The sequence below is a fragment of the Pseudomonas sp. BTN1 genome, assembly GCF_001907715.1.
Lineage (GTDB): Bacteria > Pseudomonadota > Gammaproteobacteria > Pseudomonadales > Pseudomonadaceae > Aquipseudomonas > Aquipseudomonas paracarnis.
In genome coordinates, this window is the sequence record NZ_MPBM01000019.1 from 228,719 (window position 1) to 286,389 (window position 57,671).

Consider the following 57,671-nt stretch of genomic DNA (forward strand, 5'->3'; position numbering starts at 1 on the left):
GCTGACCTTCGGCACCTTGAAGGCCGCGTTCTACGCCATGTTGCTGGCGGCGCCACTGGCGGTTGCTGCAGCGATCTACACCGCTTACTTCATGGCGCCGAGCCTGCGCCGCAAGGTCAAGCCGGTGATCGAACTGATGGAAGCCATGCCGACGGTGATCCTCGGATTCTTCGCCGGCCTGTTCCTGGCGCCGTATGTGGAAGGGCATCTGCCGGGCATTTTCAGCCTGTTGATGCTGTTGCCGATTGGCATCCTGGTCGCCGGCTTTGTCTTCAGCCGCTTGCCTGAGTCGATCCGCCTGCGCGTTCCCGATGGCTGGGAAAGCGCGATCCTGATTCCGGTGATCCTGTTCGTGGGTTGGCTCTCGCTGTACATGAGCCCGTACCTGGAAACCTGGTTTTTCGGCGGTGACATGCGCATGTGGATCTCCCACGATCTGGGCATTACCTACGACCAGCGCAACGCGTTGGTGGTCGGCCTGGCCATGGGTTTTGCCGTGATCCCGAACATCTACTCCATCGCCGAAGACGCCGTGTTCAGCGTGCCACGCGGCCTGACCCTGGGGTCCCTGGCACTGGGCGCCACGCCGTGGCAGACCATGACCCGCGTGGTCATCCTCACCGCCAGCCCGGGCATCTTCTCGGCGCTGATGATCGGCATGGGCCGCGCCGTGGGCGAGACTATGATCGTGCTGATGGCCACCGGTAACACCCCGGTGATGGAGATGAACCTGTTCGAGGGCCTGCGCACCCTGGCGGCCAACGTTGCGGTGGAGATGCCCGAGTCGGAAGTGGGCGGCAGTCATTACCGCGTGCTGTTCCTCTCGGCGCTGGTGCTGCTGTTGTTCACCTTCATCATGAACACCCTCGCCGAGCTGATTCGTCAGCGTCTGCGCAAGAAATACTCGTCGCTTTAAGAAAGGTAGAAGTCTGTGAAACAGAACTCCCTGAATGGATGGTTCAAGAGCGGCGCCCCCGGCGTCTGGATCAGCGGTGGCGCGGTGTCCATCGCGGTCATCATGACCATTGGTTTGCTGGCTGTGATTGCGGTGCGGGGCCTGGGCCATTTCTGGCCGGCCGACCTGATCCAGGCCAACTATAACGTGCCAGGCCAGGCCAACCACATCGTCATCGGCGAAGTGGTCCAGAAAGAAGAAGTGCCGCGTGAGCGTCTGAAAAGCGCGGGCCTGCCAGTGCCGGACCAAGGCCCGGAATTCATGACCCGTGAGCTGATCAAGGTCGGCAACCGCGATTTGAACGGCAACGACTTCACCTGGATCGTCGGCGAATGGTTGAAGGACCAGACCAAACCGACCAACCTGATGGCCATTGAGCGCCGTGAATGGGGCAATTTCTACGGCACCCTGGTCAACGTCAAGCAGGACGGCAAGGTGATTGCCGAAGGCGAGGCCGCGTGGCCGGAGCTGCAAGCTCGCGTGGACCGCGTGAACAAGCTGGCCGCTCAGCTCAAGAGCCTGGAAAAAACCGATATTGGCGCGATCAACGCAGGGCTGGAGCGCATCCGCCTGCACGGTCGCAAACTGGAACTGGAAGGCAAGCTCGACGCTGCCGCCCAGGCCGACATGGACGCCGACCGCGCCGAGCTGAATGCGCGCTACCAGGACATCGAAGCGCGCCTGGCCGACCTGCATGCCCAATTCAACCGCGATGCCCTGACGGCGCGTGACGGCAACGGCAAGGAAGTGGAAATCGGCATCGGCAAAGTGGTGCACGCCTACCAGCCGAACGCCATGGGCACGATGACCAAGATCGGTTTCTACTTCAGCAAGGTCTGGGAATTCCTCAGCGATGACCCACGGGAAGCCAACACCGAAGGCGGGATCTTCCCGGCCATCTTCGGCACCGTGATGATGACCCTGATCATGGCAATGATCGTGACCCCGTTTGGCGTACTGGCCGCGGTGTACCTGCGTGAATACGCCAAGCAGAACACCCTGACGCGCATCATCCGCATCGCCGTGAACAACCTGGCCGGTGTACCGGCCATCGTCTACGGCGTGTTCGGCCTTGGCTTCTTCGTGTATGTATTGGGGGGCTCGGTCGATCGTCTGTTCTTCGCTGAAGCGCTGCCTGCGCCGACCTTCGGTACGCCGGGGCTGCTCTGGGCTTCGCTGACCCTGGCGCTGCTGGCGGTGCCTGTGGTGATCGTGGCCACCGAAGAAGGCTTGGCGCGGATTCCTCGCACCGTGCGTGAAGGCTCCCTGGCGCTCGGCGCGACCAAGGCGGAAACGTTGTGGAAGATCGTGCTGCCAATGGCCAGCCCGGCCATGATGACCGGCATGATCCTCGCCGTGGCCCGCGCCGCCGGTGAAGTGGCGCCGCTGATGCTGGTGGGTGTGGTGAAACTGGCACCGTCGCTGCCGCTGGATGGCAACTATCCGTACCTGCATCTGGACCAGAAGATCATGCACCTGGGCTTCCATATTTATGACGTCGGCTTCCAGAGCCCCAACGTCGAAGCCGCACGGCCGTTGGTGTACGCCACCGCCTTGCTGCTGGTACTGGTGATCGCCACGCTCAACCTGTCGGCGGTGTGGATTCGTAACCACCTGCGCGAAAAATACAAAGCGCTGGACAGCTGACACGGTCCAATGTGGGAGCTGGCTTGCCTGCGATGCAGACGACGCGCTGTATCAGTAAGACCGCAGTGATGCCATCGCAGGCAAGCCAGCTCCCACAGACACAGAATTTGAGTAAGCCGCCCCGGCGGTTCAACGAATGAATTGGTAGCACAGGGAGCATCCCATGCAACACGAAACCCAATCCCACGGCATCAACATGTCTGCCCTGGGTCGCGACAAGCAGAGCCTGAGCCTGGCCCAGGAAACCGTGGCCATCGAAGTACCGGGCCTGAGTCTGTACTACGGTGACAAGCAGGCGCTGTTCGACGTCAGCATGAACATCCCAAAACAGCGTGTGACCGCCTTTATCGGCCCGTCGGGCTGCGGCAAGTCGACGTTGTTGCGTACCTTCAACCGCATGAATGACCTGGTGGACGGTTGCCGTGTGGAAGGCGCGATCAACCTCTACGGCACCAATATCTACCGCAAGGGCGAGGACGTGGCCGAGCTGCGTCGCCGCGTGGGCATGGTGTTCCAGAAGCCCAACCCGTTCCCCAAGACCATCTACGAAAACGTGGTCTACGGCCTGCGTATCCAGGGTATCAACAAGAAACGCATCCTCGATGAAGCCGTTGAGTGGGCGCTCAAGGGCGCGGCATTGTGGGACGAGGTCAAGGACCGCCTGCACGAATCGGCACTCGGCTTGTCCGGCGGCCAGCAGCAGCGTCTGGTGATCGCCCGTACCATCGCCGTAGAGCCGGAAGTGCTGCTGCTCGACGAACCGTGCTCGGCCCTCGACCCGATCTCCACCCTGAAAGTCGAAGAGCTGATCTACGAGCTCAAGTCCAAGTTCACCATCGTCATCGTGACCCACAACATGCAACAGGCGGCGCGGGTTTCCGACTACACCGCGTTTATGTACATGGGCAAGCTGGTGGAGTTCGGCGACACCGACACCCTGTTCACCAATCCGGCGAAGAAGCAGACCGAAGACTACATCACCGGTCGCTACGGCTAGGAAGCTGTGGTTCTGATTGCACTGACGCTGCGGTTTTCCGCACCTTACCGGACGCTCCAAGGACGCCAACATGATTAGCAAAGAAGGCCTTACCCACCACATCTCCGCGCAGTTCAATGCCGAGCTTGAGGAAGTGCGCAGCCACCTCCTGGCGATGGGCGGGCTGGTGGAGAAGCAAGTCAATGATGCGGTCACCGCGCTGATCGAGGCCGACTCGGGCCTGGCTCAGCAGGTGCGTGAGATTGACGAGCAGATCAACCAGATGGAACGCAATATCGACGAGGAGTGCCTGCGCATTCTTGCCCGCCGCCAGCCAGCGGCCTCGGACCTGCGTTTGATCATCAGCATTTCCAAGTCGGTGATCGACCTGGAACGCATCGGTGATGAAGCCACCAAGATTGCCCGCCGCGCCATCCAGCTGTGCGAAGAGGGTGAAGCCCCCCGTGGCTACGTGGAGGTGCGCCATATCGGCGATCAGGTGCGCAACATGGTGCGCGATGCCCTCGACGCCTTCGCCCGCTTTGACGCCGAACTGGCGTTGTCGGTGGCCCAGTACGACAAGATCATCGACCGCGAATACAAGACCGCGCTGCGCGAGTTGGCCACTTACATGATGGAAGACCCGCGCTCGATCTCGCGGGTCTTGAACATTATCTGGGTGCTGCGTTCCCTGGAGCGTATCGGCGACCACGCGCGCAATATCTCGGAATTGGTGATTTATCTGGTGCGCGGCACCGATGTGCGGCACATGGGCCTCAAGCGCATGAAAGCCGAAGTTGAAGGGACTGCTGATCTAATCCCTAATGTTTCGGGCGAATCTGACGATAAGTAAGGTTGCCCGAGAAATTAACGCCCGGCCTCTGGCCGGGCGTTTTCGTTTGTGGCATCTGAATTTTTTGCACAGCAGGCGCCATAAAGTCCTTCTGTGACCCGCGAGTTTTGGCAAAATGCCATCAGTCAGGCGTTTTGCAGACGTTTTTATAGGATGAAGGGTCGATGAGTAAAGTCAGTGTGTTGGTGGTGGATGACGCCTCGTTTATTCGCGACCTGGTGAAGAAGTGCCTGCGCAATTACTTCCCCGGAATCAAGATCGAAGATGCGGTGAACGGCAAAAAGGCGCAATCCATCCTGATGCGCGAAACCTTCGACCTGGTGCTGTGTGACTGGGAAATGCCGGAAATGTCCGGTATTGAGCTGTTGACCTGGTGCCGCGAGCAAGCGCACCTGAAGGCCATGCCGTTCGTGATGGTGACCAGCCGTGGCGACAAGGAAAACGTGGTGCAGGCCATCCAGGCCGGCGTTTCCGGCTACGTGAGCAAGCCGTTCACCAACGAGCAGTTGCTGAACAAGGTCAAGCAAGCCCTGCACAAGATCGGTCGCCTCGATGCGCTGATTGCCAGCGCGCCGACCAAGATGAACTCAGCCTTTGGCAACGACTCCCTGAGCGCCCTGACCGGCGGCAAACCCGAAGCGGTCAAGCCGGCCCCGGTGGCGGCGCCCAGCAAAGGTTTGCTCAATACACCGCCAATCAAGGCCCCCGCCGCAGCGGCGCCGGCTGGCAGTCGCGGTCAGGGCCAGTTGCGCCTCGCAAGCGGCACCCAGCAATGCGTGATCAAGGCCCTGAGCATCAAGGAAGCGTTGCTGGTGGTAAAGCGTGGCGAGGTCCTGCCTCAGGTGCTGGAAAGCGCCGTGCTCGACCTTGAACAGGGCGACAACGCCGAAGTCGCACGGCTCAACGGCTACCTACACGCCATCGTCGCCTACGAGCCCAAGCCCGACAGCGACTGGTTGCAACTGACCTTCCGCTTTATCGACCAGGATGCGCAGAAGCTGGACTACATTTCCCGCCTGATCGCCCGTGGCACGGCGCAGAAGCATTTCGTGCCGGGTGCGTGATCTACAGAGCAACGCCTAAGCAATGTGGGAGCGGGCTTGCCCGCGATAGCAATCTATCAGTCAACAATGCGCTGGCTGACCCACCGCTATCGCGGGCAAGCCCGCTCCCACACACAGCACTGCGCTTGCAGTCAGTCCAGCAGCAAGACCTTGGCCAACACGATCTTCGGCCCTTTCATCTTCTTGATGATGATCCGCAAGCCTTCAACTTCCAGCACTTCTTCTTCTTCCGGCACGCGCTTGAGCGTGTCGTAGATCAGGCCGGCCAGGGTTTCGGCTTCGATGTGGTCCAGGTCGACGCCCAGCAGGCGTTCCACCTTGAACAACGGCGTGTCCCCACGCACCAGCAGTTTGCCGGGCTGGTAGGCGAGGATGCCGCGCTCGGCCTTGCGGTGTTCGTCCTGGATATCGCCCACCAGCACTTCCAGCACGTCTTCCATGGTCAGGTAACCGATAATCTTGCCGTCGGCCTCTTCCACCAGGGCGAAGTGCGCGCCGCCTTTGCGGAACTGCTCCAGCAGTTGCGACAACGGCATATGTCGCGATACGCGTTCCAATGGGCGGGTCAATTCGGCCAGGTTGAACGATTCGGGGATATGGTCCAGGGCCGCCAGCTCCAGCAGCAAATCCTTGATGTGCAGCAAGCCGACAAACTCGTTGCGCACCGCGTCATACACCGGGTAACGGCTGAATTTGTGACGACGGAACAGCGCGAGGATTTCCTTGAGCGGCGCGTTGAAGTCCAGGGTCACCAGGTCTTCCCGGGAGTTGGCCCAGTCCACCACTTCCAGCTCGCCCATTTCCACGGCGGAGGCCAGTACGCGCATGCCTTGGTCGCTGGGGTCCTGGCCACGGCTGGAGTGCAGGATCAGCTTGAGTTCTTCGCGACTGTAATGGTGCTCATGGTGGGGGCCAGGCTCGCCTTGGCCCGCGATACGCAGAATGGCGTTGGCACTGGCGTTGAGCAGGTAGATAGCCGGGTACATCGCCCAGTAGAACAGGTACAGCGGCACGGCCGTCCACAGCGACAGCAACTCGGGTTTGCGAATCGCCCAGGATTTTGGGGCCAACTCACCGACCACGATGTGCAGGTAGGAAATCACGAAGAAGGCGGCAAAGAACGACACGCCCTTGATCACTTCAGGCGACTGCACGCCGACCGCGCCCAGCATCGGCTCGAGGATGTGCGCAAAGGCCGGTTCACCGACCCAGCCCAGGCCCAGGGACGCCAGGGTGATACCCAACTGGCAAGCCGACAGGTAGGCGTCGAGCTGGCTGTGCACGGTACGCAGGATCTGCCCGCGCCAGCCGTTCTTATGGGCGATGGCCTCGACGCGGGTGGCGCGCAGTTTGACCATGGCAAATTCCGCCGCAACGAAGAAACCGTTGAGCAGTACCAGGATCAGTGCAAAAAGAATCATGCCGAAATCGGCGAAGAGTGTAGCGAGGGTAATGCCAGGGGAAGGGTCCATGATGGGGTTTTGCAGGTTCCGTGTGTTCAATAAGGGTGACAGGTAGGCCTGAAAGGCAGGCACAAGTCGGCCAATGTAGCGGCTGACGGGGCGCTTGCCTAGTGCCCGCTGCCGGGCGGGGCTGCAAAGTCGTGTCGCAGAACCCGTGTGGGAGCTGGCTTGCCTGCGATGGCGGTCTGCCTGCTACCGATAATTTGGCTGACCCGCCGCCATCGCAGGCAAGCCAGCTCCCACAGTGGGCCGTGCTCACTTCCACTTAATCATCGGCCTCGACCGCTCGCGAACGGTTTACCTGCGCCGGCGGAAAGTGACAGGTAAAGGTACTGCCATGCCCCAGCACGCTGCTGATTTCCAAGCGGGCCCGATGGCGCAACAGCACATGTTTGACGATGGCCAGGCCCAGCCCGGTGCCGCCGGTATTGGAGTTACGGCTGGAATCGACACGGTAGAAGCGCTCGGTCAGGCGCGGCAGGTGCTTGGCGTCGATACCGATACCCGAGTCCTGCACACTCAGGTGTGCGCCATGCTCATCGGCCCACCAGCGAATGCGGATATTGCCCTTGTCCTGGGTGTACTTCACCGCGTTGAACACGAGGTTGGAGAAGGCGCTGCGTAGTTCGCCTTCACTGCCCTTGAGCAATACGGTTGGGTCGGCCTCCAGCGTGATCTGCTGCCCGCGTTCGCCTGAGAGCGCCTGGGCATCGTTCTTGATCGTCTGCAACAGGCTCTGCACCGCCACGGGGTGGTTGTCCGAGGGGTAGTCCGTGGCTTCAAGCTTGGCCAGCAACAGCAGGTCGTTGAGCAGGGTTTGCATGCGTGAGCCTTGCTGCTGCATCTGCTGCAGGGCGCGGCTCCAGCGCGGGTTGATCTCATCGACATTGTCCAGCAACGTCTCCAGGTAGCCGCAGATCACCGTCAAGGGCGTGCGCAACTCGTGGGAGACGTTGGCGACGAAGTCCTTGCGCATCTGTTCCAGCTGGTGGATACGGGTCACGTCACGTACCAGCATCAAGTGTTCGTTGTTGCCGTAGCGGGTCAGGTACAGCTGGATGCGCACGCGGTCGTTGGTGGGCGAGGGGATTTCCAGAGCTTCTTCGTAGTTGTCCTGCTCGAAGTACTCCTTGAAGCGCGGGTGGCGTACCAGGTTGGTCACCGGCTGGCCGCTGTCCTGGGGCGTCTTGAGGCCCAGCAGAGTCTCGGCGGCGCGGTTCCACCATTCGAGGTTGCCGTCGCTGTCGAGCATGATCACCGCGTCCTTGAGTGCGGCGGTGGACTCCTGCACCCGGTCGATCACCGCTTGCAGGCGCCCGCGTACCCGTTGGTCGCGGCGTTGCAGGTGGTAGATGCTGTCGAACACCTCGCCCCACAGGCCATAGCCATCGGGCGGTGCTTCGTCGGGTTTGTGCTGGCGCAGCCATTCATGCAGGCGCAGCAATTGTTTGAGGGTCCAGCCCAGGTACAACGCGATGCCGGCGGCCAGGCTCCAGCCGTAATAGCCACTGATCAGCCCGACCAGCAGGCAGGCAGTGATCAACAGAAGCATGTGGCGGATCAGGGTGCCGTGCCAGTTCTGGTTCACTTAAACATGCGTCCTTGTCAGCTGTTAAGGGAGGAAAGGGACTGGCTCAGCCTTTGGTAGAAAACCGATAGCCGGTACCGCGCACGGTTTGTACCAGATTCTCGTACGCATCGCCCAAGGCTTTGCGCAGGCGGCGGATATGCACGTCCACAGTGCGCTCTTCCACATAGACGTTGCCGCCCCATACCTGGTCGAGCAGTTGGCCACGGGTGTAGGCGCGCTCCTGGTGGGTCATGAAGAATTGCAGCAGGCGGTATTCGGTCGGCCCCATTTCCGCAGGCTTGCCGTCGATGGTCACGCGGTGGCTGATCGGGTCCAGGATCAAGCCGTCGACTTCGATAGGCGCTTCGCCATCGGTCGGGCCGGCGCGGCGCAGCACGGCTTTGAGGCGCGCCACCAGCTCCCTGGGGGAAAACGGCTTGGTGATGTAGTCATCGGCGCCGACTTCCAGGCCCTGGATCTTGTTGTCCTCTTCGCCCTTGGCGGTGAGCATGATGATCGGGATGTCCCCGGTCAGCTCGTCACGCTTGAGACGGCGGGCCAACTCGATGCCTGAGGTGCCGGGCAGCATCCAGTCGAGCAGGATCAGGTCCGGCTTGCGGTCGACGATAATGGCGTGGGCCTGCTGGGAGTTCTCCGCCTCCAGGCAGTCATAGCCGGCCATTTCCAACGCGACGGCGATCATTTCGCGAATGGGCGCTTCGTCGTCAACGATCAGAATGCTCCTGCCAACCATGCTCAATCCTCTTGTCATTTAACTGTCTTGCGCCGCATTAGATAACGGAATTATTGCAGTCGTGTGACAGTAATTTAGTCGCTTGGGCAATTAACGGCACTCTGGACTACCCTTTGGGTCCGAATCCTGACAACCACAAAGGAAGGTTCCGATGACTTACAGCACTGTTTCCTGGAAAGCCCTGCTGGTATCTGCGGTGTTGACGCTGCCAGGCCTGGCGTTTGCGGCAGAGCCGGCGATGACCCAAGACGGGATGTTAGTGGATCACAAGGGGATGACGCTCTATACCTTCGACAAGGACGCTGATGGCAAATCAGTGTGCAAGGACCAGTGCGCGACCAACTGGCCACCGCTGAAGGCAGAGTCCACTGACACCAAGACCGGCGATTGGACGGTGATCACCCGCGACGACCAGACCAGCCAGTGGGCCTACAAAGGCAAGCCTGTCTACACCTACAAGGACGACAAGAAAGCCGGTGACAAGACCGGTGATGGCAAGGGTAGCGTTTGGCACATCATCAAGCCTTAAGTCTGCGGCGCTGCTGAATCCATCGGAGGCAAGCCCCTCCCCATTTTTTGATCTGCGAATACAGTCAAAATGTGGGAGCTGGCTTGCCTGCGATGGCGTCCCAACAGCCACCACAGAATCCTCAGCGAACCGCGTAATCCACCACGATCCCGACAAAAATCGCCAACCCCGCCCAGTGATTATGCAAGAACGCCTTGAAGCACTTCATGCGGTCCCTGTCCCGTGTGTACCAGAACTCCCAGACAAAACAGCCCGCTGCCGCCAGCAACCCGAGGTGGAACCACCCGCCCAGCTCGAACCGTGCGCCGGCCAGCAACAGGCACGCCAGCGCCAGGCCTTGCAGGGTGAGGATGATCACGCGGTCAGCGTCACCGAACAGAATGGCGGTGGATTTCACCCCGATCTTCAAATCGTCATCGCGGTCGGTCATGGCGTAATAGGTGTCGTAGCCCACCGTCCACAACAGGTTGGCGATGTACAGCAGCCACGCGGTGGCAGGCAAATGGCCGGTCTCGGCGGTAAACGCCATCGGCATGCCCCAGGAAAACGCTGCGCCCAGCACCACTTGGGGGTAATAGGTGTAGCGCTTCATGAACGGGTAGCTCGCCGCCAGAGCCAGGCCGCCCAGGGAGAGCAGGATGGTGCTGGCGTTGGTCAGCAGCACCAGCAGGAAACTGATGCCCATCAGCACGGCAAAAAACACCAGCGCTTCTTTCGAACTGATCTTGCCGCTCACCAGCGGGCGTTGCTCGGTGCGTTTCACATGGCCATCGACCTTGCGGTCGGCCCAGTCGTTGATCACGCAGCCGCCGGCCCGGGTGAGTACCACGCCCAGCACGAAAATCACGATATTGATCAGCGACGGCGAACCCTTGCCGGCGATCCACAGGGCCCACAGTGTCGGCCACAGCAGCAGGTAGATGCCGATGGGCTTGTCCATGCGCGTCAACTGAATGAAATCCCAGGCCCTGGGGTTCAGGCGGTTCAAGGACTTGAGCAGACGTTGGTACATCAGCAGTTCTCCGGATGATCATGCAGCGCGTGCCAGAAACTCGGCAGGAAGACTTCCGCCACCAGCACGCTCAGCGCCCCGCGGTCGAAGCGCGAGCGGCGCGCCCACAGATTATCGGCCTGGTCCGCTGTCGGCAGCCAGGCACGAGGGTAGTGACACACTTCGATGGCCTGGCGGGTAAAGGCGCGGTCGCAGAACAGCAACTCGCCCAGCGAACGGCTGCCCAGCTCGTCCATGTGCAGGCCATCGCCCTGCAAAGCACTGCGGGCCGCCACGCTGCGGGCGAACACCCAAGGCAGGCCGTGCCCGCGCAAATACACCTCGCGTACCCAGCCGATACTGGCCGGCGGCAGGTCCAGGGCGGCGCATTCATCATCGCGCAACGGTTGCCAGCCTTCGAACAGCGGCGTCACGCTGAAAGCCTCGTTGGACAGCCACGTCAGCCGTCGCGTCAGCGAGCCTTCGTCAAATAGCCAGTTGAGGGTCAAGGGCGTGGGCAAGGGGCTCAGAAGGCTCTGGGTCAGCCATTGGCAAGCATCGGGAAGGGCGATTGAGTGCGGCACGGTGAGTCAGTATTGGCAGCAAAAGAGGCGGCGAGCTTACCATGGCACCCTGAACTTTTGCCGCGCCAAACCGGCCGTTTGCGTCGAACGTGCTTGCATCTGCCGGCCCCGATCAGTACAAAACGCCCTGAGCCGCGCGGCAACGCTGGATCCATCGACCGTCGGCCAACACGCCTGAACCTGAGGAAGCACGTAATGAAGAAGTGGCAATGTATCGTCTGTGGCCTTATTTACAACGAAGCGGACGGCTGGCCGGATGACGGTATTGCACCAGGCACTCTGTGGCAGGACGTCCCGGAAGACTGGCTGTGCCCGGACTGCGGCGTGGGTAAGTCGGACTTCGAAATGATCGAAATCGCGTAATCCCGAATTTAAGAAACGTACTACAAGGAGAAAGGAATGAACGCACCTGTCGTGATCATCGGCACAGGATTGGCCGGTTACAACGTCGCCCGGGAGTTTCGCAAGCTCGACAGCGAGACCCCATTGCTGCTGATCACTGCCGATGACGGACGCTCCTACTCCAAGCCCATGCTCTCTACCGGCTTTGGCAAGAACAAGGAAGCCGATGGCCTGAGCATGGCCGAACCCGGCGCCATGGCCGAGCAGCTCAAGGCCCAGGTGCGCACCCATACGCGTATCAGCGGCATCGACCCAGGCCACAAGCGTCTGTGGATCGGCGAGGAAGCGGTGACCTATCGCGACCTGGTCCTGGCCTGGGGCGCAGAAACCGTGCGCGTACCGGTCGAAGGCGATGCGGCTGATTTGATTTTCCCGATCAACGACCTGGAAGACTACGCACGCTTTCGTGCCGCTGCTGCTGGCAAACGGCGCGTGCTGCTGCTCGGCGCCGGCCTGATCGGCTGCGAATTTGCCAACGACCTGATCCTGGGCGGCTATGAAATCGACCTGGTCGCGCCCTGTGAGCAAGTCATGCCGACCCTGCTGCACCCGGCGGCGGCCGCCGCGGTGCAAGCCGGGCTCGAAGGCATCGGCGCGCGCTTTCACCTGGGCCCGGTGCTCAATCGCCTGCAACGCGCCGCTGATGGCCTTGAAGCGCACCTCTCGGACGGCGAAGTGATCCACTGTGACCTGGTGGTGTCCGCCATCGGCCTGCGCCCACGCGTAGACCTGGCCGCAGCCGCTGGCCTGCAAATCAACCGCGGAATCATGGTGGACCGTCACCTCAAGACCTCCCACGCTAATATCTACGCCTTGGGCGACTGCGCCGAGGTCGATGGCCTGAACCTGTTGTACGTGATGCCGCTGATGAGCTGCGCTCGCGCCCTGGCACAAACCTTGGCTGGCAATGCCACGGCGGTGAGCTACGGGCCAATGCCGATCACCGTGAAAACCCCGGTGTGCCCGCTCGTGGTGTCACCTGCTCCACGGGGCACTGAAGGCGTGTGGAGTGTCGAAGGGCAGGGTGCCGACATCAAGGCCCTGTGCCGCGATGCCAGCGGCCGTCTGCTGGGTTATGCACTGACCGGCAGCGCTGTCATGGAAAAACTGGCGCTGAACAAAGAACTTCCGCCGTTACTGGCGTAAATACCACCCGTTCTGTCGCAAACATCACGTTCATACCCCGAGAAAGGCCGCCGCGAGACTGGCGCGGCGCCCGAGGGCGTGCCATCCTCACTCCCGTCTGCCGCAGAGTAGAGCCTGCGGCGCCTTGGCGCTGCTCCACCAGAGAGCAGCACGGACATAACAACAAAAAACCGTCAAAGAGGCTTCACATATGCGTAAACCAGATCTCGCAGCCGCCATCGCTGAAAAAGCCGATCTCACCAAAGAACAGGCCAACCGCGTCCTCAATGCCGTCCTCGAAGAAATCACCGGCGCCCTGCACCGCAAGGACAGCGTCACCCTGGTCGGCTTCGGCACTTTCCTGCAACGCCACCGCGGCGCCCGCACCGGCAAAAACCCGCAAACCGGTGAGCCAGTGAAAATCAAGGCGAGCAACACGGTAGCGTTCAAGCCGGGCAAGTCGCTCAAAGACAGCGTCAACCCGTAAGTTAAGCGGTACCGTCTCGAAGGGAGGCGGGGCGGTAAAGAAAATGGGCACGCCGACTGGGTCGGGTGCCCATTTTTATTGTGCGAGAGAAGCATTTTTGCCACCACAACAGACGTTGCCTCTTGCGTAGATATAAGTGAGTACAGTAGCCATTGATCGAATCGATGTTATAGAGTTTCTATATTGACTCAGTGTGGAACTACATCCAAACGACAGGACACATATAGCGCGAGACTGCAGGGAGCGCTCTCTAAACTCATTTAGAGGTGTATATATGAAAGTTCTTGATCTGCCTTTTGTTCCACCTGTCCAATTACCCCACGAGAAAAAAGTAGAAGCGAAGGCTCCGTCGGCGTCGGGTGCTGCCGGAGCAGCCACCGCTAACGTTGAGGGCGTTTCGAGTGGCGCGGACGAGCAGGTATTTAAATGCATAGCAGCGACCCCGGAGGAGATCGCTGCTAAAAAAAGGCAAATGGGTGCTGCGATTGCTAATAATTTGGGACCCGATCAATTAGACCTTCCTGCCCCCGAAGATCTTAAATTCAAACCTGGCGCTCCAGGCAAACCTCACACTCCAGGCAAACCTAGAACTGGCGGAACTAATGGTGGATCTTCCCCTGCCGTGTCCACACCTAAGCCAACTGTGAAGCCTAAGCCAACGGTAACGCCTAAGCCAACTGTGAAGCCTAAGCCAATCACACCTACTCCAACAAAACCAACGGCTGTGCCGAACACTCCGAGTGGTGTAGTGAGCACCGCGCAAAGCATTGTGAGTCAGCCACAGAACTTACCGCCGGCGCCTCCATCAGTAGCGGCCACTGTGCGTAATGCTTTTATAACGGCCGGTGCAAACAACATAACCAGCAGCCCCTTCACTGTCGGCCAGCAATTCACGTCTAACTACTTCCAGAATAAATTTACAGCGCAAAGTCAGATGCCAGGAGCGCCAGTACAGAATGCAGATGGCACGATTGGAACCGTAGACCCTGCCGCGACGAAAGAGCAACAAATGGAGGCTCGCCTCACCGGTGCTGAAATAAAAAATGAGGCAACGGCCAACCTGTTTATTTTTCTCAACTTAGGAGCAGAAGCAAATGCGGTGCAGCCAAGCGATCAAGCGCCTACGGATACAGAAGGGCGCCTGAAGAACCTTGAGGCGTCGATGAATGCAATCGAAAAGCAAATGCCGGAGCTCGCTAAGCGTTTTAAACTCCTTTACGAACCGTATGAAGCTGCCGAATCATCAGGGGCGCCGACTGATGAGTCTCGTATGGACAATATTGAAAAACGTCAGGAACACATAAATGAAATGATCGATTTATTGAAGGATGTTCAGAATCGGAAATCGCAGAAAAAACCAGGCGTGTAGCGAGATAGAGCGTTTATTTAAATAAGTAGGCAGGTAATGGGACGAACGTTATTGGCTTAAATAACGTCGTCTCTTTTTATGGGCAAGAGTACCCGTGAAATACCGTTTTCCCATCAGCTTCGGTCAGTTGCTTCATCAGGAATTTTTAATTCAGGGCTGCCCTAACGTTTCTTAAGTTGCCTGAAGAAGCGCAATAAACTGTTTGGTGAACTCAGGCCCTTCGTACTCTTCAAGATTCTTGATATTGAAGAGCGCGCCTCGTTGCGTTGTGAGTTTTTGCAGGCGGCGTTTCAATAGCTTATTGATCTGGTTGTCTGGCTCAGAGGTAATTGATGCAAGCGCTTTACGGGCGCGACCTGACACGTCTTTGAAAAAAACGTGCTGGATATCTGCGGGAGGAATAATCTGCGCAAGGTCACAGTTTTGAAATGTTACCCAATCCAATTTGCACAATTCAAAATCAACAAGAAGGGGGGTGTTGGGCGGTTCGGATATGAAACTTACCTCTTGTAATTTTCCCGAAAACTTGAGGTTGTTTATTTTGCTGGCATTGAACGAGTTGTCAATGATCTTGCACTGGGTAAATAGGCAGTTGCTGAATTCGCAATCTTTCAAAGACGCTTCTCGAAAGTTGCACCTTATGAAAGTGCAGTTCTCGAATTTGCTGTCGCTGAAGCCTGAAGCCTGAAAGTCAACCGTCTTGAAGTGACAATGGGCTAATAAGGTCTTATTGAAAAATCTTGAACCGGAAAAATCACTTTTCTCAAAGCTGCAGCTCTCCAATATACATTGATCGAAAATCGGATCGGAGAGATTCGCATCTTTTAATTTACAATCGATAATCCGCTCTTTTTCAAAACGCGTTTTTTTAGGTAGCACGAGCCCGTCCTGCTGTATGCCGGACAGAACAGTTGATGGCATTTTGTCATTCACCATAATATTCCTTCATAACCATTGCCCCAGTCCCCATAACGCCGCTGATGCGTGCCTCTTTTCCAATCAGCCTTAGTCGTGAGGTCCCACCAGGTTTTAGTTTTAGTTTCATACACATCGGGAAGACGCTGCCCTGATTTCGATACCTCCAGGTGTCCCAATGATGGATCATTTTTTACTCTGGTTTTGAAGTTTGCATCAATTCTCTGCCCTACATACCTGCGATAGCGAGAACGTGCTTGTCCGAGGTCGCCTCTATCATAGGCTCGTTTCACCGCTGCTCTTTGCCTCGGGGTCAATGACCTTTGGGGGTTACTGTAGACAGCCTTCTTCGCTGCATTGGCATGCGCTTGAAGCTTAGCAGTGGTTGAGCCGCAAGGTGCCCATCCCAACGGATCGATCCATCCCGAGGGGTTAGGAGAATACTGATAAAGGTTAAAACCTCCTGCTAGCCCGACAGGGTCCGGCGTTGTAAAACGCCCCACGTCGGGATCATAAAACCGGAATGTATTAAAATGCAGCCCCGTCTCCCGATCCAGATACTGCCCTTGGAAGCGTAGATTTTGTTCTTCAATGTAATGTGGCTCCCGCACCTCTTCCAAGGTATTGCCCCACACCTGATAAGTCGCACGCCAGGTAATTTGTCCATCGGCCTCGGTCAGTCGCTCCGGCAGTCCGTTAAGATCATTGTGGTAGTAGCGGGTTTTTTGCAGTGGGCCGATGCCGTCAATCCTGGCCAGGGGCACGTAGCTTTCACCTTCGTATAGATACAGACTGGTCTGGCTGTGTTTGAACTCCTGCAACAGACGTAAACCATCCCAGGTGAAACTCGTCTGGCCCAACGGGCGGCCATTGTAATCATGCTCGGTTTTTTCGATCCGCCGCCCTAGGGGGTCATAGGTCATCCTGACCACGTGGCCGCTCTCATTTCGCACTTCAACCAGCCGGCTTTCCGCATCGTAGGCAAAGCGCTGCAAGCCACGAGCAGAGCTGCGTTTTTCGATCATTCTTCCTAAAGCATCATAGGCATACCGTATGTCTTGATAGACGAGCAGGCGATTATGTCGTATGAGACCACCTTGATTTGGGCGGTCCAGCAGATTGGCCGCAGCGTCATAGGCGTATGTTTCGGTCCGGCCAACTTGGTGGCTTAAAAGGATTCGGTCGGTGCTGTCGTAACCCAGATGTTCTTGATGATCATGTTGGTGGTTTATACGACGTCGCCCGATCAGGTTGTCACTGGGGTCGAAGCTATAGTCCGTCTCGACCAGGGGAGGCAACTGCCAAGGCTGGTCAATGCTGCGACGCTGTCGTGAGCGAACCCTGCCACTTCGGTCGTATGCGGTACTCGTTTTGAGTTGGCCCTGGGTACGCTGTACTTCGCGATGCAAGCGATCACGCTCAAAGTCGCTGATGACTTTTCCATCGATGTTCAACTGATGCAGGTGGCCGCTACCGTAGTACAGCCTGTTCAACCATCGACCGTCGGGCAAGCCGGTTTGAACCAGGTTTCCCAGCTCGTCGTAACGATGCTGCACAGACCCTGCCGAGCTTTGCTCCTCAAGCAGTTGCCCCAGCGCGTCATAGCTGAAACCGAGTAGCTGCTGGCGGCCATCAAGGGCGGTGAAGGTGACACCGACCAACTGGTCGTTCAGGTCGTGTTCATAGACCGTGGTGCCGTCCGCGGTGGTTTTACTGACCAGGCGGCCAACAGGATCGCGCTGAAACTGGTGCGACAACGGCGCTACCGGCTCGCCCTCTGTTCCCGGTAGATAGTCCACGGCAACAATATCGTCCAGTGAATCGTAGGTGTAGCAGCGTCGGCTTTGATCCAGATCCTGCTGCTGCACCATGCGGTCGGCTGCGTCCCACTCAAAGCGATAGCTCTCGCCATTCTCGTTGGTCAGCTTGCGGAGTCGTCCGTAGGCATCATGATCGAACATCACCGAACGGTTATGCGCATCCCGGCGTTGTTTGACCAAGCCACGAACGTCATAGTCATAGCGTGTGGTGCTGCCGGCAGGGTCAACGTGGGCAGTCAGATAACCATTTGCGCTGCGCTGGAACAGTTCGACGCGGCCATCTGGAAGCTGGCATTCCAGTAGTAGCCCCTGAGGACCGTACCGATAGCGCACCGATTCACCCTCGGCATTGGTCTGCACCACCAAATAGCCGAAGGCGTCGTACTGATAGCGAGTGGGATAACCCGAGCAGTCCACTTCTTCGACCAGTTGGCTCCATTCGTTCCAATGCAATGTTCTGGTTTTTTCGGTCGCATCGATGATGCGTACCGGCTGGCCGAAACCGTCATAGACATAGCGCGTACGGTTGCCCAGGGGGTTGATTTCCTCGATGCAGTTACCACGCTGGTCGTAGCGATAATGCCAGCTGTGGCCCGCAGTATCGGTTTCCACCTCGGGCAATGCCCAATGCGCCAGCCACTGCGTGCTGCTGGTTCTGGACAGTGGATCGATGACGGCGCTCAGGTTGCCGCACGCGTCATAGTTGAAACGCCACTGGCCGTTTTGCGGGTCAATCGCACCGAGCAGTTGGCGATCTTCGCTCCATTCAAACTGCCACGTATGGCCGAGGTTATCGATGTAACGAGTGATCTGGAACTGCGGATTCCAATGCCGAGTGCTGACGCGCCTCAACCCGTCGGTGACGCGCGTAATGCCCGCATCCAAGTCGTAGTCGAAGGTGTATTCATCACCCGCATCTGTCCAGTGCCGACTGACGCGCCATTCCGAGCCGTCTGGTCCAGGTACTTGAGCCCATTGGTAGAAGCAGCGCATGCCACTCGGCAATCGGTGCACGGTCATGCGCCTGCCGCTGTCGTAGGCAAAGCTGCGAAGGGTCGTGCCCTGGGCGTCCAAGACTTCGGCAAGATCGCCGTTGCTGTCATAGCGATAGCTGACGAGCACGTCGCAGCGCCCATCGAAATGGTCTTGGCGCAGGTAACGGCGTTCGATATGGCTTACACGCCCAGGATGCTCTGCGGTGTAGCTTAGGTCGACGTGCATCAAGTCATGGGTGTCGCGCAGGCGGCACAGCCGTCCTTGGGCATCGTAATCAAGGAAGATCCGCCCTTCATTGCGATCACCTAGCAGTTGCAGACGCATTCGAGAGTGGTTCTGCGGGTCGAGTTCGAACAGCCGATACAGGCCGTCGGTACTCTCGATCAAGACCGCTGCGTCACCACTGCGCCTGACCGCAAGACCTTCGACTGGGTCGAATGCTCCGCCGGACGCAGGGATGTAACCGATCTCCAAGCGCCTTCCCTGTTCATCGATATAAAACAAGTTTTCGTCTTTATCGATCTCGACCGATACCTCATAGGCAACGCTCCAGCCCGCCCCAAAGAGACCGTCGGTCCGTGCGTCGAGGCTGCTGTAGAAACGCTGCCAATCGATGGGAAACAGCCCAGGAAGCACGAAATCCAGTTCATCCTCATCACCTAGAATCTTAGCGCCGGTCGCACTGTGCACGGGGTTGGGGGAGCCGTTCATGGCGCTCTTGAGCGCAGAGGTTATTTTGCTGGTGCCATAGGAGACTCCAGCCCCTACCACCACACTGCCGAACAGGCAGGGCAGTTTGCTCCAAAAGCACTTCACATTGCCGCGTAGCATCAACAAGGCAGTAATCGCCAGCCCCACCCCCGGCGTTTTCCCGCTACGAATCTCCTGCACCACAATGGTCTCACCACCAATGCGCACATCCGGCGAAATCAGGCCCTCAGCCGTCCCAATCTTGGCGTCACAGGTACTGCGATCACCGCTGCGTGCCGCAGGCTGCCCGTTGATGAACACCGAGCTGGAACCTTCGGCAATAAACTGCAGGGGCATGGGCGGATGCTTGTTGCACGCCACGGTGTCCAGCGGGCACGGCTCGGTGCCGGGGGCGGGCGAGGCGACGGTCGGGCGCCACATCTGCGAGAAAAACTCCCCGGCCATATCCAGGAAGCTCGGCGCTGCCGGCTCGCTGGGCGCGACCGGTACAGCCGTCATCTTGCCTGCGGCGCGGGCGGCCTTTTTGCCATTGATGAACACGTTGTGCGAACCGCTGGTGATGAAGGCATCGATCACCGGCGGGAACACCCAGTTGGCGGCGGACTCGCACCAACTGGATATCTTCAAGTCCGCCCCCGTGAGGCCAGCGGTAATACCGACGACCGCGCCCACCACCAACACCAGGGCTACACCGCCGGTGGCGATGGTTGCACCCGTCGCGAGGAACACCGCCCCGGCAACGGCCAGGCAGCCCACGGTGGTGAGCGCCGCATAGGCGGCCACTTCCAGCACGCCGCCGAGAATATCGGCCATCACCGAGGTGTGCAGCAGTGCGTCGCCTTCGCGGGCCGCCCAAAGATCCTCACTCATTGCTCAGACTCGACTCAGGGCGTGGCGAGGAAGTGGAGTGTGTTTTTCAGCGTTGCCCAGTGTGCCGCTTCGGCAGGGCCCAGGGGCTGGGTCTTTACGTAGCTCAGGGCAATCAGATTGCGGGTGCCAGGTATCTGCATCGCCAGCTGATACTGGTAAATGTTGTCGCTGCCTTTGTTGAAGTGGTTCTGCACTTCAAACGCATCGATGTCCTGCGCTGGGCCGACCTTGACCGCTTGTGCAGGGCTATAGCGCAGATCTTTGACCTGCTGCTCGAGTTTTTTCAGCTGGCCTTCAAAATTGCTTTGCAGGCTTTCGCCGTCCGCCAACGGGCTGCGGCTCACCACCAGGGTGGTGCCCAGCTTGGCGAACTTGAGGATATTGATCGAGGTGTCCTGCACTTCGGCATCAGGCAGGGTGAACTGGGCTTCGTTGATCAGGTAGTTCATGGTGAAGAAATCTCGTTATTGACCAGCACCGGGCTTACCGGGGAATTTTGACTCGACGGCGGACTTGATCGTGCTTTGCACGCCCTGGGCACCCGGCGAAGTGCCTTTGTCGCTGCCCAGGTTGATGTCCAGCTTGCCCTTCGTCTGGATCTTGCTGCTGCCGGTGGAAAACAGGTTGAACGAGCCACAGGTCAGGTTGATGTCGCCGCCAGCCTTGAGCTCAATCACGCTGTCGCCGCACACCAGGCGAAGACTCTCGCCGGCCTCGATGGTGTAACTCGTGGCGGCGCTGTCGGACTTGGCACCGCCCACGATCACCGTGTCGTTATTGCGCACAACCCGCAGGCGGTTACTGCCAATGGTCACCGTCTCGTTATGCCCAATATTCTTGTTGCGGTCATGCCCCACCGAGTGGCTTTCATCCACCTCCACCACGATGTCCTGGTTACGCTCGGCATGGATATACAACTGCTCCAAGCCCTTCTTGTCCTCCATGCGGATTTCATTGAAGTTGGCCGGCGTGCCGCCTTTGCTGGAGCGACTTTTCATGCCGCTCTGGGTGGCGTTCTCCGGCAAGTCGTAGGGCACCGTCTGCTCAGCGTTGTAGACCCGCCCGGTGATGATCGGTCGGTCGGGGTCGCCTTCGAGGAAGCTGACGATCACCTCTTGGCCGATGCGCGGAATCTGCATCGAGCCCCAGTTCTTGCCGGCCCAGGATTGCGACACACGAATCCAGCACGAGCTGTTCTCGTTGGATTGGTCGTGGCGGTCCCAGTAGAAATGCACCTTCACGCGGCCGTACTGGTCGGTCCAGATTTCCTCGCCCTTGGGGCCTACCACCAAGGCGGTCTGCGGGCCTTTGACGATGGGGCGGTGAGTATTGGCCAGCGGGCGGAAACTCTGTTGGGCGTCGATGCAGGTCAGGCTGCTTTCAAACTGCGCCGAGCCTGAACCGCCACCGCTTTCCAGGCTTTCTTGCACGATGAAGTAGCGGCAACCGACGATCAGGTACTCGCGGTTCTGGTCCTGGCGACTGAAACCGGTGAGGCTGAACAGATGGCCCGAGCCCAGCCCGCGCGCATTGCCGCTGAACTCAATCTGTTCATGCAGGGTTTGCAGGGCCTCGATGCGGGTGCGCGCATAGTGTTCGCCGTCGGCGCTTTGCACGTAGGTACCGGGGTAGTCGTACAGCGGGTAGTCGCCGGCGGTGTGCGGGCGCGGCATGGCCGAGCGCACGTCGATGCTCGCGCTGGGGCGCTGGAAGTCGTAGTCGTTGAGCTCCAGCGAGCCCGGCTGCACCTCCTGCGCCAGGTGCCAATTGTGCATATGGTCGCGTTCGCGCTGCTGCTCGTCCTTGGGGTAGTAGGGGATCGACGCGTAGCCGGGCACGCTGGTGTGGGCGCCATAGGCGTCGGCCAGCACCAGCACATGGCGGTCCTGTTCATGGCGGAAGAAGTAGTAGATGCCTTCCTGTTCCATCAGTCGGCTGACGAAATCGAAGCTGGTCTCGCGGTACTGCACGCAGTACTCCCACTCGCGATACGGCCGGCTGAGGGCGTCTTCAAAGTCGGAAAAACCCAGGTCACGGAACACCTGCTTGATGATCTGCGGGATGCTCAGGTTCTGGAAAATCCGGCAGTCGGAGGTGCGGCTGAGCAACCACAGCCAAGGGCGCAGGGTGACTTGGTAACTGGCGAACTGGCCTTTGTCGATGTTCTGGCTGCACCGCGCAACGATCCCGTGGAAATGCCGCTCGCCGCCGTCCGCCAGTTGCAGGCCGACGCTCATCGGTTTACCCAGCAATTGGTTCAGGTCGATGTTGGCGTCCAGGGACGTCAGTTGCAGCTCATAGTTGAACAGCCGGCCCAACTCTTCACCGCCGCCCATTTCGTTGAGCAGCAGCACATCCGGCCCGAGGGGGCTGTTGATCTTGGCCAGGCGTGAGGCTTGGTTGAATAGCATCGGTAGTCCCGTAAATACCGTCATCACTGACGGAACCGGATCAACTGTGGGAGCTGGCTTGCCTGCGATAGCGGTGGATCAGTCAACATCAATGCTGAATGTCAGACCGCTATCGCAGGCAAGCCAGCTCCCACACTGACCGTATTCCAACAATAATTATTCGGTGTCGCTGAAGTCGTAGTGCAGTTCATTATCCCGACTACTGATCCGCACCCCCGCCAGTGCCTTGCCTTCCAACATGCGCGTGAGGAACTCGCGGCTCATGTCCGGCAGCAGGCTGTTGGTCAGGATGGTGTCGATCATGCGCCCGCCGCTTTCGGTCTCGGTGCAGCGCGAGACGATCAGGTCGACCACTGCGTCGTCATACTCGAACGCGACTTTGTGGGTGTTCTCCACACGCTTCTTGATGCGGTTCAGTTGCAGGCGCGTGATCGCTTTGAGCATCTCATCGCTCAGCGGGTAGTACGGGATGGTCACCAGGCGACCGAGCAAGGCCGGCGGGAAAATCTCCAGCAGTGGCTGGCGCAGGGCCTTGGCGATTTCCTCGGGCTCGGGGATGTTCGCCGGGTCTTTGCATACCTGGGATATCAGCTCTGTCCCGGCATTGGTGGTCAGCAGGATCAAGGTGTTCTTGAAGTCGATCACCCGGCCCTCGCCGTCCTCCATCACGCCCTTGTCGAACACCTGGAAGAAAATCTCGTGCACGTCCGGGTGAGCTTTCTCCACCTCATCGAGCAGCACCACGCTGTAGGGTTTGCGCCGTACCGCTTCGGTCAGCACACCGCCTTCGCCGTAGCCGATATAGCCCGGAGGTGCGCCCTTGAGCGTGGACACGGTGTGGGCTTCCTGGAACTCGCTCATGTTGATGGTGATGACGTTCTGCTCACCGCCATACATGGCTTCGGCCAGGGCCAGGGCGGTTTCGGTCTTGCCCACACCCGAGGTGCCGGCCAGCATGAACACGCCAATCGGCTTGCTCGGGTTGTCGAGGCCGGCGCGGGAGGTCTGGATGCGCTTGGCGATCATCTGCAGGGCATGGTCCTGGCCGATGATGCGTTTCTTCAGGTGCTGGTCGAGGTTGAGCACAGTTTCCAGCTCATTGCGCGCCATGCGGCCCACCGGGATGCCGGTCCAGTCGGCGACCACCGAGGCCACGGCCTGGTAATCCACGGTCGGCAGGATCAACGGGGTTTCGCCTTGCAGGGCGGTGAGGCGCTGTTGCAGGTCGACCAATTGCGCACGCAACTCATCGTTGCCGCTGTCCACCACACCGGCTTTCTCGCGCAAGGTTGCGCGGGTGGCGAGCAGTTCATCCACCAAGGCTTTCTCTTCAGCCCAGCGGCTTTCCAGCGTGGCCAGACGCTCACGCTCGGCGGTCAGCAGCGCTTCGCTATTGGTTTGACGCGCACCAATGGCAATGCCGATCGCATGCTCACGGGCGATGATTTGCAACTCGGTTTCCAGGGCCTCGATACGCCGACGGCTGTCGTCCACTTCTGCTGGTACCGCGTGCAAGCTGATAGCGACGCGGGCGCAGGCGGTGTCCAGCAGGCTTACGGACTTGTCCGGCAACTGGCGCGCCGGAATATAGCGGTGGGAGAGCTTCACCGAGGCTTCAAGAGCTTCGTCGAGGATCTGCACCTGATGGTGTTTTTCCATGGTGGAAGCCACGCCGCGCATCATCAGCAGGGCCTTGTCTTCCGACGGTTCGGCAACCTGCACCACTTGGAAGCGGCGGGTCAGGGCCGGGTCTTTCTCGATGTGCTTTTTGTACTCGGCCCAGGTGGTGGCAGCCACGGTACGCAAGGTGCCACGGGCCAGGGCAGGCTTGAGCAGGTTGGCTGCGTCACCGGTGCCGGCAGCGCCACCGGCACCCACCAGGGTATGGGCTTCGTCGATAAACAGGATGATCGGCTTGGGCGAGGCCTGCACGTCTTCGATGACCTGGCGCAGGCGCTGTTCGAACTCGCCTTTCATGCTGGTGCCGGCTTGCAGCAAGCCCACGTCGAGGCTGCGCAGCTCCACGTCTTTCAAGGCGGGCGGCACGTCACCGGCGACGATGCGCAGGGCGAAACCTTCGACCACGGCGGTCTTGCCCACCCCGGCTTCACCGGTAAGGATCGGGTTGTTCTGGCGCCGACGCATGAGGATGTCCACCAGTTGTCGGATCTCCTCGTCACGGCCCACGATTGGGTCGAGCTTGCCGCTGCGGGCCTGTTCGGTCAGGTCCACAGTGAAACGCTTGAGCGCTTCCTGCTTGCCCATCGCGCTGGGCGCCATGGCACCGCTGGCCTCGCCTGGCACACCGGCATTGAAACCGTCGCTGGCGCTCAAGGCATTTTCCGGCGAGTCACCGACGTATTCGTCAAAGCGCTCGCTCAAGGCCTCGGCCTTGATCTTGTCGAACTCGCCGGACAGGCCCAGCAGCGCATGGCGCAGGCTCGGTGTCTTCAAGATGCCCAGCACCAGATAACCGGTGCGCACCTGGCTTTCGCCAAACATCAGGCTGCCATACACCCAGCCGCGTTCTACGGCCTCTTCCACATGGGAGGACAGGTCGGTGATCGACGTGGAGCCGCGCGGCAGGCGGTCCAGGGCTTCGGTGAGGTCGCGGGCCAGGCGCGCCGGCTCCACGTTGAACTGGCGGATGATGCGGTGCAGGTCGGAGTCCTGCAGTTGCAACAACTGGTGAAACCAGTGGGCCAGTTCCACATACGGATTGCCCCGTAATTTGCAGAACACGGTGGCGGCTTCGATGGCTTTGTAGGCCACGCTGTTGAGTTTGCCGAACAGTGCGGCGCGACTGATTTCACCCATGCTCTGGATTCCTTGAGGTGGTGGCGTGGTCGGCGTAATGCCGGGCCAGGATTAGGTCGTTGGCGTCATGCGCAGGTTGGCCGAGCCAGGTGTTGAAGCCCAGGCGGAACTGGCCGTTGAGTTGCAGCGCCGGTACTTCGGGTTGTTGCAAAACCAGGTTCAAGTCCCAGTCCAATTCATGGCCCAGGTACTCGGCCACCCAGGCCACCAGCTCGTTGAACGGCTGTTGGCCGGGCAGCATGCCCATGTAGTCATCCAGCGTGAGCGGGCCCAGGCGGATGCGGAATTTGTGCTGGCGGTCCCACACGTGGCTGCCCAGGCAGAAGTCCACGCCCAACTGGTTGGCGCTGACCCCCACGCGGCTGCGTTCGGGCAGTTCAAGCCATTGGCCGACGTATTCCTCGATCTCTACCGGCAGGCCGAAGTACTCGCCCAGGATCGCTTTCAAGCCATCCGGGTAGCGGGTTTGCGCCGACAGATGGCCGCTGTAATGCAGCTTCGCGGTATCGGGGATCAGCCCTTGATTGAGCAGGCTCGGCATCCCGCGGCCACTCAGGGCGGCGAGGCGGGCGGACCAGTAGTCATCGTCCGGGCGGTCATGGCTGACCGTTGGCCGCGCCTCGGCCCAGGCCCGATAGAACAGGGTCAGCAGGCGATGGTGGAATACATCCAGGAACTGCTTGCTGGTGCTGTCGGCGTTGTTGCGTTGGCGCTCGCGCACGTACTCGGTGATGTGCAGCGGCAGCGGCCCGTTGGGGCCGCCGAGGCCGAAGAAGAACTGCTCCAACCGCGCCGGCTTGCCGTCGCCACCGGGGGCGACCGAGGCGAGGGTGGCGGGTGCGAAGGTGCAATCGGCCTGCTGCCCCAGGCGCAGCGGATCATCGGCCAGGCGCAGGGAATGGCCCAGGCGTGGCAGCTCGGGCGTTTCGCACTCGATGCGCCGCAATGCCTGGAAGAAGTCATATTCCCAGGGCTCCTGGTGCATCGCGTCCAGGGTTCTCACAGGGTCGGACGCCGTCCGGGCTTGGCTTTCCATCGCATGATCTCGCCGCGTTCGGTGGTACGGATCACCGTCTCGGTAAAGCTGTTGATCGACACGTAGCGTGCCAGGAAGCGCTCCAGCACTGCACCGAGCAGGAACACGCCGGTGCCGCGAAACGCGTTTTCATCGAACTCCAGGGTGATTTCCAGGCCGCGGCCAAACACAATCGGGCCAGGCATCGGCAGGCGTCGGGTCACCGCCTTGCTGCTGACTTCGCGCAGGCCTTCGATCTGCAATTGCAGGGCGGCGTCATTGCTGTCGCCGTACAGGCGCAGCAATTCGCGCAAGGCGCCGGCGCCCTGGCCCTGTTCGCTCAAGGAGAGGTAGTTGAGCGACAACTGGCTGATCAGGCGCCAGGCCTTGGCGTCATGTGCGTGGCTGGCACGCGGGCGGCTTGGCCCGGCGACGCATCGCACGGCCAGTACCGGCGCGCTGTCGGCCAGGGTGAAGTCGGTCTTGCCGTTGCCCACGCTCATGAACAGCGGCAGGTCCCGGTTGGTGCACAGCGCCGTCACGCCCAGTTGGCGCAGGTCATGGCGATACGGCGCCTGGCGGCTGTCCACCAGGCTGACGAAGGTTTCACTGCCCACATAAGTGGAGCGTGGGCCATTGCGGCGTTGGTCGCTGGACAGCACCCGTGGCTCGCGGCGCACGCTGTAATACGCCTGGTCGCGGCCATAGCGCGACGGATCGCGCACTGCGTAGAACGGCAAGAACGGCTGCTCCGGTCCGGTGCCATGGCCGGTAATGCCGCTCAAGGAGTGAATCTCGAAATCCATCGGCCGCGTACGGTCGGCGATCACATGGTGTTCATTGACCCGGTCGGACAAGTGGATGCGGTCCACGCGCTTGGGGAACAGGTTGATGGCGGGCGTGCAGAACGGCAAGAACTGCGCCGCGCCGACACTGCCTTCCAGGCTCGGTTCGTGGCGGTCGAACAACACGATCAGTTCCAGCTCCTGGCCGTCACACCGCTTGACCGCGCGTCTCAACTCGGCGAACTCAACGAACAGGAAGCGATGGGGCAGGGCGAAGTACTCCTGCAACAGGCGATAGCCCTGGAACGCCCGCGCCACCACCGGCATGGCCGCATCGGCATCATCGAGCCCCCGCGAACGCAACGCGCCCTGGGGCAGGCGCTCGACCCAATCGCCACCGGGCTGGCGCGCAAACACCGTGCAGGCATTGCCCAGCAGTTGTTCGTAGAGGCGAAACGGTTGTTCATCAGCGCCGCTCAGGTACAGCGGCAAGGTATCCAGGTCGAGGCTGTTGAACGGCAGCTCGGCACCGGTGCGCAGGGTCAGGCGCAGGCCGGCCTTGGCTTTCGGTTCGCTGGCGGCCAGGCGTCCGAGCACGGCGGCGGGGTTGCCGAAATATTCGGCGTTGCTGACCTGCAACGGCCACAGCGTCACCGGGTGCGCGGTGCGGTACTCGCAGCAGGTCTGGGTTTCACGGCCCAAGGCGGCACGCAGCACCGTGTCACGGGGCAACGGGAAACCGCCAGCCAGGGAGCCTTCATCGGGGTCGGTCTGCAATTGCACCACGGTCATCGACGGCGTCGGTGCCAGGTAGTGCGGGTAGGCGATTTCCAGCAAGTTGTGGGTGAAGGTCGGGTACTCGGCGTCGAGCTTGAGCTGCACGCGGGCCGTGAGATAGGCGAAGCCTTCAAGCAAACGTTCGACGTACGGGTCGGCGCAGTCCATGCCGGACAGGGTCAGCCGACTGGCGATCTTCGGGTATTCCTTGGCGAACTCGGCGGCGCTTTCGCGCACGTGGTGCAGTTCCTGGTTGTACAGCTCCAGCAGGCGCGGATTCATGGGCGTCTCCGCTGGTCGGCATTGAGCACGCGCACATGGCCGGACTCCAGGTCCACGTCGGTCTGCAACAGCAAACGCAACGGCACCGGCTGTGCCCACAGGTCGCCTTCAATCTCGAAACTCAGGGCGTTGTGATTCATCTCGCCATGGCCCATGCGCGCCTTGACCCGCAATGTGTGGCGCAAAATACGCGGCTCGAAAGTGGCGATGGCCTGGTAAATCAAGGCTTCTAGGGCTTTGATATCGACGCTCGACGCGCTGTTGCCCGCCAGTGCTGGCAGGCCGTAATTGACCACCGAAGTGCCGGCCGGGGTGTGCAGCGTGGCATCGGTATCGAGTAACGAGGTGGTGTTAAGCAACCACGCCAGGTCACGCAGCACCGAGGCCTTCAATTGGGTCAGGGACAGCACGCGTTTGTCGGCGCTTTCCTTGGGGTTGGTCGGGTCGTCGTCGGTCAACCGGTCCAGCAGGGACGGTTGCAGACGGTCGCGGGAAGCGATTTCAGTTACCACCAAAGCAGCTCCACGGACGGGTTGCGAGAGGGACACAATGGCCGTGGCACCGGGCCACGGCCACAAGGGCTATCAGCGTTTGGTGTTGGAGCGGATGTTCCAGCCAAACTTGATGGCGCCGCCGTCTTTGGTGCCGTCGGCTTTCTGCGGCTGGTAGTCGACCATCACTTGGGCGAAGTTCAGGGTGACGTTTTCGGTCAGGCGATCATCGCTGCCCGAACCGCCGGTGCTCAAGGAGGTGACCAGCACTTCTTCCAGGTTGATCACCATGTACTCGACCTGGCTCTCGCCACCGGCCTTGCGCACGGTCAGCTTGACCTTGTCGATGTGCTTGCCGCTGGCGCAGTGCATCATCAGGTTGGGCGAAGCCTTGTCGACGTACTTGGTCAGCGACAGGTCCTGGATATTCACCTTGCCCGCGCCACCGCCACCGCCGACGTGCATGTTGCCGGACTGGGACATGCCCCAGCTCCAGTTCAACACATCGATTTCGTCCTTGTGGGCCTTGTCCATGGACTCGCCCTTGATGTCGCCGATCTTGATGAAAATATCAACAGCCATGTTTTCTCCCTGTGTGGCCCATGCCACTTGATTGGGTGATCGTTCCCACGCTCTGCGTGGTAACGCATCCTGTGACGCTACGCGTCACCGGGACGCAGAGCGTCCCGGGCGGCATTCCCACGCGGAGCGTGGGAACGAGCTAGCTCAATCGTTACTTATGCGCTTTTTGCCGAAGGCAGTTTCGATACCAGGCGCAACGACACCGTCAGCCCTTCAAGCTGATAGTGCGGGCGCAGGTAGAACTTGGAGTTGTAATACCCCGGGTTGCCTTCGACTTCTTCCACGATCACTTCGGCCGCCGCCAACGGGTGCTGGGCCTTGGTGGTTTCGGTGGAGTGCGCCGGGTCGCCGTCGACGTAGTTGAGGATCCAGTCCTGCAACCAGCGCTGCATTTCGTCCTTCTCTTTGAAGGAGCCGACCTTGTCGCGCACGATGCACTTCAAGTAGTGGGCGAAACGGCAGGTGGCGAACAGGTACGGCAGGCGTGCGGCCAGGTTGGCGTTGGCGGTGGCGTCCGGGTCGTCGTATTCGGCAGGCTTTTGCAGCGACTGGGCGCCAATGAACGCGGCGAAGTCGGTGTTTTTCTTGTGCAGCAGCGGCATGAAACCGTTCTTCGCCAGTTCCGCTTCACGGCGGTCACTGATGGCGATTTCGGTCGGGCACTTCATGTCCACGCCACCGTCATCGGTAGGGAACGTGTGGGCCGGCAGGTTTTCCACTTCACCACCAGACTCGATACCGCGGATGCGCGAGCACCAGCCGTAGTGCTTGAACGAACGGTTGATGTTCACTGCCATGGCGTAGGCGGCGTTGGCCCAGGTGTACTTGGAGCTGTCGGCGCCGTCGGTGTTTTCTTCGAAGGCGAAGGCTTCTACCGGGTCGGTCTTGGCGCCGTACGGCAGGCGTGCCAGGAAGCGCGGCATGGTCAGGCCGATGTAGCGCGAATCTTCCGATTCACGCAGCGAGCGCCAGCCGGCGTATTCCGGGGTGGTGAAGATCTTGGTCAGGTCGCGTGGGTTCGACAGTTCCTGCCACGAACCCATGCCCATCACGGTCGGCGAGGCCGCAGCGATGAAAGGCGAGTGCATGGCGGCGCAGACTTTTGACAGCTCGCCCAGCAGTTCCACGTCGGGCGGCGACTGGTCGAAGTAGTAGTCACCCACCAGGCAGCCGTAAGGTTCGCCACCGAACTGGCCGTATTCTTCTTCGTACATCTTCTTGAAGATCGGGCTCTGGTCCCACGCGGTGCCCTTGAATTTCTTCAGGGTCTTGTGCAGGTCTGTCTTGGAGATGTTGAGCACGCGAATCTTCAGTTGCTCATCGCTCTCGGTGTTATTGACCAGGTAATGCAGGCCACGCCAGGCGCTTTCCAGTTGTTGGAAATCCTGGTGGTGGATGATCTGGTTGACCTGGGCGGTGAGCTTGGCGTCGATGGCGGCGATGATCGATTCGATCGACTTGATCGCGTCGTTGGACACCAGCTCGGTTTGCGCCAGGGCCTGTTCAGCCAGGGTGCGCACCGCGGTTTCAACGGCTTCGCGGGCACGCTCGGTCTTGGGTTTGAATTCTTGCAGCAGCAGGTTCGCGAACTCGCTGGCTTCTTCGGTGGTACCCAGGATCTGGCTGCCTTCGCGGGCGGTATTGTCCGTCATGATTACTGCTCCCCTGCAGGCTTGGGCGCGCTGGCAAGTGCCTGAAGCAATGCCGGGTCCTTGATCGCCTTCATGATGATTTCTTCAGCGCCAGTCTTGCCGTCCATGTAGGTCAGCAGGTTGGCCAATTGGGTGCGGGCTTCGAGCAGCTGATTCAAGGAGTCGACCTTGCGGGCCACGGCGGCCGGGCTGAAGTCGTCCATGCTTTCGAAGGTGATGTCCAGGCTCAGGTTGCCTTCGCCTGTCAGCTCATTGGGTACGTGGAACGCGACGCGTGGCTGCATGGCCTTGAGGCGTGAGTCGAAGTTGTCGACGTCCACCTCAAGGAACTTGCGGTCGGCCACGGGGGCCAGCGGCTCGGCAGGCTTGCCGGCGAGGTCGGCCATCACGCCCATCACGAAGGGCAGCTGGACCTTTTTCTCGGCGCCGTAAAGCTCGACGTCGTACTCGATCTGCACTCGAGGCGCACGGTTGCGCGCGATGAATTTCTGAGAACTTTGCTTCGCCACGTTGCTGCTCCTGGTCGCTTGAGCGACGGTGTTGTTACTGCACGGTCCGGCGGCTTACTCGCTTTCGGGGCCGCGCAGGTTTTCAAATTGGGACATGCCATCGGGAATCAGATTGCGCACGATGGCCGCAAAGTCGGCATGTACCAGATTCTTGGCTCGGTTCAACAGCACCGGCAGCGGGCTCGAAGGCTCGTGGCGGGTGTAGTACGCGAGGATTTTGTCGAGGCTGCGCAGCACATCGTCGCGGGTGGCGATGTCGCCAGAAGGGCGAGGAGCTGCGGGCGCGGCGGCGTTATCGACCGAGGGGGCATTGTCTTCACTGACGGCCTCGGGATCGCTGCTGCTGTCGGTGCCTGGCACCGCTTGGTTGAGTAGTTGCAGGGCCTGTTTGAGCGGCTGCTTCAAGGCGCTGAGGTCCACGCCCTGGGCGGAACCGACTTGGTCATTGACCTGTTGCTCAATGGCCTCGCACGCCGCACGCGCCGCGCTCAAGGCGTCACGGGTGGCTTGCAGTTGTTCGGGGTCGCTGTCCAGGAACGCGGCGTTGAGTTGCTGGTTGCCCAACTGCTCATCGGCAAAACTCTGCAGGCCGCTGGCGTTGAGCGCTGCGCGCAGGGTCACGGGCCCGAAGGTGCGCGAGCGCGTCAGGATGCTTTCGCGCAGCAGACGAATATTGGTCTCGCAGGTCAGGCCGGTAAGGGCGTTGATGCGCACGGTGGGGTCGTTGTCATCGTCGGCATCCAGGCGCGGGTGCAGCTCGGCCCAGTATTGGCGCAGCAAGGCGTCGATCAGCGTGAGGACTTCGGCCAGCCCGGCCACACCCTGGAGGGCGAGGGTGCTTTGCAGCAGAAAGTGGGTGATGCGCAGGTCTTTGCTGCGCTGCAACAGGTCGAGGCTTTGCTGCTGGATGCTGCGCCACTCGGGCGGCTCAGCGGGCAGGATCGAGTCGCCCATGCTGCGTTCGGGTTGGCCCTTGGCATCACGTTCCAATTGCAGAAATTGCGCGTCATATTCCATGTCCTCGCCACAGGGCGACGTCGCGGAAACGGCGGTGAGCAGCAACGGCACATCCACTGAATTCGATCTCCTTATCGGCCCGCTGGATGGCGGGCAACGCATGCATTAGTTGCGTAATGAACTTTGCATGTTTTCTTGGTCATATACTCAGTGTGCCACTACTGCGCCACCACTGATGTTCAAGAAGTTGTGCATTTTTGGTGTAGTACTTATGGCTTGTCAAGGTAAGCTATTCGCCCTCTGTGACAGATGTGCGGTGTTTAACAACCTGCGCGACTGGCGAGTCGAAAGGCGCGCCCAGAGCGGTTTTTTGTCATGGAAGCCAGTTAAGATCAGCGATCATGCTGGTAAAAGCAGATTTTGGCGGTCGTTTGTACGACAGGACGGGACTCTCCAGGGCGGTGCTGCCTCCTGGGTAGACTGCGCGCGATGTATCAGCAAGGAGGCAAGATGTCGCTGTGTTTGACTATCACTAGTTATCACAAGATCACACCTGGGCAATGCCCCGAAAAGTCCATGGATCAGGGCGTGATGGCTATTGGCCGCAGTTCTGACAATGACTGGGTATTGCCCGACCCTGAGCGTCTCGTCTCTTCGCAACATTGCGTTATTCAATACAAAGATGGCCGTTATTATTTGACCGATAACAGCACCAATGGTGTGGAGTTGGTCAAGGCGGGTATTCGTATGCGTCGGGGTAACAGCGAGCCGTTGCAAGACGGTGAATTGATCCGCATCGGCGATTACGAAATCCAGGCGCGTATCGACTTCAACGTGCAGGCCATCGACAGCCAGCCATTTGCCGGCGACTCACCCAATAGCTTTGAAGCGCTGATGGGCGCCGTGGCGAGCCAACCTGCGCCCACGCCGATGATCGCGCCGCAGTTCCAGGGCGCCTCGGCCATGGAAACTTTGCCAGACCTGTTCGACTTCCTCAGCCCCACCGCCGTGCCGCCGCCCACCGTGGCGGACCATGTGCCGTCCGAGCAACACGATTTTCGCCCCCCGGCCCCAGTGGCCGTACCGGCGCCCGAAAAGCCATTGGTGCAAGGCTCGGTGATTCCCGAAGACTGGGACCTGTTCGGCGACGCGCCCGCGCCCGTGGTCAATGCTGCGCCCGCCCCAGACCCGATCATCCCGCCGCCACCTGTGGTCGAGCCTGTTGCGCTCCCCGTGGCCAATGCCGAGCCACAACCGGACCTCCTGCAAGCCTTTCTGCGCGGTGCGGGCCTGGACCAGTTGCGCCTGGACAAAGCCGACGCTTGCGCGCAGATGGAAAGCATCGGCCGCAGCTACCGGCTGATGGTCGAGGGCCTGATCGACGTACTGCGCGCCCGTGCCAGCCTCAAGGGCGAGTTTCGCATGCAGCAGACGATGATCCGCCCCGCCGAAAACAACCCGTTGAAATTCGCCCCGAATGCCGATGAAGCGTTACTGCTGTTGCTGCGTCATGGCAACCAGGCGTTTATGGCGCCGGACCTCGCCGTACGTGACAGTTTCGACGACCTGCGCGCCCACCAGTTGGCCGTGATGGCTGGCGTGGAAGCGGCGATCAAACACCTGCTCACGCGCTTTGAACCGGCGCAATTGGAGGAGCGCATGGGCAAACCCGGCGGCCTCTCGAGTCTGTTCAACGGTTCGCGCCAGGCCCAGTACTGGCAGCAGTTCACCGAGCTCTACAGCAACATTTCCCGCGAGGCCCAGGACGATTTCCAGGACCTGTTCGGTCGCGAATTCAGCCGGGCCTACGAAGAACACAGTGCACGACAGCGACGCTGAAAACGCCTCGCACCAATGGATAAAACGGATAGCTAAATACGTCATTGAGGACGCAGGATGATTCCCAGGTTTTTACTCGCAGCCGCCACCGCGCTGCTGCTGACGGCGTGTGCCAACGACACTGCCAAACCCCAGGCGGCTGCCGAGGCCGAAGCTGACACGGCCGCCGTTGAGCTGCATTTTCATGCGATTGCCGGGCTTAACCCCGGTGCCAACGGCCAGGCCGCGCCGGTGCGGGTGCGCATTTTCGAATTGAAAAACGCCGCGACCTTTTCACGCTCCGATTACTTCGCCCTGGCGGACCGTGCGCAATCGACCCTCGGCCTCGACCTGCTGGACCAGGACGAAGTGATGGTGCAGCCCGGCCAACAACTGAGCCTGCAGCGCGATCTCGACCCGTCCACGCGCCAGATCGGCTTGCTGGTGGGCTACCGCGAGTTGGACCGTGCGCAATGGCGCACGGTCATCAACGTGCCGCCGCGCCAATACAGCGAATACCAGATCAGCCTCGACGTGCATGCCGTGCGCGCCGACGTCGTGGCTTCCCCATCCAGCCCAGCCCAATAACAAGCAATCGGAGCCCCCATGTCCTGGAACAATCGCGTGGTCTGGTCGGAAGGCATGTTCATCGGAACGCAGCACTTCCAGCAGCATGACCGTTACCTGGAAAACCTGATCGATGCCCGCAGCCGTCCGTTGTCAGCGGGTGCCTGGGGGTTCTCCGAACTGCTGATCGACCAGGGCCTGCTGGCCCAGGGCAAGCTGGCGATTGTGTCGGCCCGCGGCCTGCTGCCCGATGGCACGCCGTTCAATATTCCCCAGGACGACCTGGCGCCGAGCCCGTTGAACATCGACGACAACCTGCGCGACGGCCTGGTGTACCTGGCCCTGCCGCTCAAGCGCGCCGGCGCCCGTGACACGGTGGACGAGGGTGAAGCCCTGGAAGCGGCGCGCTACGTGAGCCAGGTGCGTGAAGTGCGCGACGACAACGCCCCGTTCGAAAACCGTGCACCGGTGGCGGTGGGGTCGCGGGCATTGCGCCTGCTGACGGCGCAGGACGGCATCAGCGACTACGCCGCCATCGGCCTGGTACGCATCAAGGAAAAGCGTGCCGACCGTGCGTTGGTGCTCGATGACACTTACATCCCGCCCGTGCTGGACGTGGCCGCAAGCAAGCCGCTGACGGCCTTTCGCAGCGAACTGCTGGGCCTGTTGCACCAGCGTGGCGAAGCCCTGGCCGGCCGCGTGGTGGCCTCGGGTGCCGGGGGTGCCTCTGAGATCGCCGACTTCATGCTGTTGCAACTGGTCAACCGCGCCCAGCCGCTGATCCAGCACTTCAGCCAGTTGAGCCCGTTGCACCCGGAGCGCTTCTTCAGCGAACTGGTCAGCCTGGCCGGTGAGTTTTCCACCTTCTCAACCTCCAGCCGCCGTCCACACGAATACCCGCAGTACCAGCACGACGACCTGGCCCTGAGCTTCATGCCGGTGATGGCGGCCCTGCGTGAAGCGCTGTCGATGCTCATCGACAGCAAGGCCACGCCGATCCCCATTGTGGAGAAAGCCTACGGCATCCATGTGGCGATGTTGGCCGACAAGACCCTGCTCGACAACGCCAGTTTCATCCTCGTGGTACGCGCCGATGTGCCCGGCGAAACCCTGCGTGCGCGTTTCGGCCAGCAGAGCAAGGTCGGCTCGGTGGAGCACATCCGCGACATGGTCAACCTGCAACTTCCGGGCATCGGCCTGCTGCCGTTGCCGGTGGCGCCACGCCAGTTGCCTTACCACGCTGGCAGCACCTACTACGAGCTGGACCGTGGCAGCGAGCACTGGCAGCAGCTGAATAATTCCGGCGGTTTCGCCTTCCATATCGCCGGGCAGTTCCCGGGCTTGAACCTGGCCTTCTGGGCGATCCGAGGATAATTGGCGATGCATCCCAATGATGATGACCGCACCCAGTTCATGCCGCGCCCGGGTGGCCGAGAACCTGCACCCGCGCGTGCCGAACCTGCGCCGCTGTCGATGCCGGCTGCGCCGATCCTCACCGGCAAGAGCCAGGGCCTCAACCCGCTGGAAAGTGCCGCCGGCCCGTTGCTGGCGTTGTTGACGCGGTTGCGCAACACCATCGCCCATCCCGCGCCGGCCAGCCTGCGTGCGCAGTTGCTGGCGTACCTGCGCCAGTTCGAAGAACGCGCCGAAGCCGCCGGTGTGGCACGCAATGAAGTGCTGTTGGCCCGTTACGCGCTGTGCACTGCCTTGGATGAAGCGGTGCTGAGCACGCCGTGGGGCAGCACCAGTGACTGGGGTAAGCAGAGCCTGCTGATCACCGTGCACAACGAAGCCTGGGGTGGCGAAAAGGTTTTCCAGTTGCTTGACCACTGTCTGCAAAGCCCACGGGAACGCCTGTACCTGCTGGAGCTGTTGTACCTGTGCATGTGCCTGGGTTTTGAAGGGCGTTACCGCGTGATGACCGACGGGCGCAGCCAGTTGGAAGCCTTGCGTGAACGCACCGCCGCAGCGATACGCAGCGCCCGTGGCGAGCACGAGCGTGAGCTGTCGCCGCACTGGCGCGGTGTAACCGTGGCCCGTGATCGCCTGGCGCAATTCATGCCGCCATGGATTGCCGTGGCGATTGGCTTGGCGCTGCTGTTGGCGTTGCTGTTCGGCCTGCGCCTGAAGCTGGCCTCGGACGCCGAGCCGGTGTTCAAGAATATTCATGCCCTGGGCGAGATCCCGGTGCAGGCCATCGACCGTCCGGTGGCGCAGCCCAAAGTGATTGAGCGCCCGCGCCTGGCCGGGTTCCTGGCCGACGACATCAAGGCCGGCCGCGTGGCGGTGGAAGACAAGGTCGACCGCTCTGTCGTGACCATTCGTGGCGATGAGCTGTTCGCCTCGGCCAGCTCCAGCATCGTCGATGACTACCAGCCGCTGATGCTGCGCATCGCTGACGCCATTCGCAAGGTCAAGGGCCAGGTGCGTGTCACCGGGCACAGCGACAACCGCCCGATTGCCACGTTGCGTTTCCCGTCCAACTGGGCGTTGTCCGAAGCCCGGGCCAAGTCGGTGCTGGCGATTCTCGCGGCCAAGACCGGCCAGGCCGAACGCTTCAGCGCCGAAGGCCGCAGCGACACCGAGCCGTTGGCCACCAACAGTACTGCCGAAGGCCGTGCCCGCAATCGTCGGGTTGAAATCACCGTATTGGCGGAGGGCGTCGAGTGAAGGCGTTTTTCAGTTTCATGATTCGCTGGGTGATCCCCGTGCTGGGCCTGATTGCCCTGAGCCTGATCATCTGGTTTGTTGGCCCGCTGCTGGACGTGCTGGTGCCCGAAGGGCGCCGTTGGGCGCTGATCGTGCTGGTGTTTGCGCTGTGGGTGGCCTACCGCGTGTTCCGCATCATCCAGGCCCGTCGCCAGGCCGCCGAAGTGATGCGCAGCCTGGCCGCAGAAACCCCGGTCGACCCCAACAGCGTTGCGACCGCCGAAGAGCTGTCCACGCTGCGCCAGCGCATGGACGAAGCCCTGGCACTGCTGAAAAAGGCCAAGCTGGGCGGCGATGAGCGCCGCAACCTCTACGAGTTGCCGTGGTATGTGATCATCGGCCCGCCGGGCTCGGGCAAGACGACCGCGCTGGTCAATTCCGGGCTGCATTTCCCACTGGCGGCGCAATTGGGCGCCGGTGCGGTGCGGGGCGTGGGGGGGACGCGCAACTGCGACTGGTGGTTTACCGACCAGGCCGTATTGCTCGACACCGCTGGCCGCTATACCACCCAGGACAGCAACTCCACGGTGGACAAAGCCGCCTGGCTGGGCTTTCTCGACTTGCTGAAAAAGCAGCGTGCGCGCCGGCCTATCGACGGTGCCTTTATCGCCATCAGCCTCTCGGATCTGCTGCTGGGCACCGACGCCGAGCGCGCAGCCCATGCTGCCGCGATTCGCCTGCGCATCCAGGAGCTGTATACGCAACTGGGCGTGCGTTTCCCCATCTACCTGATGCTCACCAAGCTCGACCTGGTGCCGGGCTTCATGGAGTTCTTCGACAACCTGAGCAAGGATGAGCGCGCCCAGGTGTGGGGCATGACCTTTGCCCTGGACGACGGCAAAAACAGCGACAGCCCGCTGGCGCACCTGCAAAGCGAATTCGCCGGCCTGGAGCAGCGCCTCAACGAACGCCTGGTCGAGCGCTTGCAACAGGAACGCGACCCGGCACGACGCGACCTGATCTACGGCTTCCCGCAGCAGTTCGGCGCGTTGAAAGATTGCCTGCAAAACTTCCTCGAAGGCGTGTTCAAACCCAACGCCTTTGAAGAGCGCGTGTTGCTGCGTGGCGTGTACTTCACCAGCGGCACCCAGGAAGGCAGCCCGATTGACCGCCTGATCGGTGCCATGGCCCAGAGCATGAACCTGGACCGCCAGCATCTGGCGCGCCAGAGCGGCACCGGGCGCAGTTACTTCATCGAAAAACTGTTCACCGCCGTGGCCTTTGCCGAGCGCGGCCTGGTGGGGGTGAACCCGAAAGTCGAGCGGCGCCGCAAGTGGATCGCCCGTGGCGTACTGGCGGCCACCGTCGCGCTGGTGGTGGTGGTCAGCGGCCTGTGGTGGGTGAGCTATCGCGCCAACCAGGCATATATCGCACAGGTCGATCAGAAGGTCGCGCCCCTGGGCCAGACCGTACAGAACCTGAGCCCGGCACAGCGGGAAGTGCTCGCCGTGCTGCCGTTGCTCAATGCGGTGAAGAACCTGGCGGGGGATTCGCCGAGCTGGTCCGAAGGGCTGGGGCTGTACCAGGGCGATATGCTCGAAGCCGAGTCCGCCAGCGTGTACCGCAAACTGTTGATCGCCGTGTTCGCGCCACGCCTGGTGACGCGTATCGAAGAGCAACTGCACGGCGGCGGTAACTCGGACTTTCTCTACGAGGGCCTCAAGGCTTACCTGATGCTCGCCGACACCGAGCATTACGACCCGGACTTCATCAAGGCCTGGATCGCCCTGGACTGGGACCGCAACCTGCCCCGCGACCTGCCGGCCGACCAGCGTCAGGCCCTGGCCGGGCACTTGCAGGCGCTGTTCGAACGCCACCCGCCGAGCGCACGCCTGGACCCACGGCTGATCGACGATTTGCGTCGGCAGTTGCAGCAATTGCCGGTAGCCCAGCGCGTGTACGACCGCGTCAAGCGCCAGAAACTGCCCGAAGGTATCCCGGACTTTCGCCTCAACGAAGCCGCCGGTCGCGATGCCGCGCTAGTGTTCAGCCGCAAGAGCGGCAAGCCGTTGGGTGAGCCGTTGAGTGGTTTCTTTACCGCCAAAGGCTATCGCCAGGCGTTCTTGCTCAGCAGCTTGAACCAGACCGGCACCCTGGCCGAAGAGCAATGGGTGCTGGGCCATGAACAGGCCGACCAGCAGAACGTGGTGAGCCTGGCCGCCGACGTGCGCCGTTTGTACTTCCAGGATTACCAGCGCCAGTGGGACGCGTTGCTCGCCGACATCGACTTTGTGCCGATCACCAGCGTGGCACAGGCCGCCGATGTGCTGCGGGTGATTTCCGGTCCCACCTCGCCGCTGAAAAAGCTGCTGGTGGCGGTTGCCAGGGAAACCGACCTGCAAGCCGAAGAACGCCAACTGGCCGCCAAAGGCGTGCCGGTGGAAGGCGGCGTGGACAAGCTCAAGGAGCGCCTCGGCAGTTTGCTGGGCGAGGCGCAACCGACGGCGAATGCACCGGCACCGGCGGATGATCCCGTGACCGCGCACTTTGCCGAACTCAACAGCATCGTCAGCAAAAACGAAGGTGAACCGGCGGCCATCGACGGCCTGCTGTCGGACATGAATGCACTGTATGTGCAGGTCAGTGCCATGGTCGGTGCCAGCGGCGATGCCTTGCTCGGTGAGGCCAAGAACCAGGCGGCGGCTGCGGCCACGCGGGTCAGCCTGAACGCCGAGCGTCAGCCGCCGCTGGTGCAGGGCATGGTCAAGTCGGTGGTCAATTCCACCACCAACAGCATGATGGGCGGGGTGCGTAACCAGCTGAACGCGGCCTGGGTCAGTGAGGTGGTCAACGTGTATCGCCAGTCGTTGGCCGGGCGTTACCCGATGTCGCCGGGCAGTGCGCGGGACGCCACCCTGGATGACTTCGGCCAGTTCTTCGGCGTGGGCGGGGTGATGGACAACTACTTCCGCAAATACCTGCAGCCCTATGTGGACACATCGGCACAGACCTGGCGCTGGCAACCTGGGGCGGCGCAGAAGCTGGGGATTGCTCCTGGCGTGCTGCAAACCTTCCAGCGTGCGGCGTCGATTCGGGACGCGTTCTTCCGCTCCGGTGGCACCCAACCCATCGTGCGTTTCGAACTCAAGCCGGTGTCGATGGACCCTACCATCACTCAGTTTCTGCTTGACCTGGACGGCCAGCAATTGAGCTACGACCACGGCCCGAGCCGGCCGGTGGCGATGCAATGGCCGAACCCGGGCAGCATTGGCGTGGTGCGTATTTCCATCATGCCCCCGTCGGCCAGTGGTCGCTCCGGCATCACTCTGGACGGCCCGTGGGCCTGGTTCCGTCTGCTGGAGCAATCAGACCTCACCGCAGGCAACTCGCCGGATCGTTTCAACCTGCGCCTGCGAGTCGATGGCGCGAGCATCGCCTACGAGTTGCGCGCCAACAGTGCCTTCAACCCGTTCAAGAGCCGCGTGCTCAGTGGCTTCAGCCTGCCGGAGCGGCTATGACGGCCCTGGGTTTCTACGGCAAGTTGGCCAGCCGCGGGGACTTCGTCAGCCGCGCCTTGCCGCAGAGCTTTATCGGCCCGTGGGACAGCTGGCTGGCGGCGGGTTTGCTCGCCAGCCAGAACAGCCTCGGCGCTGACTGGCTGAATGCGTACCTGGTCAGCCCGTTGTGGCGCTTTGTGCTGGCGCCGGGCGTGTGCGGGCCGGACGCGGCGGCGGGCGTGGTGATGCCGAGCATTGACCGGGTCGGGCGTTACTTTCCGCTGGCGGTGGTGACCTTGCTGGATCACGACACCAACCCGGCGTCGCTGGTGGGCGGTTCGGACGCCTGGTTCGAGCAGGCTGAAACCTTGTTGCTCAGCACCCTCGACAGCGGCGCGACCTTCGAAAGCTTCAACGCCGGGCTCGACGAGTTGGGTGTGCCGGCCAGCGAGCCGCGGGCGGTGGACAGCCGTTTCGCCGGCCTGCAAAGGGTGGCAGCCACCGTGCCGCACCAGCGTATGACCGCACTGGCCGAACAGGCGTGCGAGGGCGCAAGCCTGTGGTGGGGGCGAGGCTCGCAGCGTATCTCCCCCGGTTTATTACGGTGCCAGGGCCTGCCTGCCGCCAGCGATTTTGCGCAGTTTTTGCTCGGACAAGAAGGTGTGGTGTAGATGGGCGTGACGTACGAATCCGCGAGCAAAAGCCATGTGGGCATGGTTCGCCAAGTCAACGAAGATGCCTTTCTGGATCTGCCGGAAAACCGCCTGTGGGTGGTGGCCGATGGCATGGGCGGGCACGCGGCGGGCGACTATGTCAGCAGCTTGATCGTCGACAGCCTGCGCCATGTGCCGCTGGGCCGCTCTCTGGATGAATACTCGGCGGCGCTGCGCAATGACCTGCTGCGCATCAACGCGGCCGTGCGCGAAGAAACCGCCAACCGTGGCGTGACCATGATGGGCAGCACCGTGGTGGTGTTTGCCGCGCGCGGCTTGCGCGGGGTGTGCCTGTGGGCCGGCGACAGCCGCCTGTACCGCTTGCGCGACGGCGTGCTGGAAAGCATTTCCCGCGACCACAGCTACGTGCAAGACCTGCAAGACAGCGGCCTGCTCAGCGAAGCCGACGCCCGCACCCATCCGCGCTCCAATATCGTCACCCGCGCCATTGGCGTTGAGGCCCAGTTGGACGTCGCCTCGGTGGACCTGTTGATCGCTCCCGGCGACAGCTATTTGCTGTGCAGCGATGGCCTCAACAAAACCGTCGAAGACCACGAAATCCGCGAGGTGCTCAGCCATGACGCACCGGATGAAATCGTGCGCAGCCTGGTGCACTTGGGCCTAAATCGCGGCGCACCGGACAACATCACCACCCTCGTCGTGAAGGTCTCGTCATGAACATCGTCATCCCAGGTTATGACATCGAAGGCGAGATTGGCGAAGGCGCCATGGCCAGCGTGTACCTGGCGACCCAGCGCTCGTTGGAGCGCAAGGTGGCGTTGAAGGTGATGGCGGCGGCGCTGGCGGCCGACCCGAGTTTCTGCGAACGCTTCCTGCGCGAGGGCAAGACCCTGGCGCGCTTGTCGCACCCGCACACGGTGACCATCCATGACATCGGCAACGTCGGTGAGCTGTATTACATGGCCATGGAATACCTGCCCAACGGCACGCTCAAGGAGCGCATCGCTGCTGGGCTGACCCCGGAGCAGGGCGTGACGCTGATCCGCCAGATTGCCTCGGCCTTGGGCTATGCCCATGCCCAAGGGCTGGTGCACCGCGACGTCAAGCCGGCGAACATTCTGTTTCGCGCCGATGGCACGGCAGTGTTGTCGGACTTCGGGATTGCCAAGTCGCTGGACGATCGCACCCAGTTCACCCAGGCCGGGTTTGCCGTGGGCACGCCGAGCTACATGAGCCCGGAGCAGGCGCGGGGCCAGGAGATCGATGGCCGCGCCGACCTCTACGCGCTGGGCGTGGTGCTGTATGAAATCCTCGTCGGCAAGCTGCCTTATAACGGCACCGATGCGCTTTCCACGGCGCTGGCGCACCTGACCGAACCCTTGCCGGAATTGCCTGTGCACCATGGGCGCTATCAGGGCGTGCTGCGCAAGTTGTTGGCCAAGGACCCGGCGGAACGTTATCCGGATGCGGCAGCGTTGTTGTTGGCGCTGGATCAACTGCCGGCTGATGAATCGGATGCCACGCTGGTGCGGCCGCTGCCGATTCCATTGAGCTTTGATCTGGCGGGTATGACCCCTGTCACCATCGACATTCCGACGGATAAACCGCAGCCGCAGCCAATAGTGCGTCAACCGGTGGTGACGCCGACGCAGCACAATGCCCCGTCCGAGCAGCGCCGTGGGCCGGTATTGGCTTTGGCCGCCGTGGCAGTCGCCGTCGCGTTGGCCATTGGTGGCGCCAGCTACTGGTGGTTGAGCGGCGGCGATGAACCGGCCAAGCCGCCAGCCGCCGTGGTGCCCAAGGTGACGCCGCCCGTGGCTGTCGCTGAAGTGGATGGCGGTCAGCGCCCGTTGCTGATGGCAGGCAAGAAAACCTTGTTCCAGCGTGTACTCAGCAAACCCGGCGCCCAGCTTTCAGCGGACGCCGGGAGTACGCCGGGTAAAGCGCTGCCGGCGTTTTCCGTGCTCTACGTGTATCAGCGCAAAGAAGTCGATGGCAGCCCGTGGGTACGCGTCGGCGCGGCCACTGATGGTCGCAGTGACGGTTGGCTGCCGGCCTCCCAGGTCAGCGACTGGAAACAAAGCCTGGTGCTCAAGTTCACCGAGCGCTCCGGCCGGGCTCCCGTGATGTTCCTGCGCCAGCCCGGTGAGGTGGAAAAACTGCTGGCCGACCCTGCCGCAGCGAAAAGCGCCTTGGCCAAGGCGCAGAACAACCGTGAGGACAACCAGCAAGTCCTGGCCCTGGAACCCACCGCCAGCGCGGTGCCGCAGAACCAGTTCTACCTGTTGCCGATCTTCGATTCCAAGGAGAGCTTCGACGACAACGGCCAGCCGGTGCAGTTGCTCAACGTGGCCTCCATCGACCCAGGCAGCCGCGCCGCTGCCAGACCCGCCAGCCCGACGCTCAGCGCCAATGCCGACGCGTTCCGCACGGCGGTGGTGCTGGTGGTGGACACCACCGTGTCGATGCAGCCCTACATCGACCAGATTCGCGACGTGGTGCACGAGCTGCAAACCCGCATTGCCGAGCGTGGCGAGTTGGACAGCGTCAGCTTCGGCATGGTCGGCTTTCGCAGCAGCATCCAGAAAACGCCGGGCCTTGAGTATGTCGCCAAGACCCTGATCAGCCTCGACCAAGGCCGCGACCCGCAGCGCTTTCTGGATATGGCGCGCCAGGTCAAAGCGTCGACGGTGTCCAGCCACTCGTTCAACGAAGATGCGTTTGCCGGGGTGATGCAGGCAGTGGACGGCATGGATTGGTCCGGCTACGGCGGGCGCATCATCCTGCTGGTCTCCGATGCCGGCGCGCTGCGCAAGAACGACCCGTTCGCCGCCACCCAGATGAACGAAGCGGAAGTGCGCCAGGCGGCGCTGGGCAAGCAGATCAAGATCTACGCGCTGCACCTGCGCACCGATGCCGGCAAGAAAACCCATGCCGGCGCCGAGAGCCAGTATCGCGTCCTCACCGCCGACGCCAACCCGCAGATCGGCGACCTGTACACGCCGGTGCCAGGGGGCGATGTGCGCAAGCTGGGTGAGCGCGTCGATGAGATCGGCACGGTGTTCGCCAACCTGGTGCATCAGGTGCGCAGCAACACGCCGCAGCCCGTGCCGTTGCTCAGTGCCGCGCCGAGCCTGGCGGACAAGTCCGCCGCCGTCGGCTATGCCATGCACATGGACTTTCTCGGGCGCAAGACCGCGAGCCAGGCACCGCAATTGGTCAGCGCCTGGACCGCTGATCGTGACCTGACCAACCCGGCGCTGCCAGCGTTCCAGGTGTGCGTGATGTTGACCAAGCTGCAACTCAACGACCTGCAACAATCGTTGAAGTTGATCGTGGATGCGGCGCGCAAGACCCAAAGCTCGCCCAAGGATTTCTTCCAGGAAATCGCCAGCGCCTCGGCCTATATGAGCCGCGACCCGCAGGCCCTGCGCAAGGGCGGCAACCTGGCTGACGGTGGCCTGCTCGGTGAATACCTGGAGGGCCTGCCGTACCGCAGCAAGTCGCTGAACATGACCCAGGACCTGTGGTTGTCATTGAGCGTGGCCGAGCAGGAAGACTTTATCGACGAGCTGGATTCGAAAATCCGTCTGTATGAAACCTTCCATAACGACGTGGCCAACTGGGTCCGTTTCGGCGATGCCGAACCGGGCGATGCGTTGTATCGCGTGCCGCTGTCGACGCTGCCGTAATGTTGAACCTGAGCGCGGTGCACAAGAGCCGGGGCGTCGGTATCCAGCGCTACAGCCTGGTGATCCCTGCGTTGCAGCTGGGCGCGGGTGAACAACTGGCAATTGTCGGCCCCAGTGGTTGCGGCAAGAGCACCTTGCTCGACCTGCTGGCGCTGGTGTTGGCGCCGGATCAGGTGGGGCAGTTTGCATTCAACCAACACGACGTCGGCGCGCTGTGGCGTGCCGACCGGCAATCGGCGCTGGCCGCGTTACGCAGCCAGCACTTGGGCTATGTGCCGCAGACCGGGGGGTTGCTGGGGTTTCTGGACGTGCGCGGCAATATCGCGCTGTCGCGCCAACTGCTGGGCTTGCAGGATGACGGCCGCGTGGCGCGCCTGGCTGAGCAGTTGCAGATCAGCGATCAGTTGGCCAAGCGCCCGGCGGCGTTGTCGGTGGGCCAACGCCAGCGGGTCAGCTGTGCACGGGCCCTGGCCCATGGGCCGCAACTGGTGCTGGCTGATGAGCCGACGGCGTCCCTGGACCCGCTCAACGCCGAACGCGTGATGCAGGCGCTGCTGGCCCAGGCCCGCGAACACCGTACGGCCTGTGTGATCGCCACCCATGATGAACCGCTGGCCCGCGCCAGTGGCTTGCAGGTGCGGCGTATCAGTTGCCAGCGCGATCCAGACGGCGGTATCACCGCAACCCTCGGGGAGGCGTGCTGATGCGCATCGGCCTGGTTGCTTCGCTTGCGTGGCAGGACTACCGCAACGATGGGTGGTTGTCGGCCTGTGCGGTGTTGGCATTGGTGGCGGTTATCGCGCCATTGCTGGTGTTATTCGGGCTGAAATTTGGACTGGTTAGCAGTTTGACCGAACGCTTGGAGACCGACCCCGCCAGCCGTGAAATCATCCCATTGGGCGGTGGTCGATTCAGCGCGGCGTTTATCGCGCAACTGGGTGAGCGCAGCGAGGTGGCGTTTGCTGTGCCGCGCACACGGCAAATTGCCGCCACGGCGCAGGTGGGCACCCTGACCCTGGAAATGCTGCCGACTGCCGCAGGCGACCCGTTGTTGGCAGGCTTGCCGATGCCCCACGGCCTGGACCAGATCGTGCTCAGCCATACCGCCGCCGAAAAGCTCGCGGCAAGGCCCGGTGACTGGCTGGAAACCAGCTTTGCGCGGCAAGTGGCGGGGCGCGTCGAGGCCCAGCGCACGCGGTTGCAGGTGCTGGCGGTGTTGCCGCTGGAGGCTTTCGCTCGCGAGGGCCTGTTTGCCGATCTGGCGTTGCTGGAGGCAGCGGAAGATTACCGCGATGGCCGTGCGGTGCCGGCGTTGGGTTGGGCCGGTGAAGCGGCGAGCGTGAGCGAACAGCGTATCTACCCGGCGTTTCGCCTGTACGCGCGCAGCCTCAGTGATGTGGAACCGTTGCGGGTGTATTTCGCCGGGCAGAACCTGTTGGTTTCAACCCAGGCGCACACCATCGCTCAAGTGCAATCGTTGAGCCGCAACCTGTCGATTGTGTTCTGGATCATCGCCGGGTTGGCGCTGGCCGGGGCGTTTGCGGCGATTTTCGCGGGCACCCTGGCGGCGGTAGCGCGTAAGCACCGTGAACTCTCGGTGTTGCGCCTGCTGGGGTTTTCCACCGCCGCCTTGTTGCTGTTTGTGCTGCTGCAAGCGCTATACAGCGCGGGTTTTGCCGCTGTGCTCAGCGTTGGGCTGTATGGCCTGGCTGAGGCGGCGTTGAACAAGCTTTTTGTGCAGGTGCCGGGCGAGTACGCCAGCCACCTGTTGGCGCGCCATTATGGCCTGGCCCTGGTGGCGGTGCTCGGTGTCAGTGCCGTGGCGGCCGCCTGTGGTGGTTGGCGGGTGGCACGTATCCAGGCTTCTGAAGGAATCAGAGATGTATAAATTACTGGGCGCCTGCGTGGCGCTGAGCCTGGCCTCGCTGGCCTGGGCCGATGAGGCAAGTGACAAGCTCGACAACCCCAAGCCGTTGCCGGACGACGTGAGCCTGCCGCTGCCCTGCGAAGGCAACATGGTGTTCCGCTACGCCTACATACTGGCCCAGGGCACCCTGGATGACCGTGAAATCAGCCTGGGCTACCCCTTTGCCGAAGGCGAGGCGGGTTATCAGCAGTCGTTTATTTCCGGCTACCGCCGCGACTTCATCAACGGCCAGTTCACCCTCAAGGACTTGCCCAAGGACTGGAGCAAGGTCATCGCGCCGCAGATGCCGAAGACCGACGCCAAGACCCCGCTCAAACCCATGCTGTACTTCATTGGCAAATACGAAGTGACTGCTCGCCAATACGCCCAGGTGATGGCCCAGGCGCAGTCCCTGGCCAGCGGTGAACCGGCTCCCGCATGTGAGGCGCCCAGCGGCATGGCCGGGCGTTTGCCCAAGGTGAAACTGTCGCGCTTTGAAGCCGAGCGTTTTTCGGCGGTGTACAGCGCCTGGCTAATGAAATACCACCGCGAACTGCTGCCGGTAAGCGGGCGCGGTGCGTCGGCCGAAGACGGTGGCCTGGGTTTTGTGCGCCTGCCCACCGAAGTGGAGTGGGAGTACGCCGCACGCGGCGGCCAGGCGGTGAGCCGCCAGGACCTCGAAGGCCGTCTGTATCCCCGGCGCGCCGAGGGCAGTGAAAGCGATGGCCCGCTGGCCGATTACGCGGTGTTCAACCAAGTGGCCGGCGGCACCGGCCAGGCGGCGCGGTTGATGCCCATCGGTACCAAGTTGCCCAACCCCATCGGCATGTTCGACGTGATCGGCAACGCCGCGGAAATGGTCCAGGAATCCTTCCAGCTGGTACACGCTGGCCGCCGCCAGGGCACCTACGGCGGCTTTGTGGTCAAGGGCGGCAACTACCTGGAAGGCGAGGGCACATTGTTCACCGGCATGCGCCGCGAATACCCGTTGTTTGCCGCTGATGGCACCGAGCAAAGCAACGAGACCACCGGCTTTCGCGTGGCGATTGGCGCGTTGTCGGCGCCGCGCTCGCGCTACAAGGAATTGTTTGCCCAATGGCAGAAGGAAGGCCGCCTGGCCGCGCTGACCGATGCCATCGACGACGCCCAGGACCCGACCAAGCGCCTGGACAGCATCATCGCCGCCAGTGTCGATCCCAAGCTTCAAGCCGAGCTGGGCCTGGTCAACGAAGAGCTCAAGCGCAACGTGTCGCTGATCGCCCAGCAACGCGAAGAAGCCGCGGGCAATTTGATCCAGTCGGCGGCGTTGGTGGCCGAGACCATCAGCAACTACAACATCCGCCTGGCCAACCTGCAGAAGAGTCGCCAGCAGGCGGTGGACAGCAAGGACGAGGCCAGCGCGCAGCTGTTTGACATGGCCATTACCAATGGACGCAGCGCGTTGGACGGCGCGGTGGCGATTTACATCGACAACCTGGCCACCGGCACGCGCTACACCGATGCGGTGATCCAGGCGCAGTTTCAACGGATCAAGGAAGAGTTGGATCGCAAGCCAGTGCTCGGCAAGAGCCTGGTGACGCGCGCGACACTGTTCGTTCGCCATGTCGGCAACTACCGCAAGCAACAGCGGGCCGACCCGGCAACGATCTTGAAGGAATTGCTCGCAGCGAGCGGTCAGCGGTCTTGATCGTTGGCTGTCTAGCGAGCTTGGAAGGGACTCAGGCGGCGGTGGGCCGTGCTGGGCAAGTCAAACTTAACAGAGATCACATCTATGCTTTTTTCCCGTAAGGCGGTTTCCAAGCGTCACCTGCTGCTGATCGCAGCTGGTTTCAGTACCGTGTTGACTGGTTGCGCTACGTCGCCTGCGTCCAAGGTGGCGTCGAGCACCAAGGTCGAGTACTACCCCAACTGCTACGAGCCGGTGCAGCACCTGCGCGCCACCGATTCGGACATGACCAAGTCGGTCGTCACCGGTGCCGCTATCGGCGCGGCCGGCGGTGCCCTGCTGGGCGCGCTGACCGGCGACAAGGACAGCCGTGGCCGCAATGCCGCGATCGGTGCCGCAGGCGGCGCCCTGGCTGGCGGTGCGGCGGGTTACTACACCGAGCGCCAGAAACAGATCACCGATGACAACCAGCGCATCGCGTCCTACTCCACCGACTTCAACAAAAGCGCCTCGGACATCGACCGCAGCACCGCCTATGCCAAGGCCTCGCAGCAGTGCTACCAGAGCGCATTCACCAAGCTGGTGGCTGATCGCAAGGCCAAGACCGTCAACGACACCGAAGGCCGCAAGCGCCTGGCGGAAATCGTCGCGGGTCTGAAGGAATCCAATGACCTGATCGTGACGGTCAACGGCAAGGCCAGCGAAGACCTGAACAACTACACCCAGGCGTACGAGAAAGACCTGCAACAGGTCGGCGTACAGCGCAGCGATGTGGTGACCGTGGCCACCGCCGATACCACGCCAGTGGTCGCTCCGGCCAAGGGCAAGAAAGCCGTCAAGCCAGCCAAGAAGCCGGTGCTGCCGACAGTGCCGAAAGAAGCGGTAACCACCGAACGTAGCATCCAGACCGTGCAGGCCAAGCAAGCTGAAAGCAAGCAGGTCGCCAGTGCAGGCAAGACCCAGATCGAAGCAACCTGCCGCAATCCAAACCTGGCCGATTGGGCGCCAGTGCCATGCCCTAACGTTTAAGTACTTGTTGCTATAAGCGTTAAACGCCAACCGATCTGCGCCTAAAGCGCGAGATCGGTGGCGTTCTTTTTGCAAATCGTTACACTGCTGCGGCCACTCCAATAAATACACCGAGGCCGTGTGCATGAAATTTCGTCTTCTCCTGTGGGTGCTGGGCCTGATGATGGGCAAAGCCAGCCGCACCAACCCCGCCTTCCAGCAGCAACTGGGTGACAAAGACCTGGCCTTCCAGCTGCAGACCCTCGACGGCAAGGTTGCCCGTCACTTCATCGTCAAAGACCAGCGCATCACCAGCCGCTCAGGTGTCCACCCGGCGCCGGCCTTCGCCATTGCCTTCAAGGATGCCGCCTACGGCTTCGCCACGATGCAGGCGAAGAACAAGCAACTGGCGTTCATGACGGGGATTCAGGACAAGTCGATCCAGATCAAGGGCAACCCGGCGCTGGTGATCTGGTTTCAGGGCCTGACCAAGTATTTGAAGCCGCGCAAAAAGACGGTACGTTAGTTACTGTTGACTGCCGGTGTGTTGAAGGCGCCGGGAACGATATCGACTTTACGGCTTAATTGGGCCACAGGGCATTTTCTTCGCTCTCACTTCGTGGCCCCTGTTGAGTGCGCTTAATATCTTTTTCATCGTCCTGACGGCCGGTATAGGTGACGTCTACATTTTCCTCTTCATTGCCTGCCCATAAGGCTACGGTTTCAGTGTTGCCCGCGTTTTCTGCAATGTCGATGTGTGTTGGGACTTCGGGGTTTACCAAGACGTATGCAGATTGTGATTCAATTTTAATGGTTGTAAAGGAGCGTGACCTTATTTTGTCGTTCTCTCCTTGGGCAACTATCCAAGTTGCCTGATCGTCAGAACGCTGGAGGTTGCTCATCATGGTATTACTTCCTGAACCACCGACAAGGTGGGCGGAACCAGCGGTGCCACCATGTAACTCGTCATCGCCGTCTTGGCCATATAGCTCTCCTCCCCCCGCGCCGAGTTTGCCTATATCTGCGCCATTCCCAAGATAGACTTGAGCATGCCCACCGCCGGTCTCCACCTGGTCGTCATCAGCCCCGGTGTCAATGTGTATGTCTGTTTTGACGTCAGGGTCGACGATTACTGTATCTTTACCCCCGTAGGTCGTAATAAAGAGCTTGGCTTGGTTGCCACTGGGATTGGACTCATCAATATCTAGCTTAATGGCTGCACCGTTCACAATTGCAGTTAACCGATTATCAAACTTCTTTATATAGACAAGGTCATCCGAGTTGCCTGTATTTATTTTTACTGTCGAGGCCGGGTGGAAGCCGCGCTCATTGAAGACCGCCCCGGGATCTCTGTGCGAAACAACAGCTGTTTGTCCATAATGACTTATTATAATTTTATTGTTGGGGCCTCCCACGTTCTCGGTTGATGAAGGCAGGGGGTAGGAAAGATCGCCAAGGTCAGGGCGTTGTGACGCGTTAAGAAACTGGTTAATGGGCATGGACATAGTAAGAAACTCCGCGTTAGTCAAGTAGGACAAATTACGTGCTTATACTGTGTGAGCCGACTAAGTGTTACAGTTCCATTTTGTATGTGTCTGAATGTTCTGAGTCTGTGGGCTATGGACTTAATTCCCGCTGCCTCTACCTGTGGCTCTGTAGCGCGTGTTCATCGTAATCAGGACAAGTCGATCCAGATCAAGGGCAACCCGGCGCTGGTGATCTGGTTCCAGGGGCTGACCAAGTATTTGAAGCCGAAGAAAAAGAAGTAGGCGGTCAGGTAGACCGAGTTGAATTCATCGCAGGCAAGCCAGCTCCCACAGTTGACCCTATTTCAACGTTGGAACGCGGTCACTGTGGGAGCTGGCTTGCCTGCGATAGCGGTGTAACAAGCGCCAGATTTACCCCTGGCTGAACTGCGAAGCCAATTCGCGCAACAGCACTTCGGCATCCAGCACTTTACCGACCACATCCTCCGCCTTCTCGCGGCTCAAGCCCAGGCGCTCAAGCAATGCGTCCGGAATGGATTCATCCGGCCCGGAGCCAATCCCCCGGCTGCGCAACAGGCGCACCGCCAGGCACACCAGGTTCGGATACTCGGCGTATTGCCCGTCGTACGTCGGGTCGTGCTGGAAGCGCAGGGCGGTGCACAATTCGTCCGGCATGTCCCAATAGCGCATCAGCCAGGCGCCGATCTGTTCGCGGCTGATGCCCAGCAAGTGTTGCTCGACGTAGCTGTGGCACAGGTGCGGGTTGACCTCCAGGTGCCGGCAGATCAGCGAGAAGTGGGGCGGAAACACGTGGGCCAGCAGCAGATAGCCGAAGTTGTGCAGCAAACCTGCCAGGTAGGTCAGGCCGGCTTCCGGGCGCTGGGCGCGGGGCATGGCACGGGTCAGGCCTTCAATCACGGCGGCGGTGTAGATCGACTGGTGCCAGTACGGCGTGGACAGGTGCGGGCGGTCCTTGGGCAGGCTCAGGGTTTTGCCCAGGGCCAGGCCCAGCGCCAGGTTGATCACAAGATCAAAGCCCAGCACGCGCACGATGGCGTCTTCGACTGAGCGGATCTTGCCCGGCGAAGCGTAGTAGGGCGACGCGGCCCAGCTTACGACCTGGGCGGCGAGGGCCGGGTCGGTTTCCACCACGCCGGTGATGTCGTCGATGGTGGCATTGGGATCGACGCGCAGCTTGATGATCTTCTGCGCGGTGTCGGCCAGCGGTGGAATCTCGATGGTCGCTTCCAGGCGCTGCTGAATACGACGCGCGGTGAAGGCTTGCATCGCCTGGGTGATTTCCTCGCGGTCATCATTGGGGCGGTCGAGATTCGGGCGGATGTTGCTCAAGGGTTCCCCGAACTGCGCGGCGCTGGCCTTGGTGAGCAGGCTCTTGAAGGCGTCGCTGGGGATTTCCAGCAACAGCCCGGCTTCGCCCGAATGCACCAGCAGGCTCGGCTCATTGAGCAAGCGGCCTTCGTACAGGCACGGCGAACTGGTCAGGGGCGGCAAACCCGGCAGCAGGCTCAGGTCATGCTTGCCCAGCATGCGCTCGACACGCTCGGGGGCGACGGCCGTGAGGCGGCGACCGGTGAGTTCGGCGAGGCGGTTGAGGTCCAGCAACTGGCTTTGGGGGAACAGCACCATGAGCGCGCCAACCGCATCTTCAAGCAACACCGCCTGGACCTTTTGTGCAGGGTTCAGGCCAGGCTGTTCGATGACTTCCGTGTAGGGGATGGCGAGCTTTGCGAGCAGCGCCCGAATGACCGGCGGGGCGGTCAGTGGGGCTGTGGCGAGGGCAACTTCTGACATGGCCTGATCCAATTTCTTACATTCATTGGAGTATAACCAGCTTGATACGGGTGTTGGTCGGATAAGTGCGTCAGGCGTCACACTTGGCCGTATTGCTGGCCGTGCCGCAGCCAGCGGTTGAGCAAGGGGCTGACGTGATCGGGCCAACGTTCGAGCAATGCGTGCGCAGCATCGCGCACGGCGGGCAGCAGGTCGGCATCGCGCATCAGGTCGGCGACCTTGAATTGCAGCAGGCCGGTCTGGCGCGTGCCGAGCATTTCACCGGGGCCGCGCAGTTCGAGGTCTTTTTCGGCGATAACAAAACCGTCGTTGGTTTCGCGCATGATGCCCAGTCGCTGGCGACCGATCTGCGACAGTGGCGGGTGATAGAGCAGCACGCAGTGGCTGGCGGCACTGCCCCGGCCAACCCGCCCGCGCAGCTGGTGCAGCTGCGCCAGGCCCAGGCGTTCGGGGTTTTCGATGATCATCAGGCTGGCGTTGGGGACGTCCACGCCCACTTCAATCACGGTGGTAGCCACCAGCAATTGCAGGTTGCCGGCCTTGAACTCGGCCATTACCGCGGCTTTTTCCGCCGGTTTCATACGGCCATGGATCAACCCCACTTTGAGCTCACCCAAGGCACTGGTGAGGTCTTCATAAGTGGTTTCGGCGGCCTGACAGGTCAGTTCTTCGGACTCTTCGATCAGGGTACACACCCAGTACGCCTGGCGGCCTTCGGCGCAGGCACCGCGCACGCGCTCGATCACTTCGACACGTCGGGTGTCGGTGACCAGCACGGTGTTGACCGGCGTACGCCCCGGCGGCAGTTCGTCGAGGATCGAGGTGTCGAGGTCGGCGTAGGCGCTCATGGCCAGGGTGCGTGGGATCGGCGTGGCGGTCATGATCAACTGGTGCGGGTTCATGCGCCCGCCCACGCCTTTCTGGCGCAGGGCCAGGCGCTGTTGCACGCCAAATCGGTGCTGTTCGTCGATGATCACTAGCGCAAGGTTCTTGAACTGCACTTCGTCCTGGAACAGCGCATGGGTGCCCACCACCATCGGTGCTCCGGCGGCGATCTGCTCCAGGGCGGCCACGCGGTTTTTGCCTTTGAGCTTGCCAGCCAGCCACGCCACCTCCAGGCCCAGCGGTTCGAGCCAGCGCTTGAAGGTGATGAAGTGTTGTTCGGCGAGGATTTCCGTCGGTGCCATCAGCGCCACTTGATAGCCAGCTTCCAGGGCTTGCAGGGCGGCGAGGGCAGCGACCACGGTCTTGCCGGCGCCTACGTCACCCTGGATCAACCGCAGCATCGGTTCTTGCTGGCTGAGGTCGTAGGCGATTTCATTGCCCACACGCTGTTGCGCGCCGGTCGGCGCAAAGCCGAGGTTGGCCAGGTATTGCGCAGGCAGCCGCGTGGCCTTGGGCATCGCCGGGGCGCGCAGGGAACGCATGCTTTCGCGCAGGCGTTGCTGGGACAGCTGGTGCGTGAGCAGTTCTTCAAAGGCCAGGCGATGCTGGGCCCAGTGATGACCGAGGGCGAGTTCGTCCACATCGGCATCGGCGGGCGGGTGATGCAAATACCGGATCGCATCGGCCAGGGGCGCCAGCTGATAGTCGCGGGCCAGCTCCAGGGGCAGCCAATCGGGCAGGCTTTGCGGGCCGAGCATGGTCAGGGTCTGCATGCACAACTGGCGCAGGCGTTGCTGGGTCAGGCCCTCGGTCAGCGGGTAGATCGGCGTGAGCGTGGTGTCCACCGGCGGCGGCTCATCGCCGGTAATGGCGCGGTATTCCGGGTGGTAGATTTCCAGGCCCGATGCGCCTGGGCGTGCCTCGCCATAGCAGCGCACGCGGGTGCCACGCTTGAGGCCTTCCTTCTGCGCGTTGCTGAAGTGGTAGAAGCGCAAGCTCAAGCCGCCAGTGCCGTCCTGCAGGCGCACCACCAGGCTGCGGCGCTTGCCCATCACCACGTCGGCGCCACTGACGGTGCCTTCGATCACCGCGTCTTGCCCAGGGCGCAAATGGCCGATGGGCACCACGCGGGTGCGGTCCTGGTAGCGCAGGGGCAGGTGGAACAGCACGTCCTGAAGGTTCTCCAGGCCGACCTTGGCCAGCTTCTCGGCCATGGCCTCACCGACACCCTTGAGTGCCGTCACCGACACCTGCGACAGCTCAGTCATACCGTGGCTTAGCTCGCAACGGGCGGCTTGGCCACCGAACACAGACGGATCGAGTCCGCGAGGATCTCAATCGCTTTGGGGCGCGGGAAGCTGGCGCGCCAGGCAATAGCTACGGTACGGAACGGCACCGGCGGCGTGAGTGGGCGAACTTCGATCACGCCCTGGGCGTAGTGATGGCTGTCTACCGCAGACAGCGGCAGGATCGAAATGCCCAGGCCGGAAGCGACCATATGGCGAATGGTTTCCAGGGAGCTGGATTCCACCGTGGTGTGCTTGGCGCCGTCGTTGCCCTTGGTCAGGGTCGGGCAGGCTTCCAGCACCTGGTCGCGGAAGCAGTGGCCTTCACCGAGCAGCAGCAGGCTCTTGTCGTTGAGCAGGCCGGCGTCGATGGTGTCCTTCTTGGTCCACGGGTGAGAGGCTGGCATCAGTACATAGAACGGCTCGTCGTAGAGCGGCAGGGTCAGCACGTCCGCTTCGTTGAAGGGCAGGGCGATGATGATCGCGTCCAGCTCGCCGTTGCGCAGTTTGTCGCGCAGCACGTGGGTGAAGTTTTCTTCGATATACAGCGGCATCTGCGGCGCGACGCGATGCAGTTGCGGGATCAGGTGCGGGAACAGGTAGGGGCCGACCGTATAGATCGCGCCGACCTTGAGCGGCGCGGTCAGCTGGTTCTTGCCGGCCTGGGCCAATTCGCGAATGCTTTGCGCCTGTTCCAGGACCTTCTGCGCCTGGGCAACGATGCCTTCGCCCACCGGGGTGAGGCGAACGGCGCTCTTGCTGCGCTCGAAAATCAGCACACCGAGTTCGTCTTCAAGCTTTTTCACACCCACCGACAGCGTCGGCTGGCTGACGTGGCAACGCTCGGCTGCATGGCCGAAGTGCTGTTCTTGGGCGAGGGTCACGATGTAGCGTAATTCTGTGAGAGTCATAGCGGGCGTCCATGAGGTTGCGGGCCAAGCATACCGGCTGCAATCGATAGACGCACGTTATCAGAACTTTGCTGGGGATTGAGTGGGGAGTGTCGGAATTTTGCTGAGGTAATAAAGCGAATGTGGGAGGGCACCAGTCCCTCCCACAGTGCTCTGTCAGCGGCGACGCTTGTCGATGTTGTAGACGAACGGCGCGACCAGTTCGACGCTGCCGTTTTTCAACAGGTCTGCCGGTGGCTTGGGTAGCGGCTGAGCCTTGCGGATCATCTCAAGCGTTGCACGGTCCAGGTCGGCGTTGCCGGAGCGGCCTTCCAGTTCGTAGGACAGCACATTGCCTTCGCCATCGACCACGAAGCGCAAGCGGTTCATACCTTCCTTGCCACTGCGTTGGGCGCCGGGCGGGTACTTCTTGTACTTCTGCAGGTGCGCCAGCAACGTGCTTTGCCAGGATGCCTGGGCGGCCAGCTGCTGTGCCGACGGGCCCGGTGTAGGCTGGGCGGACTTCTGCGCAGGTGCGTTGCTCGGCGGCGTTTCGCTCGGTGGCTCCTCGGAAGGTTTCTCCTTGGGCGGCTCGGGCTTCTTCTCCACCGGCTTTGGCGGTTGTGGCTTAGGCTTGGGCTTGACCGGCTTGGGCACCTGGATCGTTGGCTTGGGCGCCTCGGCCAGCTTCGGCAGGGGCAGCTCTTCGACCGGTGGTGGCGGCGGCGCAACGACCTTGGGCGGTGCTGGAGGCGGCGGTGGCGCTGGCAGCGGCGCCAGGTCGATGACCATGGCGGCGGGTGGCAGCTGGATCGCCTGCGGCGCGGACCATTGGAGCGCGATGATAATCGCGACGGCATGCACGCCCAGCACGACGGCGAGGCTGGTGCCATAACGCGTCAGTTTGTGGCGCGTCGTGATCATTTCTTGGCTGCCGTCTCAAGTCCGACCAGGCCTACCTTGAGGTAGCCGGCTGCCCGCAGGGCATCCATCACGCTCATCAGGTCGCCATAGTCCACGCCTTTGTCGGCCTGGAAGAAGATCGTCGTGTCTTTCTTGCCTTGGGTCTTGGCATCCAGCACCGGCCCCAGGGTTTCAGCCTTGACCTCTTCTTCGCCCAGGAACAGGCGTTGGTCCGCCTTGACGCTGAGGAATATCGGTTTCTCTGGCCGCGGCGCCGGCTTGGCGCTGGACGCGGGCAGGTCCACTTTGATGTCCACGGTCGCCAGCGGTGCCGCCACCATGAAGATGATCAGCAGCACCAGCATCACGTCGATAAACGGCGTGACGTTGATTTCGTGGTTCTCGACGAGTTCGTCGTCGCCTTGATTCAAATGCAGGCCCATGGCCGATTACCCCACTTTCACCATGTGCGGTTGCGAGCTGCGCTCGGTAGGCAGGTGATCGAGGTCACGGCTGACCAGCAACAGGACTTCAGCCGATGCATCCGATACCTGAGCCTTGTAGCCGGCAAT

At 61.4% G+C, this 57,671-nt stretch carries 47 protein-coding genes and 1 pseudogene (2 of these 48 running past the window's edge); 24 read left to right on the forward strand and 24 right to left on the reverse strand.

Translation table 11 applies throughout. From position 1 onward, the window contains the following. The 5 genes from BMH52_RS08670 to BMH52_RS08695 form a co-directional block, all read left to right on the forward strand. Positions 1-916, forward strand: the end of a protein-coding gene (locus tag BMH52_RS08670; protein WP_172832677.1) for an ABC transporter permease subunit. It extends 1,118 nt beyond the left edge of the window; 916 of the gene's 2,034 nt are visible here — the last part of the coding sequence; its start codon lies beyond the left edge, outside the window; the stop codon is at positions 914-916. Positions 917-931: 15 nt separating this feature from the next. Continuing rightward, the gene (gene pstA / locus BMH52_RS08675) at positions 932-2,602 is read left to right on the forward strand and encodes a phosphate ABC transporter permease PstA (protein WP_020302831.1); all 1,671 of its coding nucleotides are present in this window, start codon (positions 932-934) and stop codon (positions 2,600-2,602) included. Positions 2,603-2,765: 163 nt separating this feature from the next. Continuing rightward, on the forward strand, positions 2,766-3,599 hold the full coding sequence (gene pstB / locus BMH52_RS08685; RefSeq protein WP_003195626.1) for a phosphate ABC transporter ATP-binding protein PstB: 834 nt from the start codon (positions 2,766-2,768) through the stop codon (positions 3,597-3,599). A 70-nt stretch (positions 3,600-3,669) separates the two neighbouring features. Beyond that, complete coding sequence (gene phoU, locus BMH52_RS08690; protein ID WP_003195624.1) at positions 3,670-4,431, forward strand: phosphate signaling complex protein PhoU; 762 nt, start codon at positions 3,670-3,672, stop codon at positions 4,429-4,431. Between the two features lie 164 nt (positions 4,432-4,595). After that, entirely contained in the window at positions 4,596-5,495 is a 900-nt protein-coding gene (locus BMH52_RS08695) for a response regulator (RefSeq protein WP_073843409.1), read from the forward strand. Between the two features lie 131 nt (positions 5,496-5,626). Here BMH52_RS08695 and BMH52_RS08700 read toward each other — a convergent pair whose 3' ends face one another. The 3 genes from BMH52_RS08700 to phoB form a co-directional block, all read right to left on the reverse strand. Continuing rightward, positions 5,627-6,967 (reverse strand): hemolysin family protein, encoded by a 1,341-nt coding sequence (locus BMH52_RS08700; protein WP_003195620.1) that lies wholly within the window; start codon positions 6,965-6,967, stop codon positions 5,627-5,629. A gap of 256 nt (positions 6,968-7,223) precedes the next feature. Continuing rightward, the gene (phoR, locus tag BMH52_RS08705) at positions 7,224-8,510 is read right to left on the reverse strand and encodes a phosphate regulon sensor histidine kinase PhoR (RefSeq protein ID WP_178123077.1); all 1,287 of its coding nucleotides are present in this window, start codon (positions 8,508-8,510) and stop codon (positions 7,224-7,226) included. Between the two features lie 82 nt (positions 8,511-8,592). Then, a complete protein-coding gene (gene phoB, locus BMH52_RS08710) occupies positions 8,593-9,282 on the reverse strand; it encodes a phosphate regulon transcriptional regulator PhoB (RefSeq protein WP_003195617.1) in 690 nt (229 codons plus the stop codon). A gap of 151 nt (positions 9,283-9,433) precedes the next feature. On the opposite strand from phoB, the gene BMH52_RS08715 reads away from it, so the two are divergent. Next, positions 9,434-9,811 (forward strand): hypothetical protein, encoded by a 378-nt coding sequence (locus BMH52_RS08715; protein WP_014720512.1) that lies wholly within the window; start codon positions 9,434-9,436, stop codon positions 9,809-9,811. 121 nt (positions 9,812-9,932) lie between these two features. Here the strand turns inward: BMH52_RS08715 and ubiA are convergent, their stop codons facing one another. Together ubiA and BMH52_RS08725 are read right to left on the reverse strand one after the other, a co-directional pair. Next, a complete protein-coding gene (gene ubiA / locus BMH52_RS08720; protein WP_014720511.1) occupies positions 9,933-10,823 on the reverse strand; it encodes a 4-hydroxybenzoate octaprenyltransferase in 891 nt (296 codons plus the stop codon). Next, complete coding sequence (locus BMH52_RS08725) at positions 10,823-11,386, reverse strand: chorismate lyase (protein ID WP_073452510.1); 564 nt, start codon at positions 11,384-11,386, stop codon at positions 10,823-10,825. Before BMH52_RS08725 ends, ubiA begins: the two co-directional genes overlap by 1 nt. A gap of 195 nt (positions 11,387-11,581) precedes the next feature. Between BMH52_RS08725 and BMH52_RS08730 the strand changes: the two genes are divergently transcribed. The 4 genes from BMH52_RS08730 (at position 11,582) to BMH52_RS08745 (ending at position 14,769) form a co-directional block, all read left to right on the forward strand. After that, positions 11,582-11,749 carry a rubredoxin gene (locus BMH52_RS08730; protein ID WP_014720509.1) on the forward strand — a complete coding sequence of 56 codons (168 nt, stop codon included), beginning with the start codon at positions 11,582-11,584 and terminating at the stop codon, positions 11,747-11,749. Between the two features lie 36 nt (positions 11,750-11,785). Continuing rightward, on the forward strand, positions 11,786-12,934 hold the full coding sequence (locus BMH52_RS08735) for an NAD(P)/FAD-dependent oxidoreductase (protein WP_019818134.1): 1,149 nt from the start codon (positions 11,786-11,788) through the stop codon (positions 12,932-12,934). Positions 12,935-13,124: 190 nt separating this feature from the next. Further along, positions 13,125-13,400, forward strand: coding sequence for an HU family DNA-binding protein (locus BMH52_RS08740; RefSeq protein WP_003195589.1), 276 nt, complete (start codon positions 13,125-13,127; stop codon positions 13,398-13,400). A 274-nt stretch (positions 13,401-13,674) separates the two neighbouring features. Beyond that, positions 13,675-14,769, forward strand: coding sequence for a type III secretion effector protein (locus BMH52_RS08745; RefSeq protein WP_072435257.1), 1,095 nt, complete (start codon positions 13,675-13,677; stop codon positions 14,767-14,769). A gap of 171 nt (positions 14,770-14,940) precedes the next feature. Here BMH52_RS08745 and BMH52_RS08750 read toward each other — a convergent pair whose 3' ends face one another. The 12 genes from BMH52_RS08750 to tssA form a co-directional block, all read right to left on the reverse strand. Next, positions 14,941-15,702: a pentapeptide repeat-containing protein gene (locus BMH52_RS08750; protein ID WP_177345080.1), complete on the reverse strand. Its 762-nt coding sequence runs from the start codon at positions 15,700-15,702 to the stop codon at positions 14,941-14,943. Continuing rightward, positions 15,699-20,081 (reverse strand): RHS repeat-associated core domain-containing protein, encoded by a 4,383-nt coding sequence (locus BMH52_RS08755; RefSeq protein ID WP_073843413.1) that lies wholly within the window; start codon positions 20,079-20,081, stop codon positions 15,699-15,701. Before BMH52_RS08755 ends, BMH52_RS08750 begins: the two co-directional genes overlap by 4 nt. A 14-nt stretch (positions 20,082-20,095) precedes the next feature. Beyond that, a complete protein-coding gene (locus tag BMH52_RS08760; protein WP_014720504.1) occupies positions 20,096-20,530 on the reverse strand; it encodes a DcrB-related protein in 435 nt (144 codons plus the stop codon). A gap of 15 nt (positions 20,531-20,545) precedes the next feature. Continuing rightward, entirely contained in the window at positions 20,546-22,492 is a 1,947-nt protein-coding gene (locus tag BMH52_RS08765; RefSeq protein ID WP_014720503.1) for a type VI secretion system Vgr family protein, read from the reverse strand. A 156-nt stretch (positions 22,493-22,648) separates the two neighbouring features. Continuing rightward, on the reverse strand, positions 22,649-25,309 hold the full coding sequence (gene tssH / locus BMH52_RS08770; protein ID WP_073843415.1) for a type VI secretion system ATPase TssH: 2,661 nt from the start codon (positions 25,307-25,309) through the stop codon (positions 22,649-22,651). Next, positions 25,302-26,345, reverse strand: coding sequence for a type VI secretion system baseplate subunit TssG (tssG, locus tag BMH52_RS08775; RefSeq protein WP_073843417.1), 1,044 nt, complete (start codon positions 26,343-26,345; stop codon positions 25,302-25,304). Before tssG ends, tssH begins: the two co-directional genes overlap by 8 nt. Then, positions 26,309-28,168, reverse strand: coding sequence for a type VI secretion system baseplate subunit TssF (tssF, locus tag BMH52_RS08780; protein WP_073843419.1), 1,860 nt, complete (start codon positions 28,166-28,168; stop codon positions 26,309-26,311). The genes tssG and tssF overlap by 37 nt, the downstream gene beginning before the upstream one ends. Next, complete coding sequence (tssE, locus tag BMH52_RS08785; RefSeq protein ID WP_003195563.1) at positions 28,165-28,680, reverse strand: type VI secretion system baseplate subunit TssE; 516 nt, start codon at positions 28,678-28,680, stop codon at positions 28,165-28,167. The genes tssF and tssE overlap by 4 nt, the downstream gene beginning before the upstream one ends. A gap of 72 nt (positions 28,681-28,752) precedes the next feature. Beyond that, positions 28,753-29,241 carry a type VI secretion system tube protein Hcp gene (locus tag BMH52_RS08790; RefSeq protein ID WP_003195562.1) on the reverse strand — a complete coding sequence of 163 codons (489 nt, stop codon included), beginning with the start codon at positions 29,239-29,241 and terminating at the stop codon, positions 28,753-28,755. A gap of 155 nt (positions 29,242-29,396) precedes the next feature. Next, positions 29,397-30,893 (reverse strand): type VI secretion system contractile sheath large subunit, encoded by a 1,497-nt coding sequence (gene tssC, locus BMH52_RS08795; RefSeq protein WP_073843420.1) that lies wholly within the window; start codon positions 30,891-30,893, stop codon positions 29,397-29,399. 2 nt (positions 30,894-30,895) lie between these two features. Continuing rightward, positions 30,896-31,402, reverse strand: a complete 507-nt coding sequence (gene tssB, locus BMH52_RS08800) for a type VI secretion system contractile sheath small subunit (protein ID WP_003195557.1) — start codon at positions 31,400-31,402, stop codon at positions 30,896-30,898. A gap of 54 nt (positions 31,403-31,456) precedes the next feature. Beyond that, a complete protein-coding gene (gene tssA, locus BMH52_RS08805; RefSeq protein ID WP_003195555.1) occupies positions 31,457-32,476 on the reverse strand; it encodes a type VI secretion system protein TssA in 1,020 nt (339 codons plus the stop codon). A 393-nt stretch (positions 32,477-32,869) separates the two neighbouring features. Here tssA and tagH point away from each other — a divergent pair, with 393 nt between their 5' ends. The 13 genes from tagH (at position 32,870) to BMH52_RS08870 (ending at position 50,362) form a co-directional block, all read left to right on the forward strand. Continuing rightward, entirely contained in the window at positions 32,870-34,198 is a 1,329-nt protein-coding gene (tagH, locus tag BMH52_RS08810) for a type VI secretion system-associated FHA domain protein TagH (protein WP_014720498.1), read from the forward strand. 57 nt (positions 34,199-34,255) lie between these two features. Further along, positions 34,256-34,765: a type VI secretion system lipoprotein TssJ gene (gene tssJ / locus BMH52_RS08815; RefSeq protein WP_019818127.1), complete on the forward strand. Its 510-nt coding sequence runs from the start codon at positions 34,256-34,258 to the stop codon at positions 34,763-34,765. A gap of 18 nt (positions 34,766-34,783) precedes the next feature. Further along, the gene (gene tssK, locus BMH52_RS08820) at positions 34,784-36,118 is read left to right on the forward strand and encodes a type VI secretion system baseplate subunit TssK (RefSeq protein WP_019818126.1); all 1,335 of its coding nucleotides are present in this window, start codon (positions 34,784-34,786) and stop codon (positions 36,116-36,118) included. 6 nt (positions 36,119-36,124) lie between these two features. Then, positions 36,125-37,414, forward strand: a complete 1,290-nt coding sequence (locus BMH52_RS08825) for a DotU family type VI secretion system protein (RefSeq protein ID WP_014720496.1) — start codon at positions 36,125-36,127, stop codon at positions 37,412-37,414. Further along, positions 37,411-40,911, forward strand: coding sequence for a type VI secretion system membrane subunit TssM (gene tssM / locus BMH52_RS08830; protein ID WP_073843421.1), 3,501 nt, complete (start codon positions 37,411-37,413; stop codon positions 40,909-40,911). The genes BMH52_RS08825 and tssM overlap by 4 nt, the downstream gene beginning before the upstream one ends. Continuing rightward, a complete protein-coding gene (tagF, locus tag BMH52_RS08835) occupies positions 40,908-41,561 on the forward strand; it encodes a type VI secretion system-associated protein TagF (protein WP_014720494.1) in 654 nt (217 codons plus the stop codon). The genes tssM and tagF overlap by 4 nt, the downstream gene beginning before the upstream one ends. Then, the gene (locus BMH52_RS08840; RefSeq protein WP_003195541.1) at positions 41,562-42,281 is read left to right on the forward strand and encodes a PP2C family serine/threonine-protein phosphatase; all 720 of its coding nucleotides are present in this window, start codon (positions 41,562-41,564) and stop codon (positions 42,279-42,281) included. Then, positions 42,278-45,256 carry a serine/threonine-protein kinase gene (locus tag BMH52_RS08845; RefSeq protein WP_014720493.1) on the forward strand — a complete coding sequence of 993 codons (2,979 nt, stop codon included), beginning with the start codon at positions 42,278-42,280 and terminating at the stop codon, positions 45,254-45,256. Before BMH52_RS08840 ends, BMH52_RS08845 begins: the two co-directional genes overlap by 4 nt. Further along, on the forward strand, positions 45,256-45,960 hold the full coding sequence (locus BMH52_RS08850) for an ABC transporter ATP-binding protein (protein ID WP_073843422.1): 705 nt from the start codon (positions 45,256-45,258) through the stop codon (positions 45,958-45,960). Before BMH52_RS08845 ends, BMH52_RS08850 begins: the two co-directional genes overlap by 1 nt. Beyond that, positions 45,960-47,144, forward strand: a complete 1,185-nt coding sequence (locus tag BMH52_RS08855; RefSeq protein WP_073843424.1) for an FtsX-like permease family protein — start codon at positions 45,960-45,962, stop codon at positions 47,142-47,144. Before BMH52_RS08850 ends, BMH52_RS08855 begins: the two co-directional genes overlap by 1 nt. After that, entirely contained in the window at positions 47,137-48,849 is a 1,713-nt protein-coding gene (locus tag BMH52_RS08860) for an SUMF1/EgtB/PvdO family nonheme iron enzyme (RefSeq protein WP_073843426.1), read from the forward strand. Before BMH52_RS08855 ends, BMH52_RS08860 begins: the two co-directional genes overlap by 8 nt. An 84-nt stretch (positions 48,850-48,933) precedes the next feature. Continuing rightward, positions 48,934-49,857, forward strand: a complete 924-nt coding sequence (gene tagQ / locus BMH52_RS08865; protein WP_003195532.1) for a type VI secretion system-associated lipoprotein TagQ — start codon at positions 48,934-48,936, stop codon at positions 49,855-49,857. Between the two features lie 124 nt (positions 49,858-49,981). Then, positions 49,982-50,362: a helicase gene (locus tag BMH52_RS08870; RefSeq protein WP_073843428.1), complete on the forward strand. Its 381-nt coding sequence runs from the start codon at positions 49,982-49,984 to the stop codon at positions 50,360-50,362. A gap of 55 nt (positions 50,363-50,417) precedes the next feature. On the opposite strand, the gene BMH52_RS08875 is transcribed toward BMH52_RS08870, so the two are convergent. Further along, positions 50,418-51,341 carry a hypothetical protein gene (locus tag BMH52_RS08875; protein WP_073843431.1) on the reverse strand — a complete coding sequence of 308 codons (924 nt, stop codon included), beginning with the start codon at positions 51,339-51,341 and terminating at the stop codon, positions 50,418-50,420. Positions 51,342-51,512: 171 nt separating this feature from the next. On the opposite strand from BMH52_RS08875, the pseudogene BMH52_RS28795 reads away from it, so the two are divergent. Beyond that, positions 51,513-51,605, forward strand: a pseudogene (locus tag BMH52_RS28795) (helicase); the annotation flags it as partial. Positions 51,606-51,734: 129 nt separating this feature from the next. Here the strand turns inward: BMH52_RS28795 and BMH52_RS08880 are convergent. The 6 genes from BMH52_RS08880 to exbB form a co-directional block, all read right to left on the reverse strand. Next, positions 51,735-53,135, reverse strand: coding sequence for an aminoacyl-tRNA deacylase and HDOD domain-containing protein (locus BMH52_RS08880; protein WP_014720489.1), 1,401 nt, complete (start codon positions 53,133-53,135; stop codon positions 51,735-51,737). A gap of 77 nt (positions 53,136-53,212) precedes the next feature. Further along, complete coding sequence (gene recG, locus BMH52_RS08885) at positions 53,213-55,288, reverse strand: ATP-dependent DNA helicase RecG (RefSeq protein WP_073843441.1); 2,076 nt, start codon at positions 55,286-55,288, stop codon at positions 53,213-53,215. An 8-nt stretch (positions 55,289-55,296) separates the two neighbouring features. Further along, positions 55,297-56,217 carry a hydrogen peroxide-inducible genes activator gene (locus BMH52_RS08890; protein WP_003195523.1) on the reverse strand — a complete coding sequence of 307 codons (921 nt, stop codon included), beginning with the start codon at positions 56,215-56,217 and terminating at the stop codon, positions 55,297-55,299. A gap of 156 nt (positions 56,218-56,373) precedes the next feature. Further along, positions 56,374-57,120 (reverse strand): energy transducer TonB, encoded by a 747-nt coding sequence (locus BMH52_RS08895; RefSeq protein ID WP_003195521.1) that lies wholly within the window; start codon positions 57,118-57,120, stop codon positions 56,374-56,376. Next, a complete protein-coding gene (gene exbD / locus BMH52_RS08900) occupies positions 57,117-57,542 on the reverse strand; it encodes a TonB system transport protein ExbD (RefSeq protein WP_003195519.1) in 426 nt (141 codons plus the stop codon). The genes BMH52_RS08895 and exbD overlap by 4 nt, the downstream gene beginning before the upstream one ends. 6 nt (positions 57,543-57,548) lie before the next feature. Then, on the reverse strand, positions 57,549-57,671 hold the final stretch of the coding sequence (gene exbB / locus BMH52_RS08905) for a tonB-system energizer ExbB (RefSeq protein WP_032873316.1). 861 nt of this gene lie beyond the right edge of the window; only the last 123 of its 984 coding nucleotides appear in the window; its start codon lies off the right edge, out of view; it ends in the stop codon at positions 57,549-57,551.

What these genes read in the sequence shown, in the direction of transcription:
- pstB (WP_003195626.1), top strand. Translation starts at nt 2,766, where the DNA reads ATGCAACACGAAACCCAATCCCACGGCATCAACATGTCTGCCCTGGGT.
- phoU (WP_003195624.1), top strand. Translation starts at nt 3,670, where the DNA reads ATGATTAGCAAAGAAGGCCTTACCCACCACATCTCCGCGCAGTTCAAT.
- BMH52_RS08695 (WP_073843409.1), top strand. Translation starts at nt 4,596, where the DNA reads ATGAGTAAAGTCAGTGTGTTGGTGGTGGATGACGCCTCGTTTATTCGC.
- BMH52_RS08700 (WP_003195620.1), bottom strand. Translation starts at nt 6,967, where the DNA reads ATGGACCCTTCCCCTGGCATTACCCTCGCTACACTCTTCGCCGATTTC.
- phoR (WP_178123077.1), bottom strand. Translation starts at nt 8,510, where the DNA reads ATGCTTCTGTTGATCACTGCCTGCCTGCTGGTCGGGCTGATCAGTGGC.
- phoB (WP_003195617.1), bottom strand. Translation starts at nt 9,282, where the DNA reads ATGGTTGGCAGGAGCATTCTGATCGTTGACGACGAAGCGCCCATTCGC.
- BMH52_RS08715 (WP_014720512.1), top strand. Translation starts at nt 9,434, where the DNA reads ATGACTTACAGCACTGTTTCCTGGAAAGCCCTGCTGGTATCTGCGGTG.
- ubiA (WP_014720511.1), bottom strand. Translation starts at nt 10,823, where the DNA reads ATGTACCAACGTCTGCTCAAGTCCTTGAACCGCCTGAACCCCAGGGCC.
- BMH52_RS08730 (WP_014720509.1), top strand. Translation starts at nt 11,582, where the DNA reads ATGAAGAAGTGGCAATGTATCGTCTGTGGCCTTATTTACAACGAAGCG.
- BMH52_RS08735 (WP_019818134.1), top strand. Translation starts at nt 11,786, where the DNA reads ATGAACGCACCTGTCGTGATCATCGGCACAGGATTGGCCGGTTACAAC.
- BMH52_RS08740 (WP_003195589.1), top strand. Translation starts at nt 13,125, where the DNA reads ATGCGTAAACCAGATCTCGCAGCCGCCATCGCTGAAAAAGCCGATCTC.
- BMH52_RS08745 (WP_072435257.1), top strand. Translation starts at nt 13,675, where the DNA reads ATGAAAGTTCTTGATCTGCCTTTTGTTCCACCTGTCCAATTACCCCAC.
- BMH52_RS08755 (WP_073843413.1), bottom strand. Translation starts at nt 20,081, where the DNA reads ATGAGTGAGGATCTTTGGGCGGCCCGCGAAGGCGACGCACTGCTGCAC.
- BMH52_RS08760 (WP_014720504.1), bottom strand. Translation starts at nt 20,530, where the DNA reads ATGAACTACCTGATCAACGAAGCCCAGTTCACCCTGCCTGATGCCGAA.
- BMH52_RS08765 (WP_014720503.1), bottom strand. Translation starts at nt 22,492, where the DNA reads ATGCTATTCAACCAAGCCTCACGCCTGGCCAAGATCAACAGCCCCCTC.
- tssH (WP_073843415.1), bottom strand. Translation starts at nt 25,309, where the DNA reads ATGGGTGAAATCAGTCGCGCCGCACTGTTCGGCAAACTCAACAGCGTG.
- tssG (WP_073843417.1), bottom strand. Translation starts at nt 26,345, where the DNA reads ATGGAAAGCCAAGCCCGGACGGCGTCCGACCCTGTGAGAACCCTGGAC.
- tssF (WP_073843419.1), bottom strand. Translation starts at nt 28,168, where the DNA reads ATGAATCCGCGCCTGCTGGAGCTGTACAACCAGGAACTGCACCACGTG.
- BMH52_RS08790 (WP_003195562.1), bottom strand. Translation starts at nt 29,241, where the DNA reads ATGGCTGTTGATATTTTCATCAAGATCGGCGACATCAAGGGCGAGTCC.
- tssC (WP_073843420.1), bottom strand. Translation starts at nt 30,893, where the DNA reads ATGACGGACAATACCGCCCGCGAAGGCAGCCAGATCCTGGGTACCACC.
- tagH (WP_014720498.1), top strand. Translation starts at nt 32,870, where the DNA reads ATGTCGCTGTGTTTGACTATCACTAGTTATCACAAGATCACACCTGGG.
- tssJ (WP_019818127.1), top strand. Translation starts at nt 34,256, where the DNA reads ATGATTCCCAGGTTTTTACTCGCAGCCGCCACCGCGCTGCTGCTGACG.
- tssK (WP_019818126.1), top strand. Translation starts at nt 34,784, where the DNA reads ATGTCCTGGAACAATCGCGTGGTCTGGTCGGAAGGCATGTTCATCGGA.
- BMH52_RS08825 (WP_014720496.1), top strand. Translation starts at nt 36,125, where the DNA reads ATGCATCCCAATGATGATGACCGCACCCAGTTCATGCCGCGCCCGGGT.
- tagF (WP_014720494.1), top strand. Translation starts at nt 40,908, where the DNA reads ATGACGGCCCTGGGTTTCTACGGCAAGTTGGCCAGCCGCGGGGACTTC.
- BMH52_RS08840 (WP_003195541.1), top strand. Translation starts at nt 41,562, where the DNA reads ATGGGCGTGACGTACGAATCCGCGAGCAAAAGCCATGTGGGCATGGTT.
- BMH52_RS08845 (WP_014720493.1), top strand. Translation starts at nt 42,278, where the DNA reads ATGAACATCGTCATCCCAGGTTATGACATCGAAGGCGAGATTGGCGAA.
- BMH52_RS08850 (WP_073843422.1), top strand. Translation starts at nt 45,256, where the DNA reads ATGTTGAACCTGAGCGCGGTGCACAAGAGCCGGGGCGTCGGTATCCAG.
- BMH52_RS08855 (WP_073843424.1), top strand. Translation starts at nt 45,960, where the DNA reads ATGCGCATCGGCCTGGTTGCTTCGCTTGCGTGGCAGGACTACCGCAAC.
- BMH52_RS08860 (WP_073843426.1), top strand. Translation starts at nt 47,137, where the DNA reads ATGTATAAATTACTGGGCGCCTGCGTGGCGCTGAGCCTGGCCTCGCTG.
- tagQ (WP_003195532.1), top strand. Translation starts at nt 48,934, where the DNA reads ATGCTTTTTTCCCGTAAGGCGGTTTCCAAGCGTCACCTGCTGCTGATC.
- BMH52_RS08870 (WP_073843428.1), top strand. Translation starts at nt 49,982, where the DNA reads ATGAAATTTCGTCTTCTCCTGTGGGTGCTGGGCCTGATGATGGGCAAA.
- BMH52_RS08875 (WP_073843431.1), bottom strand. Translation starts at nt 51,341, where the DNA reads ATGTCCATGCCCATTAACCAGTTTCTTAACGCGTCACAACGCCCTGAC.
- BMH52_RS08880 (WP_014720489.1), bottom strand. Translation starts at nt 53,135, where the DNA reads ATGTCAGAAGTTGCCCTCGCCACAGCCCCACTGACCGCCCCGCCGGTC.
- recG (WP_073843441.1), bottom strand. Translation starts at nt 55,288, where the DNA reads ATGACTGAGCTGTCGCAGGTGTCGGTGACGGCACTCAAGGGTGTCGGT.
- BMH52_RS08890 (WP_003195523.1), bottom strand. Translation starts at nt 56,217, where the DNA reads ATGACTCTCACAGAATTACGCTACATCGTGACCCTCGCCCAAGAACAG.
- BMH52_RS08895 (WP_003195521.1), bottom strand. Translation starts at nt 57,120, where the DNA reads ATGATCACGACGCGCCACAAACTGACGCGTTATGGCACCAGCCTCGCC.
- exbD (WP_003195519.1), bottom strand. Translation starts at nt 57,542, where the DNA reads ATGGGCCTGCATTTGAATCAAGGCGACGACGAACTCGTCGAGAACCAC.